At 67.9% G+C, this 53663-nt stretch carries 58 protein-coding genes and 5 pseudogenes (2 of these 63 running past the window's edge); 36 read left to right on the top strand and 27 right to left on the bottom strand.

Annotation, left to right across the window (positions count from 1 at the left end; genetic code table 11):
• Window positions 1-80, top strand: the end of a protein-coding gene (locus tag ACQKQD_RS16365) for a response regulator (RefSeq protein ID WP_091683100.1). Its footprint begins 340 nt before the window's first position; the window shows 80 of its 420 coding nt (coding positions 341-420); its start codon lies beyond the left edge, outside the window; its stop codon occupies window positions 78-80.
• Between the two features lie 38 nt (window positions 81-118).
• Here ACQKQD_RS16365 and ACQKQD_RS16360 read toward each other — a convergent pair whose 3' ends face one another.
• Complete coding sequence (locus tag ACQKQD_RS16360; protein WP_056521122.1) at window positions 119-490, bottom strand: response regulator; 372 nt, start codon at window positions 488-490, stop codon at window positions 119-121.
• Between the two features lie 32 nt (window positions 491-522).
• Complete coding sequence (locus ACQKQD_RS16355; protein ID WP_170855256.1) at window positions 523-2019, bottom strand: sensor histidine kinase; 1497 nt, start codon at window positions 2017-2019, stop codon at window positions 523-525.
• 377 nt (window positions 2020-2396) lie between these two features.
• Between ACQKQD_RS16355 and ACQKQD_RS16350 the strand changes: the two are divergent.
• A pseudogene (locus tag ACQKQD_RS16350) lies at window positions 2397-3053 on the top strand (IS630 family transposase); the annotation flags it as partial.
• A 10-nt stretch (window positions 3054-3063) separates the two neighbouring features.
• On the opposite strand, the pseudogene ACQKQD_RS16345 reads toward ACQKQD_RS16350, so the two are convergent.
• A pseudogene (locus ACQKQD_RS16345) lies at window positions 3064-3231 on the bottom strand (transposase); the annotation flags it as partial.
• Window positions 3161-3475 carry a hypothetical protein gene (locus ACQKQD_RS16340; protein WP_244527070.1) on the bottom strand — a complete coding sequence of 105 codons (315 nt, stop codon included), beginning with the start codon at window positions 3473-3475 and terminating at the stop codon, window positions 3161-3163. The gene ACQKQD_RS16340 and the pseudogene ACQKQD_RS16345, both read right to left, overlap by 71 nt.
• Before the next feature lie 475 nt (window positions 3476-3950).
• Between ACQKQD_RS16340 and ACQKQD_RS16335 the strand changes: the two genes are divergently transcribed.
• Both ACQKQD_RS16335 and ACQKQD_RS16330 read left to right on the top strand, forming a co-directional pair.
• Window positions 3951-4565 (top strand): MucR family transcriptional regulator, encoded by a 615-nt coding sequence (locus ACQKQD_RS16335; RefSeq protein WP_348272471.1) that lies wholly within the window; start codon window positions 3951-3953, stop codon window positions 4563-4565.
• Between the two features lie 750 nt (window positions 4566-5315).
• A complete protein-coding gene (locus ACQKQD_RS16330; protein WP_091683094.1) occupies window positions 5316-5546 on the top strand; it encodes a DUF6894 family protein in 231 nt (76 codons plus the stop codon).
• A gap of 83 nt (window positions 5547-5629) precedes the next feature.
• Here ACQKQD_RS16330 and ACQKQD_RS16325 read toward each other — a convergent pair whose 3' ends face one another.
• The 3 genes and pseudogenes from ACQKQD_RS16325 to ACQKQD_RS16315 all read right to left on the bottom strand — a co-directional run bounded on the left by ACQKQD_RS16325 (window position 5630) and on the right by ACQKQD_RS16315 (window position 8879).
• Complete coding sequence (locus tag ACQKQD_RS16325) at window positions 5630-6346, bottom strand: thermonuclease family protein (RefSeq protein WP_244527068.1); 717 nt, start codon at window positions 6344-6346, stop codon at window positions 5630-5632.
• Between the two features lie 101 nt (window positions 6347-6447).
• A complete protein-coding gene (locus ACQKQD_RS16320) occupies window positions 6448-6624 on the bottom strand; it encodes a hypothetical protein (protein WP_427508887.1) in 177 nt (58 codons plus the stop codon).
• 1178 nt (window positions 6625-7802) lie between these two features.
• A pseudogene (locus ACQKQD_RS16315) lies at window positions 7803-8879 on the bottom strand (IS5 family transposase).
• Window positions 8880-9021: 142 nt separating this feature from the next.
• On the opposite strand from ACQKQD_RS16315, the gene ACQKQD_RS16310 reads away from it, so the two are divergent.
• The 4 genes from ACQKQD_RS16310 (at window position 9022) to ACQKQD_RS16295 (ending at window position 13276) form a co-directional block, all read left to right on the top strand.
• Window positions 9022-9354, top strand: a complete 333-nt coding sequence (locus ACQKQD_RS16310) for a hypothetical protein (protein ID WP_139215730.1) — start codon at window positions 9022-9024, stop codon at window positions 9352-9354.
• 33 nt (window positions 9355-9387) lie between these two features.
• A complete protein-coding gene (locus ACQKQD_RS16305; protein WP_091683092.1) occupies window positions 9388-9642 on the top strand; it encodes a hypothetical protein in 255 nt (84 codons plus the stop codon).
• Between the two features lie 38 nt (window positions 9643-9680).
• The gene (locus ACQKQD_RS16300; protein WP_091683090.1) at window positions 9681-12257 is read left to right on the top strand and encodes a CheR family methyltransferase; all 2577 of its coding nucleotides are present in this window, start codon (window positions 9681-9683) and stop codon (window positions 12255-12257) included.
• Window positions 12258-12643: 386 nt separating this feature from the next.
• Window positions 12644-13276, top strand: a complete 633-nt coding sequence (locus ACQKQD_RS16295) for a tyrosine-type recombinase/integrase (RefSeq protein WP_091683115.1) — start codon at window positions 12644-12646, stop codon at window positions 13274-13276.
• Between the two features lie 230 nt (window positions 13277-13506).
• Here ACQKQD_RS16295 and ACQKQD_RS16290 read toward each other — a convergent pair whose 3' ends face one another.
• The 6 genes from ACQKQD_RS16290 to ACQKQD_RS16265 all read right to left on the bottom strand — a co-directional run bounded on the left by ACQKQD_RS16290 (window position 13507) and on the right by ACQKQD_RS16265 (window position 18983).
• Window positions 13507-15411: an ATP-binding protein gene (locus ACQKQD_RS16290; protein WP_427508886.1), complete on the bottom strand. Its 1905-nt coding sequence runs from the start codon at window positions 15409-15411 to the stop codon at window positions 13507-13509.
• Window positions 15408-16403 carry an ATP-binding protein gene (locus ACQKQD_RS16285; protein WP_091981794.1) on the bottom strand — a complete coding sequence of 332 codons (996 nt, stop codon included), beginning with the start codon at window positions 16401-16403 and terminating at the stop codon, window positions 15408-15410. Before ACQKQD_RS16285 ends, ACQKQD_RS16290 begins: the two co-directional genes overlap by 4 nt.
• A gap of 2 nt (window positions 16404-16405) precedes the next feature.
• On the bottom strand, window positions 16406-16753 hold the full coding sequence (locus ACQKQD_RS16280; RefSeq protein WP_427508890.1) for an anti-sigma regulatory factor: 348 nt from the start codon (window positions 16751-16753) through the stop codon (window positions 16406-16408).
• A gap of 37 nt (window positions 16754-16790) precedes the next feature.
• Window positions 16791-17192: an STAS domain-containing protein gene (locus ACQKQD_RS16275; RefSeq protein WP_091683084.1), complete on the bottom strand. Its 402-nt coding sequence runs from the start codon at window positions 17190-17192 to the stop codon at window positions 16791-16793.
• Between the two features lie 4 nt (window positions 17193-17196).
• Window positions 17197-18063, bottom strand: a complete 867-nt coding sequence (locus ACQKQD_RS16270; RefSeq protein WP_244527066.1) for an STAS domain-containing protein — start codon at window positions 18061-18063, stop codon at window positions 17197-17199.
• 509 nt (window positions 18064-18572) lie between these two features.
• Window positions 18573-18983 carry a response regulator gene (locus ACQKQD_RS16265; RefSeq protein WP_244540071.1) on the bottom strand — a complete coding sequence of 137 codons (411 nt, stop codon included), beginning with the start codon at window positions 18981-18983 and terminating at the stop codon, window positions 18573-18575.
• Window positions 18984-19146: 163 nt separating this feature from the next.
• Here ACQKQD_RS16265 and ACQKQD_RS16260 point away from each other — a divergent pair.
• Window positions 19147-20009, top strand: a pseudogene (locus ACQKQD_RS16260) (transglutaminase family protein).
• A 301-nt stretch (window positions 20010-20310) separates the two neighbouring features.
• Here the strand turns inward: ACQKQD_RS16260 and ACQKQD_RS16255 are convergent.
• Entirely contained in the window at window positions 20311-21810 is a 1500-nt protein-coding gene (locus ACQKQD_RS16255; protein ID WP_091683078.1) for a DUF2252 domain-containing protein, read from the bottom strand.
• A 264-nt stretch (window positions 21811-22074) separates the two neighbouring features.
• Here ACQKQD_RS16255 and ACQKQD_RS16250 point away from each other — a divergent pair, with 264 nt between their 5' ends.
• Window positions 22075-24036 (top strand): response regulator, encoded by a 1962-nt coding sequence (locus ACQKQD_RS16250; protein ID WP_091683076.1) that lies wholly within the window; start codon window positions 22075-22077, stop codon window positions 24034-24036.
• Window positions 24037-24308: 272 nt separating this feature from the next.
• Here the strand turns inward: ACQKQD_RS16250 and ACQKQD_RS16245 are convergent, their stop codons facing one another.
• A complete protein-coding gene (locus ACQKQD_RS16245) occupies window positions 24309-25040 on the bottom strand; it encodes an SDR family NAD(P)-dependent oxidoreductase (RefSeq protein ID WP_205833536.1) in 732 nt (243 codons plus the stop codon).
• A gap of 82 nt (window positions 25041-25122) precedes the next feature.
• Here ACQKQD_RS16245 and ACQKQD_RS16240 point away from each other — a divergent pair, with 82 nt between their 5' ends.
• Window positions 25123-25515: a winged helix-turn-helix transcriptional regulator gene (locus tag ACQKQD_RS16240; protein WP_427508885.1), complete on the top strand. Its 393-nt coding sequence runs from the start codon at window positions 25123-25125 to the stop codon at window positions 25513-25515.
• Window positions 25516-25781: 266 nt separating this feature from the next.
• On the opposite strand, the gene ACQKQD_RS16235 is transcribed toward ACQKQD_RS16240, so the two are convergent.
• Window positions 25782-26720: an NAD(P)H-binding protein gene (locus tag ACQKQD_RS16235; protein ID WP_427508884.1), complete on the bottom strand. Its 939-nt coding sequence runs from the start codon at window positions 26718-26720 to the stop codon at window positions 25782-25784.
• A 91-nt stretch (window positions 26721-26811) separates the two neighbouring features.
• Between ACQKQD_RS16235 and ACQKQD_RS16230 the strand changes: the two genes are divergently transcribed.
• Window positions 26812-27702 (top strand): LysR family transcriptional regulator, encoded by an 891-nt coding sequence (locus tag ACQKQD_RS16230; protein WP_100253900.1) that lies wholly within the window; start codon window positions 26812-26814, stop codon window positions 27700-27702.
• Window positions 27703-28057: 355 nt separating this feature from the next.
• Here the strand turns inward: ACQKQD_RS16230 and ACQKQD_RS16225 are convergent, their stop codons facing one another.
• Genes ACQKQD_RS16225 through ACQKQD_RS16215 form a run of 3 tightly spaced genes read right to left on the bottom strand, consistent with a single transcriptional unit; the run spans window position 28058 to window position 30022 of the window.
• Window positions 28058-28777, bottom strand: a complete 720-nt coding sequence (locus ACQKQD_RS16225; protein WP_427508883.1) for a cytochrome c biogenesis CcdA family protein — start codon at window positions 28775-28777, stop codon at window positions 28058-28060.
• 9 nt (window positions 28778-28786) lie between these two features.
• Entirely contained in the window at window positions 28787-29176 is a 390-nt protein-coding gene (locus ACQKQD_RS16220; protein WP_427508882.1) for a thioredoxin family protein, read from the bottom strand.
• Window positions 29177-29221: 45 nt separating this feature from the next.
• Complete coding sequence (locus ACQKQD_RS16215) at window positions 29222-30022, bottom strand: pentapeptide repeat-containing protein (RefSeq protein ID WP_427508881.1); 801 nt, start codon at window positions 30020-30022, stop codon at window positions 29222-29224.
• Window positions 30023-30208: 186 nt separating this feature from the next.
• Here ACQKQD_RS16215 and ACQKQD_RS16210 point away from each other — a divergent pair, with 186 nt between their 5' ends.
• Entirely contained in the window at window positions 30209-30883 is a 675-nt protein-coding gene (locus ACQKQD_RS16210) for a Crp/Fnr family transcriptional regulator (RefSeq protein ID WP_427508880.1), read from the top strand.
• 170 nt (window positions 30884-31053) lie between these two features.
• Here ACQKQD_RS16210 and ACQKQD_RS16205 read toward each other — a convergent pair whose 3' ends face one another.
• Entirely contained in the window at window positions 31054-32265 is a 1212-nt protein-coding gene (locus ACQKQD_RS16205) for a cystathionine beta-lyase (RefSeq protein WP_427508879.1), read from the bottom strand.
• A 78-nt stretch (window positions 32266-32343) separates the two neighbouring features.
• Here ACQKQD_RS16205 and ACQKQD_RS16200 point away from each other — a divergent pair.
• Window positions 32344-33181: pseudogene (locus ACQKQD_RS16200) on the top strand (IS5 family transposase).
• A gap of 1349 nt (window positions 33182-34530) precedes the next feature.
• On the opposite strand, the gene ACQKQD_RS16195 reads toward ACQKQD_RS16200, so the two are convergent.
• On the bottom strand, window positions 34531-34977 hold the full coding sequence (locus ACQKQD_RS16195) for a hypothetical protein (protein ID WP_427508878.1): 447 nt from the start codon (window positions 34975-34977) through the stop codon (window positions 34531-34533).
• A gap of 497 nt (window positions 34978-35474) precedes the next feature.
• On the opposite strand from ACQKQD_RS16195, the gene ACQKQD_RS16190 reads away from it, so the two are divergent.
• Window positions 35475-36440: a hypothetical protein gene (locus ACQKQD_RS16190; RefSeq protein ID WP_427508877.1), complete on the top strand. Its 966-nt coding sequence runs from the start codon at window positions 35475-35477 to the stop codon at window positions 36438-36440.
• On the opposite strand, the gene ACQKQD_RS16185 is transcribed toward ACQKQD_RS16190, so the two are convergent.
• On the bottom strand, window positions 36364-40413 hold the full coding sequence (locus ACQKQD_RS16185; protein WP_427508876.1) for a hypothetical protein: 4050 nt from the start codon (window positions 40411-40413) through the stop codon (window positions 36364-36366). The genes ACQKQD_RS16190 and ACQKQD_RS16185 overlap by 77 nt on opposite strands.
• Before the next feature lie 440 nt (window positions 40414-40853).
• Here ACQKQD_RS16185 and ACQKQD_RS16180 point away from each other — a divergent pair, with 440 nt between their 5' ends.
• The 19 genes from ACQKQD_RS16180 (at window position 40854) to ACQKQD_RS16090 (ending at window position 49111) form a co-directional block, all read left to right on the top strand.
• On the top strand, window positions 40854-41123 hold the full coding sequence (locus ACQKQD_RS16180; RefSeq protein WP_427508875.1) for a hypothetical protein: 270 nt from the start codon (window positions 40854-40856) through the stop codon (window positions 41121-41123).
• Entirely contained in the window at window positions 41123-41692 is a 570-nt protein-coding gene (locus ACQKQD_RS16175; RefSeq protein ID WP_427508874.1) for a hypothetical protein, read from the top strand. The genes ACQKQD_RS16180 and ACQKQD_RS16175 overlap by 1 nt, the downstream gene beginning before the upstream one ends.
• Window positions 41692-41952 carry a hypothetical protein gene (locus tag ACQKQD_RS16170; protein ID WP_427508873.1) on the top strand — a complete coding sequence of 87 codons (261 nt, stop codon included), beginning with the start codon at window positions 41692-41694 and terminating at the stop codon, window positions 41950-41952. The genes ACQKQD_RS16175 and ACQKQD_RS16170 overlap by 1 nt, the downstream gene beginning before the upstream one ends.
• Window positions 41952-42230, top strand: coding sequence for a hypothetical protein (locus ACQKQD_RS16165; protein ID WP_427508872.1), 279 nt, complete (start codon window positions 41952-41954; stop codon window positions 42228-42230). The genes ACQKQD_RS16170 and ACQKQD_RS16165 overlap by 1 nt, the downstream gene beginning before the upstream one ends.
• A 21-nt stretch (window positions 42231-42251) precedes the next feature.
• Complete coding sequence (locus ACQKQD_RS16160; protein WP_427508871.1) at window positions 42252-42482, top strand: hypothetical protein; 231 nt, start codon at window positions 42252-42254, stop codon at window positions 42480-42482.
• Window positions 42482-43084, top strand: a complete 603-nt coding sequence (locus tag ACQKQD_RS16155) for a lysozyme (protein ID WP_427508870.1) — start codon at window positions 42482-42484, stop codon at window positions 43082-43084. The genes ACQKQD_RS16160 and ACQKQD_RS16155 overlap by 1 nt, the downstream gene beginning before the upstream one ends.
• 3 nt (window positions 43085-43087) lie before the next feature.
• A complete protein-coding gene (locus ACQKQD_RS16150; protein ID WP_427508869.1) occupies window positions 43088-43300 on the top strand; it encodes a hypothetical protein in 213 nt (70 codons plus the stop codon).
• Window positions 43297-43764, top strand: coding sequence for a hypothetical protein (locus tag ACQKQD_RS16145; RefSeq protein ID WP_427508868.1), 468 nt, complete (start codon window positions 43297-43299; stop codon window positions 43762-43764). The genes ACQKQD_RS16150 and ACQKQD_RS16145 overlap by 4 nt, the downstream gene beginning before the upstream one ends.
• Window positions 43764-44054, top strand: coding sequence for a hypothetical protein (locus tag ACQKQD_RS16140; protein WP_427508867.1), 291 nt, complete (start codon window positions 43764-43766; stop codon window positions 44052-44054). Before ACQKQD_RS16145 ends, ACQKQD_RS16140 begins: the two co-directional genes overlap by 1 nt.
• Entirely contained in the window at window positions 44051-44428 is a 378-nt protein-coding gene (locus ACQKQD_RS16135; protein WP_427508866.1) for a hypothetical protein, read from the top strand. Before ACQKQD_RS16140 ends, ACQKQD_RS16135 begins: the two co-directional genes overlap by 4 nt.
• Window positions 44425-44733 (top strand): hypothetical protein, encoded by a 309-nt coding sequence (locus tag ACQKQD_RS16130; protein ID WP_427508865.1) that lies wholly within the window; start codon window positions 44425-44427, stop codon window positions 44731-44733. The genes ACQKQD_RS16135 and ACQKQD_RS16130 overlap by 4 nt, the downstream gene beginning before the upstream one ends.
• 1 nt (window position 44734) lies before the next feature.
• Window positions 44735-44920 carry a hypothetical protein gene (locus ACQKQD_RS16125; RefSeq protein ID WP_427508864.1) on the top strand — a complete coding sequence of 62 codons (186 nt, stop codon included), beginning with the start codon at window positions 44735-44737 and terminating at the stop codon, window positions 44918-44920.
• Window positions 44920-45759: a ParB N-terminal domain-containing protein gene (locus ACQKQD_RS16120; RefSeq protein ID WP_427508863.1), complete on the top strand. Its 840-nt coding sequence runs from the start codon at window positions 44920-44922 to the stop codon at window positions 45757-45759. The genes ACQKQD_RS16125 and ACQKQD_RS16120 overlap by 1 nt, the downstream gene beginning before the upstream one ends.
• The gene (locus tag ACQKQD_RS16115) at window positions 45759-46685 is read left to right on the top strand and encodes a metallophosphoesterase (protein WP_427508862.1); all 927 of its coding nucleotides are present in this window, start codon (window positions 45759-45761) and stop codon (window positions 46683-46685) included. Before ACQKQD_RS16120 ends, ACQKQD_RS16115 begins: the two co-directional genes overlap by 1 nt.
• The gene (locus tag ACQKQD_RS16110; protein ID WP_427508861.1) at window positions 46682-47041 is read left to right on the top strand and encodes a hypothetical protein; all 360 of its coding nucleotides are present in this window, start codon (window positions 46682-46684) and stop codon (window positions 47039-47041) included. Before ACQKQD_RS16115 ends, ACQKQD_RS16110 begins: the two co-directional genes overlap by 4 nt.
• Window positions 47038-47421: a hypothetical protein gene (locus tag ACQKQD_RS16105; RefSeq protein ID WP_427508860.1), complete on the top strand. Its 384-nt coding sequence runs from the start codon at window positions 47038-47040 to the stop codon at window positions 47419-47421. Before ACQKQD_RS16110 ends, ACQKQD_RS16105 begins: the two co-directional genes overlap by 4 nt.
• Complete coding sequence (locus tag ACQKQD_RS16100) at window positions 47418-47633, top strand: DUF7220 family protein (protein WP_427508859.1); 216 nt, start codon at window positions 47418-47420, stop codon at window positions 47631-47633. Before ACQKQD_RS16105 ends, ACQKQD_RS16100 begins: the two co-directional genes overlap by 4 nt.
• Window positions 47633-48076 carry a dATP/dGTP diphosphohydrolase domain-containing protein gene (locus tag ACQKQD_RS16095; protein WP_427508858.1) on the top strand — a complete coding sequence of 148 codons (444 nt, stop codon included), beginning with the start codon at window positions 47633-47635 and terminating at the stop codon, window positions 48074-48076. Before ACQKQD_RS16100 ends, ACQKQD_RS16095 begins: the two co-directional genes overlap by 1 nt.
• Window positions 48077-48167: 91 nt before the next feature.
• Window positions 48168-49111 (top strand): IS630 family transposase gene (locus ACQKQD_RS16090; protein WP_427508857.1). Its coding sequence is split into 2 segments (ribosomal slippage): window positions 48168-48504 and window positions 48504-49111, totalling 945 coding nucleotides; the frame shifts between segments, so codons are not numbered across the junction.
• Between the two features lie 250 nt (window positions 49112-49361).
• On the opposite strand, the gene ACQKQD_RS16085 is transcribed toward ACQKQD_RS16090, so the two are convergent.
• The 5 genes from ACQKQD_RS16085 to ACQKQD_RS16065 form a co-directional block, all read right to left on the bottom strand.
• Window positions 49362-49790 (bottom strand): hypothetical protein, encoded by a 429-nt coding sequence (locus ACQKQD_RS16085; protein WP_427508856.1) that lies wholly within the window; start codon window positions 49788-49790, stop codon window positions 49362-49364.
• Window positions 49791-49804: 14 nt separating this feature from the next.
• Window positions 49805-50146 (bottom strand): hypothetical protein, encoded by a 342-nt coding sequence (locus ACQKQD_RS16080; protein WP_427508855.1) that lies wholly within the window; start codon window positions 50144-50146, stop codon window positions 49805-49807.
• Window positions 50146-50382, bottom strand: coding sequence for a hypothetical protein (locus tag ACQKQD_RS16075; RefSeq protein ID WP_427508854.1), 237 nt, complete (start codon window positions 50380-50382; stop codon window positions 50146-50148). The genes ACQKQD_RS16080 and ACQKQD_RS16075 overlap by 1 nt, the downstream gene beginning before the upstream one ends.
• A gap of 11 nt (window positions 50383-50393) precedes the next feature.
• Window positions 50394-52055, bottom strand: coding sequence for an AAA family ATPase (locus ACQKQD_RS16070; RefSeq protein WP_427508853.1), 1662 nt, complete (start codon window positions 52053-52055; stop codon window positions 50394-50396).
• Between the two features lie 99 nt (window positions 52056-52154).
• Window positions 52155-52679 carry a hypothetical protein gene (locus tag ACQKQD_RS16065; protein ID WP_427508852.1) on the bottom strand — a complete coding sequence of 175 codons (525 nt, stop codon included), beginning with the start codon at window positions 52677-52679 and terminating at the stop codon, window positions 52155-52157.
• Window positions 52680-53107: 428 nt separating this feature from the next.
• On the opposite strand from ACQKQD_RS16065, the gene ACQKQD_RS16060 reads away from it, so the two are divergent.
• Window positions 53108-53305, top strand: coding sequence for a hypothetical protein (locus ACQKQD_RS16060; protein WP_427508851.1), 198 nt, complete (start codon window positions 53108-53110; stop codon window positions 53303-53305).
• A gap of 326 nt (window positions 53306-53631) precedes the next feature.
• A protein-coding gene (locus tag ACQKQD_RS16055; protein ID WP_427508850.1) for a hypothetical protein crosses the window boundary here: on the top strand, window positions 53632-53663 show its 5' portion. Its footprint extends 325 nt past the window's final position; 32 of the gene's 357 nt are visible here — the first part of the coding sequence; the start codon lies at window positions 53632-53634; the stop codon falls past the right edge of the window.

The raw sequence follows: 53663 nt of genomic DNA, 5'->3' as shown, positions 1-53663 counted from the left end.
TCGTATCCAAGCCGTGCGCGCTCCATGCGCTCACCGGCAACATCTTCGATCTCCTGTCCGAACAGGGCGGCGGCATCTAGGCCGGTGTGGCCGACACTGCTGCGCGGAGCGGCCGGTCTCAGGCCACCAACGCCAGGGCCGTCGCCGAGACCTCGTTCAGACTGAACGGCTTGGGAAAAAACCGCGCCTTGTCGGGCAGGGTTCTCGGCCGGAACGCGAGTGGGCCGGAGCAGACCATCACGGCGGTCTCCGGCCAACGCTCCGCGATCAGCTGCGCCAAGCGAATGCCGTCGACCCGACCGGGCATGCGCACGTCGGTGAACACCAGCTGGATCGTCGGGAGTCTACCAAGCAGGTGCAGGGCCATGTCGCCAGTCCAGGCCTCGATCACGTCGAAGCCTGCATCGGCGAAGACATCCATGGTCTCCATCCGCGTGATGTTTTCATCCTCGACGATCAGCGCGGTTGGCTTCGAAATGATTTTGTTCATGGCTTAGAGCAAGCACGCGGAACGGTTTTCGTTCAATCTGAAATCTCCGTCTTTTCTTGAAACCCTGCGACGGGCGCCACGAGATCACACGTGACGCCGCTCGGCTGGTACACCAGCCTCACGGTCCCACCGATGGTCCCGGCGAGACCGCGCTCGATCAGACGGGTTCCGAAGCCCGTGCGCGACGGTGTCGAGACCGGCGGCCCGCCCGATTCAGTCCAGCACAGCCGCAGCTGCGGATCGTCGCCCGCCGCCTCGATCTGCCAGCGGATGCCGATGTGCCCGGCCTCGGTCGAGAGCGCCCCGTACTTGGCAGCGTTCGTCGCCAATTCGTGGATCATGAGCGCGAGAGCCAGCGCGGCCTTGGGGCCGATCTCGAGCGGCGGTCCCTCGATCCGGAACCGCCCCGCCTGCTGGTTGTCGTGCAGAGCCAGCGCCCCCCGGATGACGGCCTCCATCCCGGCCTGCTCGGTGTTGCTCGCCAGGAGAATGTCGTGGGCCTTGCCGAGGGCGATCAGGCGCTGCAGCAGGGCGTCGCGCGCGCTGTCCAAGCTGGCGGCGTTGCGCAGGGTCTGCGCCGCGATGGCCTGGACGATGGCAAGGGTGTTCTTCAGCCGATGGCTGAGTTCATGGTTGAGCAGGCTCTGGTGCTGGTCCGCCGCCGCCCGCGCGCTGTTGTCCAGCATGACGCCTGTCATGCGCATGACGCGTCCGGCCTTGCTTCGGACCAGGAACGCCTGATTGAGCACGTCGGCATACGTGCCGTCCGCGCGCTGAAACCGGTACGCGTCGGCCCAACGCGGGCCCACCTCGGTAGCGCTGAGGACCTTCTGACGGACGCGCTCCCGATCCTCCGGATGAATGTGCTCAAACCACCATGCGGCCGTCGGTGTGACGGTCGAGGCCACGTAGCCGTAGACGCGGGTGAGGGCATCGTCCCAGTGAAAGGTATCGCCCTCGCGATCCCAATCCCACATCACATCCGTCGTGGCGCGCGAGGAAAGCCGGAAGCGCTCCTCGCTGATCTGCAGCGCGTCGCGCGCCTCGTCGGAGGTGGTGAGCGCGCGATCCCGTTCCCGGATGGCCCGCCGCAACTCGAGCTGGGTCATCACCTGACGGGCGAGCGCCTGCAGGCCGGACGCCTGTTGCGGGGTGAGGCCCTCCGGCCGGGGCTCGTTGTCGATCACGCACAGCGTGCCGATCGCGATCCCGTTGGTCGCCGTCAGCACGGCGCCCGCGTAGAAGCGGATGAACGGCTCTCCGGTCACCAGCGTGTTGTCACGGGTGCGGAGGTCCTGCGTCAGGTCCGGGATGATGAGGATATCCCGCTCGGCGAGGGCGTGGGCACAGACGGATTGGCTGAGCGGCGTCTCGCAGGGGGCAAACCCGATCCGGGCCTTGAACCACTGGCGGTCGCTGGCCACGAAGCTGATGAGGCCGACGGGCGTATCGCAGATCTGGGTGGCGAGGGCGACGAGATCGTCGAAGCCGGGCTCCGCGGGCGACTGGAGGATGTCGTAGCCGCTCAAAGCGGCTTTTCGCGCATGCCCGGCTGGGTCATTCATCGCATTGGTGTGTGCAGGGGTGATGAGTACCCGTAGCCAGAAGTTGCGATCTACGCCACCCGGCAATCGTCACCCGCTCATCGTGGCGCCAGCTACGGCCCGCTCGGAACGGAATTGGCGCCTCGGGCATCCGAATGCCGCAGGCGGTTGGGGCCGTGATCCTGCGATCTGCGCCGATCCGGCGCGGCGGCTTTCCGAGGCCGGGCAAGGCGGGCATGATAGGCCCGCGCCGAGCTGCTATCCATCGACACTGACCTGCACGGGCATGTCTAGTGGTCAAAACCTAACGGTTGAGTCCGTCCCGGGTTTCGGTTTGGGCTGTGTCCTGCGAGTCTGGCGGGATGCACAGCGGCATCTCCTTCTCGCTTTCTGCTTCGGATCGCCTTCGACTGGACGCCCTCGTGGCTGACCGGAATACGCCGCAGAAGCATGTCTGGCGCGCTCGCATCGTGCTGCTGAGCGCCGATGGGCTCGGGACGCACGCGATCATGCGTGAGGCGGCCGTGTCCAAGACCGCGGTCTGGCGCTGGCAGGAGCGCTTCGCGCGAGAGGGTCTCGCTGGGCTCCTTCGCGACAAGACACGGCCAGCCCGCATCCCGCCGCTCGGCCCGGAGGTTGCGGCGCGCGTGGTGGCCCTGACCCTGGCTGATCCGCCCGGCGAGACCACGCATTGGACGGCAGCTGCCATGGCCCAGGCCACATCCATCAGCGTCTCGTCGGTGCAGCGGATCTGGCGCGGGCATGGCCTGCAGCCGCATCAGGCGCGGCAGTTCAAGCTCTCCAACGACCCGGCCTTCGCCGCCAAATTGCGCGATGTGGTCGGGCTCTACGTCGATCCACCAGCTCATGCCGTGGTGCTCTCCGTCGACGAGAAGTCGCAGATCCAGGCGCTGGCCCGAACGCAGGACCCGTTGCCGATGAAGCCGGGGCAGCCCACGACGCGCACCCACGACTACAAGCGCCACGGCACCACGACCTTGTTTGCCGCCCAGGACGTCCCACGGCGTGTCATCGCTTGAGCCAGTCGAGGGCTGCGGCGAGGGAGAGGACGCCTATGAAGCTGGCGGCGGTTTTCTCGTAACGGGTTGCGACGGCTCGCCATTCCTTAAGCCTGGCCCAGAGGCGCTCGATCTGATTGCGGTTGTTGTAGATCCAGTCCGGACAGGCGACGGGGGTCGTCGAAGCGTTGCACGGCCCCGATCCAGTCGCGAATGCCACAATGCTGCACGGCCCGAGCTACCAGGCCGGTGCCGGTGCTCGCCAGCTCAGGTGTCACGGTCTGGCCGGAGAAGAAGGTCTGGTCGAAGAACTGCCGGGCCTCGTCCACCATCCGGGCAGCGACGGTGGAGCTACCGACCTCCAGAAGCTGGTCGAGCTGGATCGGGATGCGAGAGCGCCGACGCGGCGCTGAGTTTTGCAACACCGGCGCACCAAGCGCTCATTATCTCGACATGGCGCCCTGGCTTCGGCCGGGGCGCCTTTCATCGTTTCAAGCGCTCCGAACTGCGCGGTCTCTCGCGCGGAGACCGATCCCCAAGCGTAGACCCTCTCAAACCACCCGGCTCGGGCCGCGGCGGTTTTTTCGTGCGCTGGGCCGCCGCTTGCGACGCCCGAGCTCCTCCCGACTTCAGCCTCGCCGGTACCCCCGCGCGAGGCTCTCTCGTTTCATGGTTTGCGGCTGCCCGCGCCCTGCCGGCGCTGGCCTACCTCTTAGATCAGCGAAGCCGCACCGCGGGCAGTCACGGCCTAAAATGCTGTGACAGAACTTCAGCCTCTTGAATGAGGCGGACATGTCGTGCCGCATCCACCTTGATGCGTCGATTTAACCAAGCAGCTGATCTTAGAACCGGTCAATATCCAAAGCTATCTGATATTATCTCGTAGATACGCCATCGGTGTTTCTGCGTGGGTCTCCGCCCAGTTCGCAGGAGGCATCATTGGACGACGCTACATCAACCTTGGCTCCCGATCAGAGCAACCTAATCGAGCTCACGGCCGATATCGTGTCCGCTTCCGTCTCGAAAAACTCTGTGCCTACATCCGAAATGCCGGCGCTTCTGTCCGCGATCCACGGCGCGCTCAGTGGATTGAGTAACCCCGCTACCCCGGCTGAGTCTAAGGTCGACCGTGCCACTCCGAGCCAGATCCGGAAGTCGATCATGCACGACGCGCTGATCAGCTTCGAAGACGGCCGACTGTACAAGACCCTGAAACGGCATCTGAGGGGAGTGGGCCTCACCCCGGACGAGTACCGGGCGAAGTGGGGCCTGCCGGTCGACTACCCGATGACCGCCCCGAGCTACTTCGAGATGCGCTTGGCCCTGGCAAAGAACACTGACCTCGGCAACCTGCGCCGGAACGCAGCCCCCAAGGTGGCGGAGGTCGCAGAGACGATCACCGAGGCGCCCAAGGCCCGAGGCCGGAAGAAGGTGGTCGAGTCGGCGTCTGCACCGGCCGAGAAGCCCACGCGCCCCCGCAAGCCGAAGAAGGCTGCTGTTGCGGCCGAGTGAGGCAGCTCGGCGTGGGGGTTGTTCATTCACCCTTTGGCCGCCACCATCTCCTCGGGCGTCCGTCTCAACAGCCGACGCCAAGCCGGGGGTGCCGCGTTGACACTACGGCCTCTGGTGAGAAGCCCGCCCGGTTCGCCGCGGCGGGCTTTTTCGTGGGCCGAGCGCTGATGCAGGCTTCTCGGCTCATCTCGGCACGCGCCGCGGCGATCGAGCCTACAGTCAAAATTGCGCGCAATTGATATAGGTTGTACACAACCGACTAAGCGGCATGCTTCGAGCTGGCGAAATTTCGGAGGCTTGGACGTGGAACCGCATGACTTTTCCAGGGCGAACGACGACAGCGAGAGACGTCTGGCTCCCGCATCTGACGCTGTGACCGACCTAATCGTCGCTTTGTCGATCTGCGCGACTTCGCTTAACCAGCTGGCCGACGAAGTAGTCCGGTGTGCGGCGTGTACGAACGATCCTGATCAGCGAGAAGACCTGTGGGCGGCCGCACGAGGCCAACGGATCCAGGTCCTCGAGGTACAGGGCATGCTCGCGGCTCTGACCAAAGCCTTCACCGAAAGCTACGTCGGCCACGAAGGTTCATAGGCGATGGTGGCCTGCGGACGGAGCTTTCCGTGGCATTGGCTGCGGCCTACCGTCGGTCATCGTGAACCCAGGCGGCTGTGCGTATCGTCTCCGCACGTCGAACCGTTCTCGATACTCCAGGTTTGCCGCGTGGGGGATCAGACCACGGAGGCGTGAGTGTCACGCTACTTCATCAGCACCACTAACGGCCACGAAGTCGAGGACGACGAGGGCGTCGAGCTATCCGGCCGCGGGGCATTACGCGCCCTGCTGGGGAGGACACTGACGGCGATCCTCCACGACGAATGCGCGATCGACGGGTCGAAAGAGTGCAGCGCCCGAGCCTACGACGAAGACGGCAAGCTCGTGATGCGGGCGCGGGCTACCATCGACATCACAGATCAGTAGGCCACCCCGGTTCAAGGCTGGTGAGATCGGACGCTCCCCGCCCAGTGAGCAGATCGGGGCGGGGCCGAGCGGACAATACGCGGTTAGCCGCGCGCACCTCGCCATCCGGCCGCCTTCGCCTCGTCCTCGCTGCAGAACATGCGCTCGCCGGAGCCCGTGGTGATCACGGTCCGGTCGTAATCCCTCGTCCCGGGCAGGTGGTAGATCTTGTCGCCCTTGCGCGAGATGTTGCCCTTGATCGCACAGGCGGTCTGTACGGGCGCCGGAGCAGCGGCCGGGAGTTTCTCCATCTCCGGCCGGGTCTCCACGCCGCCGGCGCGCTTGGCGCGCCTCCAGTCCGACGGTGGATCGAAGGTGCCGGCCCAAAGGCCGCGCTTCAGCGCCCTCGCGGTGGTCTCGACCCCGACGTAGTCGCGGGAGTAACGCTGGTAGGCCGTGGCGTAGCCCTGGCTCGCCATCCAGGCGTTCAGGTCTTCGTCGCCTTTCCGGCATATCGCAACGGTTCGGCCATACCGATCAGTATCGCGCGGCTCACAGGAGATAATCGCCTCGCCGATCTGGCGAGCCAGGGCGAGCGCCGCCACTTGCCCGCACCGGTAGGACTTGCCGGCAGCGTCCTGACAAAGCTGAGCACTCTCCGGCGCGTCGATGCCGTGCAGGCGGACCCGAGTGCTGCGGATCACCACCGTGTCACCGTCCGTGACGGAAGCACGGCCTACGATCGGCTCCGCCGCCAGAACCGGACCGGAGAGTAAAACGAGGACGGCGAGAGCGTGGCGCATCGCTTTGGGATAGCTCATTCGCAGCTTCCGGCAACCTCTTCCGCGAGGTCGTGCAGAGCCATAGGCGGCAGATGGCGGAGGTGGAGCAGCTTGCGCATCCGGCCGCACCCCCGCAATGGTTATGTAGCTTTGGAGCCGGCCTTCCTGCTGATAGACTCCTCGTCCGCAATGGCCCGATCTATAGCTTCGATTTCGGCCTGCAAATTTTTGATGCTTTCCTGCTGATCCACGATTTTTCGGCGGTTCATCACCATCTGGTCGCGCAGCTCTTTTAAGGCGTCAACCGGACTCAGCATGACGTTCCTCCTTTTGACGCGCGGAGAGTTGCGGGTGAGCTTACCTTCCCAACAAAATTGCTTTCCTTGAGGTTCATATCTCGCGTCAACTTCGATTATCTGAAACTCATGGTTCGCTCTCCAAAATTCGCTCGTCTTAACTCTATTTCGTCACAGATATTATTGTCATTTACTTGCGATGATCCCTTCTTAGAACTCGGCGCCACCAATTGTCCGCGAGCATTGAGCGACATGCGGGGCATTGCAAAACACCTTTTATTGCCTGACATTATAAATATGGTATCTAGGCGATCATATTGCGACTACCGAGACTCATGAGATTTTTTGTAAAGCCATAGCCAGCCTCAGATTGACGATGGGCCGCTGACTGCTCTATTGGGTCTGAAAGCATCAACGTGCCCGCACCTCAGCAGAGCGCGGCCCGGCAGGATAGCTGCCAGCGAACGCATCGCACCAATACTAGCGGCGTTCTATTTCGCGACATCGTGCAGAAATACGGGCCTAAATGGCGAAGTCGGATTGTGGCCTTCGGAACCGATCGCCCGCTCGCGTGTCTTCCTATTACCTAAGTACCGACCCATCACAGCCCACCCGGCCTAACGCCGCGGTGGGCTTCTTGTCTTATCTTCATCAGGAGAATGGCTTTGATACGTTTCACGGTCTCATATACAAACAGAACAGGCGCAGTAATCACAAAACATAACACGACCCAGTCAGCGTACGAAGAAGCTCGCGAGTATATCCGCAAGGGCTACCATGATGTGATGCTAACTGATCTCGCAACTGGTTCGAGAAGCAGTTCGGCGCTCATCAAAAAAGACCTTGAACGCGTCGACGAGTTTTATCGCGAGGCGCTGTAGATCGAATGCTCTGTCGCTGTCCCGCTGACGGCCAACTGCCGGCGCGAGCAAGGGATTTTTGAAGGGTCAGAACGGATTAAATATTTCACACAGGCTCCGGCTGACGGAGGGAGTCATGGATCTGCGCCAATCGCCGCCACTGAAGGCAATTTCTAAGAGGGCTCACGCGCGCTATCGGGCGCCCTAAAGATGGGCACCTCCAATTACCTCGATGAGGGCGGTCTCTTGGTGGGATCAGCGAAATGCCGAGCGCTTTGGCGATCCGATGCTATCCTCACGCTGGTCCCGGTCGGGGCAAAAAGCCCTCGATCCCGGCCCTCAGGCGGTCTTCGTCCGGGATCCGTTGAGCCAGACCGCCCGATTCATGTTGTAGATCAGATTGGCCAGTCCGATCTTCATCCGGGCTCTCGCCAAGCCAACCGTGCGCACCACGAGCCCATCGGCCCCTTCTGCCGAGCGAAGACGTGCTCGATGGCGACGCGGACCTTCGACTTTTCGCCGTTGGCCCGGGCGATGTTCCTCGCCATCGGCTTGCCCGGCGGCTTCTTGCGATGGATGCGGGAGCGAAAGCCGTTGCCCGCCAAGTGTGCCTCGTTGGCCTTCGAGCGGTAGGCCGTATCGGCCCAGACGTCGCTGGCGGTATTGGCCTTCGAGAGGAGACTGGGCAGCTGCGCCCCGTCGTGGCGGGCCGCGTCGGTAGCGGTCCAGGTTCGGATCAGCCCATGGCGGCGATCGATGCCGACGTGGTTCTTGTAGCCGAAGGTCGGCACCGCGAGGTCGATCCGCTTCGACCCATATTCAGCCGGCTTGGCCTTCGACCATTTGATCGTCCAGCGCGTCGCGGTCCTTCTGGGCGAGCCTGGCCGGCTTGGCCTTCCAGGCGTCGGGCACACGGCCGGCCTTCAGATCCGCCCTCTCGGCTTCCGTGTTGCGCTGCTTGGGTGCGGCCACCACGGTCGCGTCGACGATCAGCCCACCCATCGCTAGGAAACCGGCGTGCCGCAGGGCCGTGTCGTAGGCTGAAAACAGCACTGCGATGGCCGGCTTCCCCGCAATCTCGGCCCGGGTGAGCGCCTCGCGGAACGTCCAGATCGTGTTGGCGTCGGGCACCGAGTCGGACAACCCGAGCCCGAGGAAGCGCATGAACGACAGCCGGTCCTTGATCAGGAACTCCGTGCGCTCGTCCGACAGCGAGTGGCTGGCCTGGAGGATCAGCACCTTGAACATGAAGACGAGATCGAACGGTGGGCGACCGCCCTTCGACCCGTCTGAGCGGGGCACGGCACAGGCGAGGTCGTCCCGGAATAGCTCGAAATCGACGATGCGGGTCAACCGCTCCAGCGCGTCGCCCTTGGCCGAGAGTGATCCTCCCTCGGCATCGCGGACACCTCTGATACGCTCATGCTGAGCGGGGAAGGTGTCGGATGACCGAGCCGCGGTTTACACAAGTTTGCCGCATCTAGAAATTGAGAGCATGATCGCCCGTCAAGCCCAAAGTTGATCGACGCTTCGGCGTGCTGCGAAGTTTGGAACGCCTATGAATGACCGCCTCCATCTAGCAGATCGGAGCCTTGAGGTTGCCCGCGAATTGCGTGCGGCGGCCGAGGAAACAAGGCGGACGCTGGATGCATCGCGTGAGCTCGTCCGGCGCTCACGGGTTCAGTCGAACTCCATGGCTGGCTCAGCGACGCTCAGCGACGACGTTGCGCCCTCGCAGTATCTCGTGGAGTGCCTCATCGACGCCTACGAGGCCGCGAAAGATGAGCCCGACGTACTGACCCGCAACCTCCTCGGTCAGGTGCTCCATCATGTCGGTTGTCGCATCGCGAGAGCGTTTGGACCAAAGGCGGTCGGGCTCGCAACGCATTGATCGACGGCCCGCAAGCGCCAGTGGAGGTGCCAGATGAACGGCGACGATCCGCAGGCCGGCTGTGACACTGACGCACTGGACCGCATTGCGCAGGCCCTGGGCGTTCCCGTCGCGGCTTTCCTCGCAGACAAACCGGATGAGGCCCCCAACGTCGCAAATGCGGTGATGGCAATGGGTGATCCGGCTCACGTTGTGACGTTGCTGCGCCTGTTCGCGCGGCTGAAGAGTCCCGAAGCGCGGGCCCGCTGCCTAGCCTACGTCGTGCAGGAGGCCACGCGGGACGACTGATCCGCGCGGTTGGCCTCGACAACGGGTGAGAACGCAGGATGCTGAAACCCGACGAACGGGGTGGCATCGATCCGGGGGCTCAGAACGGGGTGATGGACCAGGACCACTTTCCAGTTGTCGGCATCGGCGCGTCCGCAGGCGGCATCGAGGCGATGCGGAGCTTCTTCCGAGGGGTGCCCGAGACGCTCAGGGCCGCCTTCGTGGTCGTGACGCATCTCAGCCGGGGACATAAAAGCCAGCTCCCGAACGTGCTGGCCCAGTTCACGTCGCTCGAGGTCGAAGCCGCCACCGACGGTGTGCCGGTCCGGCCGGGCCACGTCTACGTCATGCCTGCCGGTTTCGTCATGGGCATCGCGGGCGGCCGGCTGACTTTGACGCCGCTGGAGCCAGCGGGCCGCGAGACCAAGCCGATCGACCTTTTCCTGACCGCCCTGGCCCTAGACCAGGGCGAGCGTGCGGTCGGCGTGATCCTGTCCGGCGGCGACGGCGACGGTGCCATCGGCGTCAAGGCGATCAAGGAGCACGGTGGCCTGACCCTGGCTCAGACCGCGGATGGTTACGGCCCCGAGACCGCGGACATGCCGCTCAGTTCACTCCGGACCGGCTTCGTCGATTTCGGCGAGATGGCCGACCGGATGGGCGAGCGGATCGCCGCGCACGCCGCCGCGCACCTCGCCGCCGCGCCGGACGCGCTGGCCACCCAGGGCGACGCGGACGCGCGGGGGCTCGACGCCGAGCTGCTCACCGAGATCTTCGCCATCCTCCGCCGCCAGGTCGGCCACGACTTCTCGGGCTACAAGCCCAGCACCTTCGTGCGCCGCCTTCAGCGCCGCATCGGCATCGTCGGCGCGGCCGGGCCGAACGGCTACCTCAAGCTGCTGCGTGCCGACCCGGCCGAGGTCGGGGTGCTGTTCCGGGACCTCCTGATCGGCGTGACGAACTTCTTCCGCGACACCGCCGCCTTCGAGTCCCTGGCCACCCAGGTCATCCCGAAGCTGCTCGACGCACGCGCGGCGACCGATGTCGTGCGGATCTGGGTACCGGCCTGCTCGACCGGCGAAGAGGTCTACTCCCTGGCCATCCTCCTGCGCGAGAACATGCTCACCATGGCGGATCCACCGCGGGTGCAGATCTTCGCCACGGACATCGACGAGCGTTCGCTCGCGGTAGCCCGGACCGGCCGCTACCCGAGGGCTTACCTTGATGCTGTCTCTCCCGAGCGGATCGCGCAGTACTTCGTTGTCGAGGGCGACAGCGCGGTGGTCGCGAAGTCCGTGCGTGACCTGTGCACGTTCGCCCCGCACAGCGTGCTGCGCGACCCGCCGTTCTCGCGCCTCGATCTCATCTCCTGCCGCAACCTGATGATCTACCTCGGCGTCGAGGCCCAGCAGCAGCTGATGCCGGTGCTGCACTATGCCCTGCGGCCGCGCGGCTACCTGTTCATCGGGATGGCCGAGAATGTCACGCGGTTCGAGGATCTGTTTGAAACGATCGACAAGCGGAACCGCATCTTCCAGGCTCGCGACGCGATCCCGCCGGCGCGGCTGCCGCCGATGTCAGGGCCGGATACGCCGACCTTCACGAATACCGGCCAGCCGCACCGGCGCCACGTGACTACGCATGCTGCTCTGCGGCACGCAGTCGAGACGCAGATGCTGTCCGAGTTCACACCGCCGCACGCGGTTGTGACGCGGACGGGCGAGGCCGTGCACTACTCGTCGCGGATCGGCGATCACCTGGAAGTCGTGCCTGGCCAGCCAACCCGGGAACTAGCCGCGATGGCGCGCAAAGGCTTGCGCCTGGATCTCCGGACAGCCCTGCGCGAGGCGATCGAGGGCAACACCCTGGTCTCGCGTGGCGGCATCGGCGTCGAACTGCCGGACGGCCGTCTCCAGTCGATCTCCCTGGTGGTCAAGCCGCTGAACACGCCCGGCGCGATCGAGCCGCTTTTCTTGGTCGTTTTCAACGAGGCCGCTGCCCCCATCGAGAAGGAGCGCCAGCAGGCGCTGGAGGCGAACGAGCGGGACACAGCGCTGCAGGGCCTTGAGCGTGAATTGAGTGTGACGCGGGAACGGCTCCAGGCTGTGATCGAGGAATACGAGACCTCCCTCGAGGAACTTAAATCGTCGAACGAGGAGCTGTACTCGGTCAACGAGGAGATGCAGGCCGCCAACGAGGAGCTGGAGGCGTCGAAGGAGGAGACACAGTCTCTGAACGAGGAACTTCAGACGGTTAATTCCGAACTGACATGCAAGATTGAGGCCATAGATCAGTTAATCGAAGATCAGGCCACGTTGTTTGAGGGCATGAACGTCGCGAGCGTGCTTCTGACTCCGGATCTCCACATCCGCATGTTCACCAACGCGGCGGCGCAGATTTTCGGCCTACAACCGAGTGATGTAGGGCGCTCCCTGCGCAACTTCTCTGCGCCGATTCCTCTAGCTTGGATGTTGGACGAGATCCCGACGGTGTTGGCGGCGAACCGGCCCTCCGAGCGGACGATCGAGGGGGCTGACGGCGCCCGCTACCGGGTCCGGCTGATGGCCGCGACCCGCAAGGGCAGCCGCATGCCCGGGATCGTCGCCAACTTCACGGACCTGATCGAGCAGGAATGACCGACCGGTTTGCACGCCGCGCCTGCGACCTCGGTGGCCCACACGCACTGGCGTGACGCAGACACAGTAGACTGCGCCAGCGCGTCGTAGGTTGCTACGGCATTGCAGGGCTTACCCGCCTTTGGGGTACAGGAGAGAGCGAATCCTGTCGCCGATCAAGGTCGAAGGTAGAACGTCAGCTATCTGGCGGCAGACTAAGCTCCGATTGCTACCCCGAGCCGAAGCTGTCAGTCGGCCGAGGTTATGACCGCTTATGGGAAGGGCTCCCCGCGCTCTAAGTGGCTGGGTTGGGTCGCCAACGGAACGTCCGCATATGCCCCCATCTTCAGAGCCTCGGTTCGGGTGTCTCCTTCCCGCGTCGGCATGGGCCGGCGAGGAGACAGATGATGGGACATTCAGCACACGATCCGGCTACGAAAGGGCGGCCGGCTTGGAACGCTGGCCGCAAGCTCGGCGCCAAGCGAGCCCTCAAACCTCAACAAGTCTGGGCCATCCGGTTCTGGCTCGACCGCGAACGGCGGACACGCGACCGGGCGCTGTTCGACCTCGCCATCGACAGCAAACTTCGTGGCTGCGACATCGTAAAGCTCAAGATCGGCGACCTCGTCAGCGGTGGTCGCGTCCGGAGCCGCGCCATCGTCATCCAGCGCAAGACCGGCCGACCAGTGCAGTTCGAACTGCTCGAACCCGCCCGTACCAGCATCCTCGCATGGCTGGAGGCCAGGGGTGGAACGCTCGACGACTATGCCTTCCCGAGCCGGCTCGACGGCGTCACGCATATCAGCACCCGGCAGTATGCGCGCCTGGTCGATGAGTGGGTCACAGGCATCGGGCTGCGCAGCGAGGACTATGGCACCCATTCCCTCCGACGCACGAAGGCGTCGTTAATCTACAAGCGGACCGGCAACCTGCGTGCCGTCCAGATCCTGCTCGGCCATACCAAGATCGAGAGCACGGTCAGGTACCTCGGCGTCGACGTCGAAGATGCTTTGACCCTAGCCGAGGGAACTGAGATTTGAGCGTTCGGCCCCTCGGCTTCTGCGTCGAGGGGCTTCGAGACCAGCCCAGCAGCAATGCGCCCATTCCCGCCGTACAGCCTCACCCCAGCGCATCGCGGAAGCAGACGCTTCTTCAGCAGTCGAGACGTCGCGGGTTCGGAAGCCACGTGAACGTGCGCAATCTGGTCGAGACCATGAGTGGGAAGTTGGCCATGGCCGACTGCGGATAGCGCGTCACCGGTGGATGAGCATCAGCAGTTGTGAGGCGAGGCGCCGATGATCCGACGCAAAACCCGGCCAACCTGCGCGGCCGAATAGGGCTTGTGGATTAACTCGAAGCCGTGGCTGTCCTCCTGGGCCAGGACATGGCTGTAGCCCGAGGCCAGGATCACCGGCAGGGTCGGAATGCGCATGCGCAACGCTCTGGCGAGCTCAATCCCGCCCATACCTGGCATGACGACGTCGGAGAAGACGGCCTGAAAGCCTGCACCGTCCGTCCCGAGACGCTCGAGCGCCTCTTCCGCGTTGACGACCCACTCGGGTGCGTATCCGAGATCCTCCAAGATCTGGGTGCAGAAGCCTCCGACCTCCAGGTTATCTTCCACGAGCAGGATGCGCTGACCGAGACCGACCGGCGACAGAGCGGCGTCGGGGTCGGAGACAGGGGCTTCGGCTGTCTCGGACGAGACTTCGGGCAAGTAGAGGGTGAAGACCGTCCCCTGGCCGCTCTCGCTTGTCACATCCACGTCGCCGCCGGACTGCTTGGTAAACCCGAACACTTGGGAGAGTCCGAGACCCGTGCCGCGCCCGACGTCCTTGGTCGTAAAGAACGGTTCGAATATGCGCCCGAGTACCTCCGGGGGGATGCCCGAGCCGGTGTCGGCGAGCGAGACCGCCACGAACGGCCCCCGTGAGCCGGCATGCCCCCGGATCATCGGCATGGCCCGCCCGGCCGCCACCCGCATCGTCAGCGTGCCGCTGCCGTCCATGGCGTCGCGGGCGTTGACGGCGATGTTCACCAGGGCCGTCTCGAACTGGTTGAGGTCGGCGCGTACCAGGGCGGGTCTGTCCGACATCTCGACCCTGACTTGGATGCGCGTGCCGGTGATGGTGTCGAGCATCTCGGCCACGCCGCGCAGGCGTTCACCGACCTCGAACACCTCAGGCTTCAGGGACTGGCGACGTGCGAAGGCCAGGAGCTGTCCGGTCAGCTTGGCGGCGCGGTCGACGGTGTCGGAGACGGCGTCCATGTACCGCTTGCGCCGGTCTTCCGGCAAATCCGGGCGGCGGAGGAAGTCGACGGACGAGCGGATGATGGTCAGCAGGTTGTTGAAGTCGTGCGCGACGCCGCCAGTCAATTGCCCGACCGCTTCGAGCTTCTGGGATTGCCGCAGGTCCTGCTCCATCCGCTCGCGCTCGACCGCCTCGGCCAGGAGCCGAGCGTCTGCCTCAGCAAGTTCGGCTGTGCGGGCAGCCACTTGGCTTTCCAGGAGAACGCCCGCCTCGCGCAGGAGCACGGCTTGTGACTCCAACTCCGCGTGGAGCGCGACCACGCCCCGGTTCGTCTCGGAGAGTTCCTGGTTCAGGCGTTTGGTTTCCTCCTCACGTTCGGCCAGCGCGGCGAGGCTGCGCAGAAGCTCCCGGTTCTGCTCGCGCAAGGCGACCAGCGGTTCCTCAGTCCTGGCCCGGGCGACATACTCGGCTAGGGTCGCGAGCCTCGGTCCCGTAAAACGTCCGGTCCCGGATGGAAGCCGCTTCCCGAACGTCACGACAGTGCCGTTGCCGGCCACTGTGTCGACCTCGAAGCGGTCCATCAGCCGCCGTGAACCGGTGATGCCGATGCCGAGGCCCGTCGTCGAGCGGAAGCGCCCTTCGAGGATGGCGTCGAGATCGGCGATGCCCGGTCCCTTGTCGCTCACCCTGATGACCAGGAACTGCTCGCCTCTGTCCCGATCGAGCTGATCGAGGCCGTACTCGATGCGACCGCCACCGGCGTAGCCGTAGGCGTTGCGCGCGATCTCGGACACTGCCGTGGCGATGCGGGTCTGGTCCTGGATCTCGAAGCCCAGGCGCTCGGCCAGCCGGCGCACGCGCTGGCGCACCGTCGCGATATCGTCCTCGTGCTGGATAGCACTGGTGAGGAGCGGCCACCTCATCGCGTCCCATCCCGCACGACGAGCACGGTGGCATCGTCCCGGGCCCTGGCGAAGTCGCGATAGATCACCCCGGCCACGAGCGTCGGATGGGCGGCGGCGATGCCGGGATGGGCGTCCAGCGACCAAGCCGTGGCGATCCCGTCTGAGCACAGCACGAACAGGTCGTCCGGCCGCATGGGGTACTCGAACTCCTGGATGCGCCGAGCCGCGTGCCCTGCCGTCCCGGCGAGGCTGACCGTCCGCTTGGTCACGGTGCCGGAGACGACCGCACCCAGCACGTTGCCGATGCCGGCAAACGCGAGAGTGCCCCGGTTCCGCTCATACCGCGCGACGGAGATCGCACCCCCTCGCGTGTGCGACAGGCCTGCATGGATGGCGGACAGAATCGCGGCGGGCGGCTTGTCCTGATGTCTCCGGAACAGCTTCAGCGCTTCTTCGGAAGCCTTGGCGGCCTCCGGCCCGTGGCCGAGGCCGTCCGACACCACGGCGGTCCAGCCGTCGGCGCGCTCGCGCACGGCGTAGGCGTCGCCGTTGGCGGTCTCACCCTTCAGGGGGACCGCCACCGCCCCATAGCCCGGCACGGCGTCCGAAACGGCCTTCCTGTCGATTGAAAGGCGCGCCAACACCGCCGTGCCCAGCTCGGGGCGGGACACGATGTCGAAAGCGTCGGAGATGCGGCGCACCGCGCCAAGGCCCTCGCCCGCGCTGCCGCCAGTGGAGTGTCCGTCCGTCAGGGCCAGACCGAGATTCGAGAACCCTTCGCCCTTGTCGAGCACGAGGATCTCGACGCCCGAGCCTGTCCCGTCCTCGTAGGTGCCGACCAAGACCTCGCCCGGCACGCCGTACTTGACCACGTTGGTGGCGAGTTCGGTCACCACGAGCGCGATGCGGCCAGCCGCGGTCTCGTCGAAGCCGATGGACTGAGCGACGGCCACTGCGCGTCGTCGGGCCTCGGCCACTTGGCTCGCTTCCGTGACGGTGACCCGGTCCATGTTCATTTCCACCGGGTGATCATGACGCGAGTTCCGACGCCGGGGCTCGATTCGATCTGAAATTCGTTCGAGAGGCGCTTGGCCCCGCCCAGGCCGAGGCCGAGGCCCTTGCCGGAGGTGTAGTGGTCAGTCATCGCCTGCTCGATGTCGGCGATGCCGGGGCCCTGGTCCTCGAAGGTCAGGCGCAGGCCCTTGCGCGTCCCGGCCTGGACGCTCTCCGCGCGGACCTCACCGCCACCCCCGTAATCGAGGGTGTTGCGCGCGAGCTCGCTCGCGGCGGTGATGATCTTCGTCTGATCGACGAGCCCGAGGCCGATGTCGATGGCGAGGGCACGCACGCGTTGCCTCACGCGGACGACGTCGTCACCGGACCGGACGGGGATGGTCTCAGTCTTCGAGACCGTCACGGTCGCTCCAATGCCCCGCGCCGTCCTCGGGCAAGCGCGCCTTCAACAAGGCCATGCCGCGCTCGACGTTGAGGGCTGTCCTGATGCCGGTAAGCTCCAAGCCAAGCTCGACCAAAGTGATGGCGACCGCCGGCCGCATACCGGCCAGGACCGTTTCCGCGTCGAGGACGCGCGAGACAGCCGCGATGCTCACCAACATGCGCCCGATGAAGGAATCGACGATCTCCAGCGCCGAGATCTCGATGAGCACGCCGCGCGCGCCGGTGCGCGCGATCATCGCCGTCAGATCCTCCTCCAGGGCCAGCGCGAGGCGGTCGTGCATGTCGACCTGGATGGTGACGATCAGCGTGCCGCCGAGCTTGAGGATCGGGATGCGGTCCATGGCCTCAGCGGCGCTCCTCAGCCGACTGCTGGCGCACAACCTTGCGGCCAGTCCGCCTGAGGGCGAGCGCGAAGGCGTCGGCCAACGTCGCCTTCGAGATAACGTTCAGCTCCACGCCGAGATGGACCATGGTCTGCGCGATCTGCGGCCGGATGCCGGAGACGATGCAGTCGGCGCCCATCAGGCGGGCGGCCGCCACGGTCTTGAGCAGGTGCTGCGCCACCAGGGTGTCGACGGTCGGCACGCCGGTGATGTCGATGATGGCGATCTCGGCCTCTTCGTCGACGATGGCCTGGAGCAGGTTCTCCATCACGACACCGGTGCGGGCACTGTCGAGGGTGCCGATGAGCGGCAGCGCCAGGATACCGTCCCAGAGGCGAACCACGGGCGTGGAGAGCTCGGCGATCTCCTGCCCCTGGCGCCCGATGACCTCTTCGCGGCTGGCTAGGAACACCTCCATCGTGAGCAGCCCGAGCCGGTCGAGTACCTTCCCCGCCGCCCATACGCCGGCGGCCAAGGCCGAGGCGTCCGCGGCCGACTTGCGCCGCAGCGCCTCGAAAATCGGCTCTTTGAGCGAGAAGACGAAGTTGGCGGTGTCGGTCGGCGTGAACCCCTGGATCGCCCGCGAGCGGGAGATATCGGCGAGGTTTTCGCGCAGCGGGGTATAGCTTTCCGCGTCCGCGTCGACCCCACCGGACGAAAGTCCGTCCCGAAGCAGGCCGAACACGGCCTTGGCCTGGGTCTGGAGCTCGGCCTCTCGGATCCGACCGCTCTGCAGGGAGGTCCCTTTCCGGAGAGATATGTTCCAGGCTTCGAGGATGGCGGCCTCGTCTTCCGTGAGCGTCCTTATCAGGACCTCGACGCCGTCCATTCGCATCAGGTTTTTCCCATCGTTATGATGCAGTCTCTATCCCGGTATTGAGCCTCTCGATAGGCGGCATCGCTACAAAGGAGCTGACCGCGGCAAATTATTTCCCGCCTTCGGCTCTACTTCTTGTCTCGTTAATTTCGGTAACAGGGATCGCTGCATTGCCGCCGCGGACGCCTCACGTCCCCTGGGCGCGGCCCCCAGACCAAGATAATTTACACAAAAGTGTGTCCTGACTGATTATCAAAGTTTTTATCAATGCGGCGGCAGCGGCGACGACAAGACAGCGCCAGCATATGAGAAGGCGTCTTCCTGGATCGACAGGGACTATCCAAATCGAAGCGGTTGCTTGTGGTGCAGCGCCTCTGCTTTCCCGTCCGACTTCCTCCGGAATTTACCAGCGGCTGACGCCAACTTCAGGCGATCAGATAACCCGAGGACGGGCGTCTCCAAGAGCTACTTCCGGTCGCGAAAGACTCTCGCATCAGGTACGAAACGCCAGGTTCGAAAGACTACGTCCTCAACTGTTTCGGGTGCCTCTCGTCCGGCAGTGTTTTGCGGACATGATGCCGGACGACCTCGGCGCTGAACGGTTTGCCGATGAACGTCGCGCCCTCCGGCAGGTCGCCGGGCTCAGGCGCGGCCCGGCCCGAGGCGACCACGACCGCGATGTGCGGCCAGCGCTCATTTGTCTGCCTTGCCAAGTCGAAGCCGTCGGCATTCCCCGGCATGTGCACGTCAGTGAAGAGTAGTTGAACCGCGTCATGATGCTGATCCAATATTCGCAGAGCCTGGACGACGTTCATCGCTTCCAGCACCTGGAACCCCGCATCCTCAAGGATACTGGTCGCCTCCATCAGGATCAGGGCGTCGTCGTCGACGACGAGGGCGTGGGGCGCATCGCCCTTGGAATCATGTGTCACACAGCTAAAGCTCGCTCGGGAGCGGAAGGTTGCCTCCCGATGGAACCGTGATCTGGGCAGATCGTCCAATTTTCAGGGCCGGTACGTGGCTGGATCCATGCTAGGCTGCGTCGCGGCAGCCTGCATGCCGTGCACAGCCGGGCCGGACCGAAGGGACAGATTTTTGATCGACCTGCGTATCCGCCACCAGACGATGTACCGCTATCGCCAGCCCGTCAATCTCGGACCGCACCGGCTGATGATGCGCCCGCGGGAGAGCCGCGACCTGCGCCTGCTGTCGAGCAACATCACCCTGTCGCCTGACGCCACCGTGACCTGGGCCTACGACGTCGCCGGCAACGCCGTGGCGACGGCCACGTTCGGGCCCTCGACTGATCGCCTCGTCGTGGAGAGCGTATCTCGGGTCGAACTCTCGGCCGAACTTATCCCGTCTTCGCCATCGCCGCCTCCGCCATCGCGTTCCCGTTCCAGTACACCGATGACGAGTGGACGGACCTCGGCGCCCTGACGATCCCGCAATATCCGGAGGGGGAGCCGAGCCTGCGGGCCTGGGCGCAGGGGTTCGTGGCGTCCTGCCCAACCGACACCCTGTCGCTCCTCAAGGATCTGAACGCCGGGGTCGGTGGCACCATCGCCTACCAAGGTCGGGAAGACGAGGGCACGCAGTCGCCGAGCCAGACCCTGTCTCTGGGGATGGGGTCGTGCCGGGACCTGGCGACGCTCTTCGTCGAGGCGGTGCGCAGCCTCGGCTTCGGAGCCCGGGTCGTGTCCGGCTACCTCCACGACCCGTCGCGAACGCTGCTCGGCTCCGCCGATGCGGGAGCCACGCATGCCTGGGCGGAGGCCTTCCTGCCGGGTGCCGGGTGGATCACCTTCGATCCGACGAACCGCAGCGTCGGCGGCGCGAGCCTGATCCCGGTCGCGGTCGCACGCGACATTCGACAGGCCATGCCGCTGGTCGGAAGCTTCGCCGGGCCGGCGGACGCCTTTCTGGACATGTCTGTGGAGGTCAGCGTCGGCGGGTAGGCTTGATGCAGCCAGAATCTGCCGCCTCAGGCAGCGGTCCGGCTGTGCCGGGTCCGGCATGGGGATCGACGTCGCAACGCTCCGGCGATCCAGAGGCCGGCACGCCGGACGAGGCGGCCATGCGTAGGGGAGACGGTTCGACCCGTCACAGCGCCCCGGTCCGGCGACGGCTCGGCTCGTGCGGCGCCAAGTTCGGGGCTACACGCGCGGGCGAACGACGCCGTCGGTGCAGGCTCGACCAGGGTCCCACACACCGAGAGAAGCCCGCTGTGTCCGGGCGATCGCGACCGCACCCGTAAGGTCAGAGATGCGGATCGTCGGCCGCGCGAAGCCTGCCCGCCGCGATGGCGTCCCGAAAGGTCCGATAATCCTCAGCGTTCCGTTCTCCGTAGGCCATAGCCCAGTCGGCCAGGGCTTCGCGCAGATCGGCACGGCCGTCATGACCGCAGTAACCTGCGATCGCTGCCGCATCCCCGGTTCGTGCGTGGGCCTTGGCGAGCAGCGCTCCGTACCCGTGCGAGAAGTACAGGAGTGATCGGCCTGTCATGCGCGCGACCGGGATCTCGCCCTTCATGTTCTTCATCTGCCGCACGTAGAACGGACGCCCTTCGATCTTCGTCCATCCCAGCAGCGGATCGCCCACGGCCTGCAGGAGGCGCTGACCGTAGATCACGCGCTCGCCTTCGTGATCGGCATAGGGCCTGGGCATGCCGCGCAGATAGGGCGCGTGCGCCGGCCGCACGGCTTCCTTCACTTGGAGGAAGAGGACGTCTCGATCGGAGTTGCCGCACAGCAGCGCGACGTAGGCCCGGGTCCCGACGCTCCCGACACCGACGACGCGGTGGGCCACGTCGACCACATGGTAGCGGCTGAGCATGAACCGCCGCTCGCGCGGCAGCGTCTCGGCGTAGCGCTCCAGACCGGAGGTCACAAGCTCGCGCGTGGCCTCATCGACGCGGACGAGGATCGGCGGCTCCTCGCGAAAGCGCCAGCCACCGTCCGTGCGACGCTCGCCAACCTGGTCGAGCAAGCTCGTGTTGTTCTTCCGCCGCGCCTTCTCGACAGCCCTGTGAACCACAGCCTGTGAGCGCGCGTCGATCTCGATGCCGGCGAAGGCGAGGTCCTCGGCGCGTGCCGCGCGCCGCCACACGTCGAGCGAGCCGCGCGGGGCGAGATCGTCCATCGTGTGCTGGTAACCCGCCACCGCGCTCAGTACCGCCTGCCGCCGTTCCGATGCGGCGACGTCTGCATCCCGCGCGGCGACCTCAATGCTCGCGCAAAGCCGCTTCAGGTCCCACTCCCACGGCCCGACCGTCACCTCGTCGAAGTCGTTGAGGTCGAGCACCACATCGCCCTGGGGCGATCCAAAAAGCCCGAAGTTCGAGATATGCGCGTCGCCGTTCATAACTACATCGATGGCGCCGCGCGGTCCCTGTGCCAGATCCCAGGCCATGACTTGCGCGGCGCCGCGCAGAAAGGCGAACGGCGAGGAGGCCATGCGGGCGACCCGCAGCGGGATCAGGTGTGATTGCCGTCCCGCGTGCGCCGCTTCGATGAGGGTCACCGGGTCGGGACGATCGCGGGCGATATTGAGGTTGGCATGGGCAGCGTGGGGCAGTTCCAGGCGCAGAACCTTGCCGGCCGCCCGGCGCTTCTCCCACGGCTCCACACCCGCGCGCAGGTTGATATGCGGGAAGTCTGCAAGGGGATCGAGGACTACCTCCTCGGCAGCCTCGATGACCGCATCGTGCTCATCGGTCACCGCCGATGGGGTATCCGTAGGCTGCGCTGACCGTTCCATCGACCTCGTCCGACCGCTCCACACCCAGGCAACGGTCCGGCCGCGGAATAAACCCCGCCGCTCAACGTGGACTTAATCGCGCACCCCCGCGGACGGCGAGTTGCCGCGCCGAACCAGACATCTATCGCACGCCCGGCTCGTTCATTCTGGCTGCCCGAGCATGATGACCGCGGCCCGCGTTCTGCGACGACCTTCGGCGTGCCCCGAGGCGGGTGCAGGACGCGCTCGCTTTGCAAAGCATCCGGCACGTGACACTCACGTCTCATGAGCAGCTTGCACAACCTGATCGGGACGGTCGCCCGCCGGCGTCACGCGCCGGTCACCGACTACAGCGTCACGCTGCTGTTTGTCGGCGCCATGACGTTCGTTCGGTTCCTCGCTCCGGCCTACGTCGCGCCGTTCCTGTTGTACATCCCGGTTCTCTTGCTCGCGAGCCTCGCTTTTGGCTGGGGTCCAGGAACGCTGGCCTTGTCGTTGTCCACCCTGATCGCCGCGTGGTTCTACACGCAGGACGGGATGCTCAACGGCGTCGACGATGCCTTGCTGTGTCAGTACGCATTGGTCGGCGCGACCATCGTGTGCATCTGCCACACCCTGCGCCGGTCCGTCGCGCAGAACGAAGCTACGCTGGGGCGGCTCCACGCTGCAAACCACATCCTCGTCGAAAGGGAGGCGGCGTTGACCCGCGCCAATGCGACGGCGGAGGCCGCTAAGGAAGCGGCCGAGCAGGCCAACACAGCGAAGAGCGATTTTCTGGCCAACATGAGCCATGAACTCCGCACCCCGCTCTCCGCAATCATCGGCTATAGCGAGATGATGGGTGAGGAGATCTCCGACGGCTGCGCAGCGTCGGACCTCGTGGTCGACATCGGCAAGGTCGAGCGCAACGCCCGTCACCTGCTCGGCCTGATCAACGACGTGCTGGACCTCTCCAAAGTCGAGAGCGGCAAGATGGAGGTCTACACCGAGGATTTTGCGGTGGAGGACATGCTGCGCGACGTCGCGAGTTCGGTCGCGATGCTGGTCGGCAAGAGGGGCAACACGCTCGAACTGCAACTCGCGGTCGGCCTGGGCCAGATGCATTCCGACCTGACGAAGACACGCCAGGTGCTCTTCAACTTCTTGAGCAATGCCGCCAAGTTCACGGAAAATGGGATCATCACGCTCGCCGCCTCGCGCATGACGGATCTCTCGGGCATCGACCGGCTCTCGCTCTCTGTCACCGATGCTGGGATCGGTATGACGGCCGAGCAGGTCTCGCGCCTGTTCCAGCGTTTCGAGCAGGCCGACGCCTCCACGACGCGCAACTTCGGGGGGACCGGGCTCGGCCTGTCGCTCACGCGTTCCTTCGCCGACATGCTGGAAGGGACGGTTACGGTCTCCAGCACGCCTAACCAGGGAAGTACATTCACGTTCACCGTGCCGGCAACCTTTGTTCCACCCGTCGATGAGCGAGCCTCGAACGATCCGGACATCATTGTTGACGACGAGCTGGATGGTGATGTCATCCTGGTCATCGAAGACGATCCGGACCAGCTCGCGCTCACGACGCGGTTCCTTCATCGCGAGGGCTTCCGGGTCCAGACAGCCACGAACGGCAGGAGCGGCCTTGACCTAGCCCGGAAGCTGCGACCGCGCGCCATCGTGCTGGACGTGATGATGCCGGGTGTGGACGGGTGGTCGGTGCTGAGCCAGATCAAAGCGGACGCGATACTTGCGTCGACGCCCGTAGTGATGGTGACGTCCGTCGACCAACGCAATCTCGCGGAATCGCTCGGCGCCTCGGACTACATGCTGAAGCCGGTCGACTGGTCCCGGTTTGGCAAGATTGTGAATCAGTTCAGGCTGTCGGGGACGGACCGGCGCGGCACCGTGCTCTTGGTCGAAGACGAGGCCGTGACCCGCATGGCGATGCGCTCCACCCTCGAGGAGGACGGATGGTCGGTCGTGGAAGCCTCGAACGGGGAAGAAGGCCTGCAGCACGTGGCAGCCACCAAGCCGGACGTGGTCATCGTGGACTTAAACATGCCCATCATGGACGGCTTCGGCTTCCTAGAGGGCGTGCGAGCCGTGCCCGGCTGCTCGGACATCTCGGTGATCGTATTGACGGGTCGGGAATTCTCGGCGGACGACCGGAGCAAGCTTCGCGGCGCGAGCCAGATCCTCAATCGTGGCGACCTCGCGTCGGCGAGTCTGGCAGAAAGGCTGAGAGGTCTGACCGCCTGAAAAGGGTGAAGGTGGCGCAGCAGCATCGGCATCGAGCCTAACCCGTAGTCTAATCTGAGGTCATCAGTTCAGAAGCCCGAATGACTGGGCCGGGTCGTAGGCCCTGTGTCCGCTCTTCTGACTCGTTTGCTCCAAAGCGGAATGACGGCTCTCGGCCAAGTCCAGTCGAGTGAGTGGGCGCCGCCGAATGGCTGGGTTGGGTGGCTTTAAGATGGTCCGCTTCGGGGATGCAAACCGGCGGAAGCGGACACCCTGAAACTGCTATCGGGACGCTAGACCTGCCGCATCCCGCCGTCGACGCACAGTTCGGCCCCCGCGACGAAGCTCGCCTCGTCGCTCAGTAGGAACAGCGTGGCCGCTGCCACCTCCTCGGGACGCGCCATGCGGCCGAGCGGGATCGGCGCGATGAGTGCGGCCCGCCCGTCCTCAGATACGCTCGCCATCATGGCGGTATCGGTCGGACCGGGGGCCACCACGTTCACGCGGATGCCGTGTGGGGCCAGTTCCGCCGTCCATGTGCGCGCGTAGGAGCGCAGCGCTGCCTTCGTCGCGGCGTAGGTCCCGTAGGGCGTCACGCCCATGACGTCGGCAATCGACCCCATCAGCACGACGGCCCCACCCCGCCCCATTGCGCCCAGAGCCGCTTGCAACCCGAAGACAGCCCCACGGACGTTGACCGCAAAGTGCCGGTCGAAATGCTCAGGCGTCCCGTCGCGCAGGGTCGCGGGTTCCGAGATGCCCGCGTTGAGGACCAGCGCGTCGATCCGGCCATGCATCTCCCGCACCGTCGCCACGACGCGGTGCAGATCCTCCTGTTGGGCTGCGTCCGCGACGAGGCCCTGCGCACCGCGCCCGATCCTCGCAGCGGCTGCGTCGACCTCGTCGGCGCGCCGCCCGGTGAAGACGACCGACGCGCCTTCGACCGCCAGCCGCTCGGCGACCGCAAGGCCGATGCCTTTCGCCCCGCCGATCACCAGCGCAACCTTGTCTTGCATGCGAGCCATCGAGGCATCCCTTCATCTGCAAGGGCGCAGCAGATACACAGCGTGTATCTGCTATCAAGAACGCACTTAAGGTAGCCTAGATATGGCCGACGATACCGACCTCGATGCCGCGTCCGCTTGCGCGCTCGCCAACATGGCGCAGGTCCGCCCGGTGCTGGACAAGATCGCCGACAAGTGGACGATCCTGATCCTCACGGTGCTTTGCCCGCGGCCTTCACGGTTCAACGCGATCAAGCGGCGGCTCGACGGCATCACGCACAAGGCGCTGGCGGACGCGCTGAAGCGGCTGGAGCGCAATGGTTTGGTGACCCGGACGGTGCTGCCGACCGCACCCATCGGCGTCGAGTATGCGATCACCCCGCTCGGCCATTCACTACGCGAGCCCTTTGAGGCGCTCTGCGCGTGGGCACTCAACAACGGTGCGGCGATTGATGCTGCCAACCGCGAACATGACAGCATCAAAATAAAGCGGTGAAAACGCGTCCGCTTTCGGATCGCCGGATGCCGGGACCGAACATCTAGTAGTCCAAATCTCACGCTTGGTACCCATACGCACATGTCGGCTCAGGGTGGTTTGCCGTCCTTCCGCTTTATGGCGCAGAACGGAGGAAGCAGACGTCCGGCGTTCGCGCTGAAGCTGACCGAAAGCAAGGATCTGCACCGAAGATGGTTTTCTGCCAAAGCGTGGGGACTTGAAACGAACTGATTGAGGGGAAAATTGAGGCGGGCATTTCGATCCGCTCAAGATCTTAATGCAGCGGTGACCGCAGCGTCTAACGAAGTGCACGGTACATCGCCGAGGAGTTCCGTCAGACGATTTCCGTTGAGGCGCATCGCGTGTGTCCAAAACGGGCGAACCTCCATGACCTCCCGGGGGAACCCGCCGAACGGCGCAAGCCCCCGCATCAGCTTCCAGGGAAAGCGGCGCTCGGGCAAGTCAGGGCGACCCGAGGCGCGGCGGACCGCAGCGACCATCCCACCGCCGTCGGCGTCATAGTAGCCAGGGAACTGGAGCCGCTCGCATGGCAGCAGGCGGTCCGGCGGCAGATCGAGCAAGCGGAGGATGGCCTCGGCGAGGTCGGGCAGGTACGCCCATGCATGGCCGACGCCCGAAGTTCCGGGATTGACGATGCGATCCAGCGGCGGCTTCGCCAAGGCTTGCGCGAACCAGCTTTGGCCGGCGCCGGGGCCGAAAAAGTCGCCAGCCCGCACGACGACGCTCCTCACCTCCGGGGCAGCCTCGGCGAGGCGCCGCTCCATCTCCACACGGATCGCGCCCTTCCGCCCGCGCGGATGCTGCGGGGTCGTCTCGTCGATGACCGGGGCGAGGGCCGGGTCGTAGTTGTAGACCGTGCCCGGCAGGACGATCCGGGCACCTGCGCCTCGTGCCGCCGCGAGTGTGTTGTCGAGCATCGGCAGGACCAGCCGGTCCCACCCGCGATACCCGGGCGGGTTCACGGCGTGGACGATGACGTCCGTCCCTTCCGCCGCGCGAACCACGCCCTCCTGGTCCATGGCGTCACCGGCCCGCCAATCCGGCACGACCGGCGCGTCCCATGTGGTCGCCGCCCGTTTCGGATCACGCACCAAGGCTGTGACCTGCCAACCACGCGCCAACATCAACCGGACCACCGCCCCGCCGATACCGCCTGTCGCCCCCAGTACCAGAGCCTGCTTCATCGTCCTGTCCCTCAGTTCGTCGCCGTAGTGATGCGCCGAACACGCGCCCTAGGAAATTGACGAGCTTCGATGGGCCGCCTATCGAAATTCAATGAGCGATGCGGACTTCGCCTGGGACGACCAGCGGGCCTTCCTGACGGTGCTCGACACCGGCAGCCTGTCGGCGGCGGCGCGGGCCCTCGGCCTCACCCAGCCAACCGTCCGCCACCGGGTCGAGGCACTGGAGCGCGCCATCGGGCAGCCGCTCTTCGTCCGCGGCGTGAACGGGCTGGCGCCGACGCCCGAGGCGCTCGGCCTAGCCGGGCACGTACGGCGCATGGCCCACGCGTCCGAGGCCTTCCGGCGCGAGGCCGAGGGCTCTGCATCTGAGGTCGCCGGCCCTGTCCGCCTCAGCGTCTCGGACTTCGTCGGCATCGAAGTGGTGCCGCCGATGCTGTCGGCCCTTCGGGAACTCCACCCGCGACTCGCGGTCGAACTGCTGCTCACCAACGCCAACACCGACCTCCCCGGGCAGGAGGCGGACGTGGCGGTACGCATGGCGCGGCCGAACCAGGGCTCGCTCGTGGCGCGCCACGTCGGCAGCATCCCGCTCGGGTTCTTCGCGTCGCCGGCCTACCTCGACCGGAACGGCTTTCCCGAGACCGTCGCGGACCTCACCCGGCACTCCATGGTCGGGCCCGACCGCATGCCGGCCTACGTCGCGATCCTGGACGCCCTGAGCCGGGAGGCGGGCGGTCCGCTGCCCATCGCCCTGCGCAGCGACAGCCATCCCGCGCAACTCGCCGCCGTGAGGGCCGGCCTCGGCATTGGCGTGGTGCAGGTGCCGGTCGGCGAGCGGGATCTCGTGCGCGTGCTTCCCGACCGCATCGTGTTCGGCCTGGACACGTGGATCGTGGCGCACGAGGACGTGCGGCGCAGCGCCCGCATCGACGCCCTGTTCAACCACCTCGTCGAGTCCTTCCAGGCCTACTGCTCCCGGTAGGCTAACCTCGATCCCCCAAAGTAGAAGACAGCCACCAATCGGACGACCGTCCACGTGGACGGCCCGGACCGATACACGAACCTGACCGGCGGCAGCTTTCGGTCTCTGCCCCGGTCCCAAGCCGTGAGGCCGCCTCCCTGAAAGCGGGTGACAAGTGCGACGGTCTGAGACCATTGATCGAGCCCGATACGCCCTCGCAGGCCGCGAAAGCGGCCCGGATGGCTGGGCTCGTTCGGGTGCGGAATGACCGGAAAGGGTGGTTTCCTGCACGTCCGCTTCCGGACCGCGGATGCGTGGAGCGGACATAGCCGTGGGGGCTACTCACGACCCATAGCAGGCCTTGGGAAGGGCCGCTTCACAGGCGGGTGGTCAGGTCGGTGAGCCAATCCGGTGAGGCGTTGACCAAAGCGGTTTCCGCAGTCTTGTCGTAGCCGGTGGCGATCATCAGCCCCGTGGCCACGAGGATCAGGCCAAGAGCAGCCTTCAGCCCCTTGCCCAGGCCCATCATCCGGTCGCGCCAGCGCATCAGCACCTCGCGTGAAAGTGTGCCGAGCAGGAGCAGCGGCAAGGCTGCGCCGAGGCCGAACAGCAGCATGGTCAGCGCCACGATGCCGAGGTCGCGACCCTGAGAGGCGAGCAGCGAGGCCGCCCCAAGGGTCGGTCCGACGCAGGGGCTCCACACCGCCCCAAGCAGCACGCCCACCCCGAATTGGCCGAGCAGGCCGGTTGTCGAGAAACCGCCGAACCGGCTCTCCGTCCAGTTGCTCATGGGTCCCGCCGCCACGGCCAGGCGGGTCTGGGCGGCCGGGACCATCAGGACCAGACCGATGAGGATGAGCATGATGGCCGCGCCCGTCCGGAAGGTGCCTGCGTCGAGGCCGATGGCGAAGCCCACCGTGGCCACGAACAGCCCGATGACCACGAAGGACAGGGCCAGGCCGGCGGCGAGCGCCGCAGGACCGAACCTGTGCTCCGAGGCCGCCGCGCCCAGCACCAGCGGCAGCAATGGCAGCACGCAGGGGGACAGCACCGAGAGGATGCCGGCGAGGAAGGCGAGGCCCAGGCTCGTGACCATGGCGTGAGCTCAGATCGCCTTGTCGAGAAGCGACGAGATCGCCTCGGGCTTGGTCTCGCCGGCCGAGCGCCCGGTCTCCTTGGTGCCCTTGTAGGTGATGAGCGTGCTCTGCATCGTCGCGCCGAACTGTTTCACCACGTCCTTGCGGCTGTCGAAGTCGACGTCGAACACCTGCAGGTCCTTGAACTTCGGATCAGCCTCCAGCTTGGCGAGGATTGGCTTCTGAGCCGCACAGGTGGTGCACCACGGGGCGGTGATGTGCACCAGGATCGGCTTGCCCGCCTTCTGGGCGGCTTCGAACGCGGCGGGCGTGTAGGTCATCTCGGCGGCGATGGCGGCGGTGCCGAACAGCATGGGGGCGACGGTGAAGGCGGCAAGCAGGATGCGGCGAGTGGTCATGAGCGCGGATCCCCTTGATCGGGTGTGGGACGAGGGGAACGGGGGTTAGTTCGACACCTGAGTGATGGCGCGGTCGACGTTCACGCGGGCCGACCAATCCTTGGCGCTGTCCTGACCCTTGAGGTCGATCAGCCTGGCGCCGCTGACGTCGACGTTCTTGAAGTCCGCGCCCGCCACCGTGGCGCCGGTCAGGTTCGCCCCGGACAGGTCTGAGCCCATCAGCACTACGTCGGTGAGGTCGGCATCCTTGAGGTCGGCGTATTCCAGGCGCGACCGCCCGAGGTTGGCCCCCTTCAGGTTCGCGCCCGCAAGGTTCACCGAGGTGAACACCGCCCGCATCAGGCCCATGGACTGGTTCTTGATGTCGGCGCCGCCCTTGAGGTCCACGAGCGTCGCGCCGCTCATGTTGGCGCCCTTGAAGTCGCCGATCGGCATCGAGCGACTGAGGTCGGCACCGCTGAGGTTGGCGTCCCTTGCGGTGATGCCGAACATCTTCGTGTCCGCGAGCTTGGCGCCGGATAGGTCGGCCTTCAGGAACCACGCCTGTTCGAGGTTGGCACCGCTAAGGTCGGCGCCGCGCAGGTTGGTCTTGTTCAGGCGCGCCGTCCGCAGGTTAGCGCCCCGGAGGTTCAACCCGGACAGGTCGAGGCCGGACAGCGCCTTGTCGTGCAGGTCGATCGGCTTGCCGTCCGCCGCCTTGATCATCGCTTCGACGTCGGCGCGGCTCATCTCGGCCTGGGTCATCGCAGGCGAGGACATGTTGGCGCCCAGCAGCAGATCCTGTTCGGCGGTGGCCGGGCCGGCAGCGAGTGTAGCCAGCATGAAGCTCAGGGCGAGGCGGCGCATCGGTTCACTCCCATCGGGTGCCGTGCAGGGCCGGCACCTGTATCGTTTTCATTAAGTCGCGATGCTATGCCGAGCCGCTGCACCCGGTCGGTGACCTAGGTCACACAAGTCCGGCGCGGCGGGAGAAAAACGCAACGCGAGCCGGATGATCAGCCTGTCATCACGGCCGAGAGGGCGACGCCGATCATGATGGACGCGCAGAAGGTCGAGCACTGGATCGACCGGTTTCCGCTCCTACAGTCGCTCAGCCCGGCGCACCTGCAGCTCGCCCGGGGCACCGTGCAGTTCCCGGTGCTGGAGGCCGGAGCCACTGCCTACGAACTCGATGGCGAGTGCGCCAACTACCTGATGTGTCTGGAGGGGCGCACGCGCATCTTCCGTATGTCCGAGGCCGGGCGCGAGGTGTTGATCTATAAGGTCGGCCCCGGCGGCACCTGCGCCCTGACCACGCAGTGCCTCCTGTCCGGCGGTACCTTCCCGGCGCAGAGCGTGGCCGAGGAGCGAACCGAACTAGCGGCGCTACCGGTGAGCACATTCCAACACCTGATGGGCGAGAGCGCCGCCTTCCGCAGCTTCGTCATGGACGACTACACGCGGCTGATGTCCGGCCTATTCACGCTGATCGATGAGGTCGCGTTCGCGCCTCTGAAGCAGCGTCTCGCACAACGGCTCCTGGCCGAGGCCGATCCGCGGGGTGTCGTCACGGTGACCCATCAGAAGCTCGCTGACGACGTCGGCAGCGTGCGCGAGGTGGTGAGCCGCATACTAGCGCAATGGGCTGAGGCGGGTTTTATCGAACTTCGCCGCGGCGCAGTCGAGATAGTCGACCGCACGAGCTTGGAGGCCGCAGGTCGACGCTGATCCACGGCTTGCTGATGTCTGCTTTCGAGGCCGAAGCAAATCGAGCTTTTTGACCGGGTTGGGTCGCATACGGAATGGCTGCTCAGTTTGGAATTGCGACGGTCCACTTGAGGGCAATACGCTCATGCGGACGTGTCCACCCCGCTTCTTCTAAGACGCGAGGCGAACCATCAGAAAGCTTGTGATAGGGATTGACGAAGGTCGGCGATGAGATCGGCGGTCTCCTCCAGCCCAACGTTCAGACGCACAACGCGACCTTCGTAGCTCCGCCGCGTGCGGGGCAGTGGTGGGTAAGCCATGACGAGGCTATGCGTCCCACCCCAACTGAACCCCAGCCGGAACAGCCGCAGACCTTCCACGAAGCGCGTGATCCGATCAGCATCCCACTCCAACTGAAACACCACTGAGAACACGCTGGCCGAACCCGTGAAATCGCGCTGCCAGACCTCGTGGCCGGGGCAGTCTGGAAGCGCCGGGTGTAGAACCAACTCGATCTCGGGCCGCGCCCTCAGCCAATGCGCCACCTCCAGCGCCGTCGCTTGCAAGCGGTCCAGGCGCACAGCCAGGGTCTCCAACCCGCGTAGCGCCAGTGCGCAATCGTCCGGCGAGACTGCCAGCCCAAGGAGGCGGTGCGTTGCACCCACCCGCTCGTGCGCCTCGTCCGTGCCCACCGATACTGTGCCGAGCAGGAGGTCGGAGTGGCCGCCCACGTACTTGGTGAGCGCCTGCATGCTCACATCTACGCCGTGGGCGAAGGCGTCGAATAGGACGCCCGCCGCATAGGTGTTGTCGAGTGCCACCGGCACGCCTCTCCCATGCGCGGTCGCGACGATGGCGGGTACGTCCTGCACCTCCATCGTGATCGTACCGGGGCTCTCGCACCAGATCAGGCGTGTGTTCGGGCGAATCAGTGTCTCGATCTCCGCGCCGAGCAGCGGGTCATAGGCTTGCACCTCGATGCCAAGCCCGGCGAGCAGCTTATCGGCCAGTTCGCGGTTGGGGCGGTAGGCGCTCTCGGGCACGAGGGCGTGGTCGCCCGCGCGGCAATGGGCGAGGTAGACGAGTGCGATGGCGGCCTGTCCGCCCGGCACGACGAAGCTGGCTTTCGCGCCCTCCAGATCGGCGACGCGCACGGCGAGTTCGCGCGTGGTAGGCGTGCCATAGAGGCCGTAGGTGTAGCCCTCGCCGCGCCAGTCGTCGCGAGCGTCAGCAACACGGTCGAACAGCACCGTGGAGCCGCGGTGGACTGCGGGGACGAGGGCCCGGAAGTCCTGAGGGGCAGTCACCCCGGGATGCACCAGCTTGGTGCGCCAGTGAGGGGCAGAGCGCTCGTCAGTCATCGTGCCTCGGTCGATGTCGCCCGGTGCGATGTAGGGCAGCAACGAGGTACGGCCCTAAGGCGACTAGGGCGTCTCTGCAAAGGGGTTCACAGGCTGGGTGGTCAGGCCCATGTGGGCTTGATGCGACGCTTTGAACTGACCGACGCGCAGTGGGAGCAGATCGCCCCGCTGCTGCCTCCGCAGAAGCCGCGCACGGGCCGGCCTGCGGAGGATCACCGGCAAGTCCTCAACGGCATGCTCTGGATCCTGCGCACGGGCGCACCCTAGGAGGATCTACCGGCGCGCTACGGTGCTGTGGGAACGGTGTCGAGCCGGTTCTACCGGTGGCGCAAGGCCGGCGTGTTCGACCGGGTGCTGCGGCGGCTGCAGGCGCAGGCGGACGCGCGCGGCGACCTCGACTGGGACCTACACTTCGTGGACGCCACGGTGGTGCGCGCCCACCAGCACGCCGCCGGGGCGCGCCGGTCCGGCGCCATCGGGGGGTGAGGCGACCGTCGAAGGCGTGGGCGAAGCGCTCGGGCGCAGCCAGGGCGGCTTCTCGACCAAGCTGCATCTGCGTGCCGAGGGCGGGGGTAAGCCGATCACGGCGGTGCTGACGGCGGGCGAGCGGCACGAGCAGTTTGCGTTGGATGCTCTCATGGACAAGGGCGCGGTGCCACGTCCAGGGCGGGGCCGCCCGCGCCTACGTCCCCGGCGGATGGCAGGCGACCGGGGCTACTCCAGTCCGCCGGCCCGTCGTCGCCTCCGACAACGCTGGGTCGAGCCGGTGATCCCCACCCGCAAGGATCAGCCCCGCCAGCTCGATTTCGACAAAGCCGCCTACCGCGAGCGCAACAAGGTCGAGCGGTTGATCGGCCGGCTCAAGCAGTATCGCCGCATCGCCACCCGCTACGAGAAGCGAGCCGCGAACTACCTCGCCATGGTCACGCTCGGCATGACCATGCTCTGGCTCAGATGACTTTGCAGAGACGCCCTAGTCCACAGCCTGTACCGACCTCGAATGACCGCCTACCAATGGCTGCTATCGGGAAGCCCTGCCGACCATTGGCACGGCTGATGTGGGCGCGAAGCAGCCAGAGGAGCCGTCCAGTACACGTCCGCTATTGGGATCCGAAGGAGCACGCATGAACGACTGCGTTGGGTCGGATGCGGACCGTCCGGTTCTTGGTCGAAGATCAAGGGCATTCCCAGGCAAGGCGCGTCTCGCCTTGGCTTGCGGGTGCGATGACGCTCTCGTTTGACAGGGGGCGCGCGCCCTACCTGAAGTCCGTGACCTCAGGCCCTACGCCGTCAGTTGGCCCAAGACGCGGTGGCTCCCGATCAGGTCGTCAAACAGCGTGACCTCCGAACGGCTCCGCGCGTCCAGCTGGGCACCCCGGACACTGACACAAGGATGGCCTGGGTACGCGCCACCGGCGAGGCCTGACGCGTTCTAGCTGGAGTGGTCCCCGCCCTGGGTGTCTCCTAAGGGGCGGGGCGGCGGCACCCAGGGAGACCGTTGTAAGCCCAGGCATGACCCGTCCCCGCGACAATTGCCGAAGCCTGCGGACGCGTCGACGACCGATCGGGCGTTGCGGCGCATCCTCGAAGCCGCGTGAAGGCAGGTCCGAAATCCCGCGCGGCCACAGAAGGGGGCAGCCGAGGACGACCCTGGGCTTGTTGGCGAGTTCTTCCCTTTGTTTGGGCTTGCTCAGTAGCGGCATGTCGGCAAGCACCGCATGCTCGTCGAGGGCAGTGCCCGTGTAGCCGGACGTCAGGAGCACCCGCAGGCGCGGACTCAGGCGCTGGGCCTCGCGACCTAGAGCTGCTCGCTATTCATGCCGCCGGGCATCGCCCCGTCCGAGAACAGGATGTCGATGCGCTCGCGGCCGCCCTGCGTTCCAGGGCCTTCGAGGCTTGGGTCGCAGTCAGCGTCCGGTAGTCGAGCTCGCCTAGGCTTTCGACCGCCATCTCCAGCACCGCAGGCTCATCCTCGACCACGAGCACCACCTCGCCGGAGGCCGCCCGCCGCAGTGAGAGATGGTTTTCGGGCTGGGCCTCGGCAGCACTCTCGGCCGAGCGCGGCAGGTAGAGCTCGATGGTCTTCCTGCTCGGCTGAGGCCACGAGCTTGCGGTCCAGTGCGCCCTCGGCGTTTTCGACTTCGCCAGCCTGTTCGGCGGAACTTTGACACGAAAAAGTGGCCCCGGCGGCATGCTAGTCGACCTGGGGCCGAGTCTTGATCCAGTCGCTGACAACACCGCGTGCGGTGCCCCCAACAGACGCATTCAGAGTAACGTAGCAGGTGATTCGCGGCAACCGAAGCCATGTCAAGCGGTCCGCGGTGCCGGGGCGAACTGCCGGACGGCGGCCTGCAGGCGACCCCCGGCGGCGTGAGCGCACTCTGCGTAGTCGCCACCCGCGCTTCGGCCCGCCTTCCCGCACTGATCGATAATGGCAGGCACCGGGACGCTGCCCGCGACGGGGGCCTCGTCGCGATGCCCCGGGGCCCGGGCTACCGCGCGGGCGAGACCGGCAACGACCAGTGCGTCGACCGCGGCATGCGCCACGAGGGGTTCGAGCTCGGAGACGCGAGCTTCAAGCTCGGCGACCCGGGCGACCAGCGGTTCGAGTTCCGCGACGCGGGCCCGGAGCGCCTCCATCTCCGAGCGCTGGCGCTCGCGATGATCACGTGCCCGGTCGGCAGCGTCCCGCTTCTGGCGGGCCGTGCGGGCCGCGGCGGTCTCGTGCATGTCGGTGCTGGGCGTCGGGGTCATGCCGACATTGAAGCACTGAGCCCTGCAAGCGACCAGAGCCGATCCGCCGGAATGATCCGAGGCGTAGGGAGCCCCGAAATCACCCCTCGACTGGTCCGGATGAGGAAAGACCCACGGCTGCGGCGGAAGGCCCGATGCCGGCCGCCCCTGCGTCACGGCGGCGGCAACACGGCGGCGGCGGCGGTAGCGCGGCGGTACTCACCCCCCCCTGAGAAAAGGGCGAAGCCCCTCCCCTGAGGTCAGCATTCCACAGCGGAAAGCCCAACCCTTACGCGCGGCGAGTGCCAGCTTGCTGGCGCGAAGTCGCGCGCGTGTGGAACCCTTAGAACAGAGGGTTACCTTAAAGCTCGCTGTCGCTCGCTTAACTCCGTGGGGGCGGGAACCCCCTACCCCCTAAGCGGCTAAGGGCGCGACACCCAAGATGCTGCAAACACTTGCGGTTTGATCTTTTCCTAAGTGGCGCGCACAATGCGGTTAGTTTTAGTTGGACCGCACCCATGCTGCCGCTCTCCCGTCACCTCGCCACGCACCTCGTCCTGTCGGCCCGGATGTCGGTGTACGCCGACGGGTCCCCCGTGTCGGCCGCCCACCGCGTCGACGTCGCGGGGGTCTGCCTCGCCCTGGCGCTGCTGTCCCGTTCCGCCACCCGCGAGGTCGACCGTGGCGAGTGGATGTACGCCCGGTATCCGCAACCAGACTACGCCGACCGGGCGCTCGACACCCTGACCGTGCCGCTGGGCCGCCTTCAGGTCGATCTCGGCAGGGTGAGCCTCGCCGGGGTCATGGCCGCCCAGTCCCGGGCCATCTACATCCGCGCGAGCATCGCGGGCGAGCCCTCGCTGGGCGAGGCAGCCATCGTGGCGCCGGGCGCCCGGGAGGACATGACGAAGCCGCGCAACCGGGTCTCGGACAAGGCGACGACGCTCACGTTCAAGGTCGACCAGGCCCTGGCGGCCGTCGCCCACCCGCATGCGGACGCCGCCGACGACGAGCTCGCCCCCGCGCCGTTCGGCTACGACCCCAAGGTCATGTCGGCGTTCTCGTCCCGCTACAGCCCGCTTGTCTACCTCCGCCTGCTGGCGTGGACCGAGGCCGGCGCGAAGCTGACCCGGGGCTGGCGCGCCAAGCGTGTCCGGGGCGGCCTCCTGAGCCTGGAGATCCGCGCGGTCGAGATGCATGAGGCACTCGGCGCGAGCGGCATCCCTACGCCGTCGGCGCTGGAGCAGCAGCTTCTCCGCCCGGTTGCGGAGGACCTCCGCCGGGTCGGGGTGACGTTCGAGTGGGCGTACGAGCGCTCGCCCATCAAGAACGCGGTCAAGTGCCTGCGGCTCAAGGCGTCCGATCCGAGGGAGGCGTGCGCGCCGGCGAGGACGCGCACGCCCACCGCTATGCGGCGGCCGCGGCCTCGTCCGGTGCCGTCGGGGCTGCGGGCGCTGCGGCCGTCGCTTCCGGCAGGTCGATGACCTCGCCCCCCTCGGTGGGCACCGGGGGGTTGGCGTGGAGGATGACCTGCACGCCCATGTCGATGCCGCCCGGCGTGAACAGTTGCCGGGCGGTCGAACGGAAGTTCGAGGCGACCTTGTCGAAGATCTCCTCGACGGCGTCCCGGGCGGCGAGCTCGGCATCGGCGCGCTGGGCCCGGGTCCCGACGACGGCCACGACCTTGTCGCCCTCCTCGGAGCGCGCGATCCCGCCGGCCGGCTGGGCGCCGCGGCCGAGGTACTCCACGGTCTCGACCTCGCGGCCGGCGGCGCGGTAGGCGGCCACGACGTGGTCGCGCAGGTCGGCGTCGGGCACCCATGCCGGGACCTGCCGCTCGACCGCCTCGCCGCCGTCGACCTCGATCCGGACCGCCTTCATGGCCTTGGCCCACCGGCTGGTCATGTCGGCCCCGTCCAGCCCGAGCTCGTGCAGGACCGCCTCCGGGACGCGCTTCAGCCACGAATCGTAGGCGACCTCCTGGAAGACCTCGGCGTCCGCGACGCCTGTCCGCCGCAGCGCGTCGGCGAGGGCGCCGACCCGCGCGGGATCGGCGAGGTCGGTCATGCTGACGACGTCGTCGACGACGAAGCCCTCGGGCAGGCACCGGCTCCCGGCGATCCACAGGGGCGCCTCGCCGAGCCGGTAGACCGGCCGGAGACGCCCGGCGAACTGCTTGAGCTCCTCCTCCCGGAACTGCTGGCAGATGACCTTGGCCCAATTGCCCGTGTATTCCGAGACCGTGACGGTCACCGAGCCGCCGTTCCGCAGCGGATGCGTGCGCATGACCTGCGGCGGGCGGACCTCGATGGCGTGGCCGTAGTCGTCGACAAGGAACGTGCCGTCCTCGGCGTGCAGGTAGCCGTCTCCCCAGGCGTCGATGGGGAGCTCGGGCTCCTCGTCGTCGTAGGTCGCCGCGGCCACGACCCCGTCGATGAACCTCACCGGGAACTCGTGCCTGCCGACCGAGAAGGCGACGAGGTGCTCGCGGGCATAGTCGAGGCCGCGCACCGCGCCGTAGTGCATCCAGTCCGTGTTCGGCGGCTCCGCCCACGTGTGCATCAGTGCGGTCCGGACGCTCTTCGGTGCGCCGACCACGATGCGTCCGTGACCGTACAGGACCGCCGCCGTCGTGATGGCCGAGCGGACCTGCCCGATGGTCATGGCGACGCCACGGCGGGCCTTCTTGTCCTCCCCCGCCAGGTCCATCCGGAACGCGCTCGTGCGCCATGTCCGGTCGGCGAGCAGGATCGTGCGGAGGTTCAGCTTGGCGTCGACGTCCGCGACCTCGACATCCCGGCCGCCCCAGCACTTGCTCGTCAGCCCGACGTCGGCCGAGGCGTCGAGGAGCAGCACCGGGTGCTCGGCGAAGTTGGCGTCGGCGCGCCAGGAGATGCGGATGGTCTTGCCGCCGTCGAGGCTCTGGATGCGGTAGTCCCGGTCGCCCCGGGCGAGGCCGGGCATCGGGCGCCCGTCGCTTCCGAGCCGGTCGACGCCGCCGTTCAGGTCCCGCGTGGTGGCGTCCATCTTCAGCGCCAGCAGCCGCTCGCCGACGATCTTCCAGAACCTCCACTCTTCCCTCAAGTGCTTTCCTGTCGGGCGCTCCGCCAGGGCGCGCACGGCCTCGACCGACATGTCCGGCCGGAGCTTCCGGCCCGCTTCCTGCGCGCGGCCGGTCACCTTGATGGCGCCCTCGACCATGGCCTCGGCCTTCTCCATGCCGTGCCGGAGGACGAGCATCGCGGCGACGTCGTAGTGGCCGCGGATAGCCTCGGCGGCGGTGGCGGCCGCGTAGTGCCGGGCGGCCATCAGCTCGTCCCCGGTCTCGCCGCCGTCCCTCTTGTACGTCCGAGGCGGGGCGCGGGGGGTGTCGAGCGTCAGCGTCGGGAACACGGCCCAGCGCAGGACCTCCGTCCACGTCCGCTCGTCCCCGATGACCCCGGCGACCGCCTTCTCCAGCCCGGCCGGGAGCGACGGGCTCGTGAGGAACGCCGTCGGCGCGAAGATCACCTGCGCCTCGGCGATCTTCGCGCGGGCGGCGATGACCGGGCAGACGTCGTAGTGCGGGCAGCGCTTCTCCTCGCTGCCTCCGACGCCGTCCTCGACCGAGGCCTTGCACAGCCCGGCTGACGAGATCCCGGCGGCGCGCAGGATGCCCTGCTCCTCGGTCCTGAGGCAGCCGCCCCTCTCCTTGCCCTCCAGGATGAGGTACTTGGTCCCCTGCGGCAGGTCCCGCGCCGCCTGCTCGGCGTTCTTACGGAACACGGCCCAGGCGCCGCGGGACGTGGCCTGGAACCGGCTCACGTTCTCGTAGATGTTCTCGTAGGACGGCTGCAGGAACAGCAGCGCGCCGCCGATGGGCCCGTGCTGCGCGAGGTCCTCGGTGACCACCTTGACGGCGGTTGAGCTCTTGCCGGCGCCGGTCGGGGCGCGGAGCAGCCGCACCGGGCGCACCGGGGCGTCGGCGCCGAGGATGCGGTCGTGGCGCACCTCGGCGAGGAAGCTCTCCATCACGCCGACGATCTGCGTGGCGACGCGGCCCGCCTGCTCGCCCCGCTCGGCGTCCGAGATCAGCGCGCGGTCGCGGGCGAGGTCCGGGTCGGCCGGGGTGAAAACCACGTCCTCGGGAAGCTGCGCGCGCGTCGTCGGCAGCCACGCGAGGTCATCCGATTCGGTGCGCTCGACGGCGTGCGGCACGACCGGGGCGACCGAGACCTTGCCGGTCGCCTCGTCCCGGACGATGCCGCGGGCCTTGACCTCGCCGCGGGCCAGCTTCGCCGCGGCGCTGTCGATGCGCTCCCGGCAGCCGCGCGCGAGCTCGGTCGAGGAACGGAACCGGTCGCCGCCGGGGGCGAAGATCGCCTCGCACTCGGCGATCAGGTGCCCGGCCAGGGCGTAGCGGCCCTCGTCCGTCAAGGCCAAGCCAGGGTTCCTGACGACGTACGAGAATGCCCGGCTGTGCAGGAAGGCTTCGCGGCCGGCGACGATGCGGCCCTGGGCGTCCCACTTCACGCCGGCCATGGCCGTGTTGACCGCGGGCTGGACGAAGCCGGACGCGGTGACGAGGGCGGGGTCGAGCGCGACGCCGTCGCCCCACTGCACCGCGTTGCGCAGGCCCGGGACGATGATGCCGGCCGCGTCGACCGCGGAGATGAAGGCCTCGACCTGGGCCTGCGTGATCAGCGGGGCGTGCTCGGGACCGTGCGTGTCCGGGCGGCAGGCGCCGATCCAGTCGAAGTGCTGGCCGGTCTTGTGGTGGGCGCCGAACCCGGTGATGGGCTTCCGGTCGGCGAGGACCTCGATGGCCTGGTCGTGACCGTCGGCGTCCCTGGCGTCGAGGGCGTAGGTCTTGTTCCGGACCGGGTCGCTCACGTCCGAGCGGTAGATCAGCACGAGACGCGGGGCGCGCCCGACGCGACGGAACTCGGACCTTCCGAGGTGCTGGTCGACGAGGCGCAGGATGGCCTCGGCGAGCGCCGGGTCGCTGACGTCGATGTCGAGGCACAGGGCCCGGCCCGAGACCTCGCCCATGATCAGCGCGGTGTTCGCCCGGTTCCGCGGGCCGTCGCTCTTGGCCCACCAGGAGAGCTCGTCGGCGGTGGGTAGGCGCTCCTGGAGCGGCTTCCACTGGAGGGACTTCGATGACCGCCCGGGTTGCTTGACGAGGATCGGGCCGCGTCGGCCGGAGCGGGCCTGCGGGAACAGGGACCAGCTGTTGGCGACGCATGCCGGGGCGACGGCGCTGAAGCGCTGGCGGCGCTCCTCGGCCTCCCACTCGGCCTTCCGGGCGTGCTCCTCGGCGGCGGCGGCCCGGGCGGCGGCCTCGGCGGCCTCGGCCTCGCGGTCGATCTCCGCGGCCACGCGCACACGGACGACCTTCGCGCCGTAGCGGGCGAGGACGTCGGCGATGGCGGGCGGGGTCTCGGCGGTTAGGAATTCTGGTGTCGTCGGGGACATCTGCCTGCCTGTGGGGCCGCTCTTAGCGGCATCGATGAACGACTGGAATGGCGGGCGGCACTCGTTTTTGAACAGCGTTCAATTTGCCTAATCCGGCAAATCGAATCCGTTTGGTCCCGTCCCGACAGTTGAGGGTACGCAAGCCGGTGCATTGGTCAACGGCGAAAGCGACTGATGCGGCACCTTGGCCCCCGAAAGTCCAAAGTTGACACTGGGGCGCGCGGCGGCGGCCTCCAGAACTACGCAGGATGCCATGCCCGATCCTTCAGGGCTGCGTATGTTTTTGAAGCAATCGACGTCAGAGGGGCGGTTTGCGTATGTCTTCCGCTTGCCGAATCCGCTGCGAAGGCTTGTCATACATTCCTATGGAACAAGTCGCCGCCTCGTGCGTTACGTGCGCGCCGCGCCGGAAGGATACCGAGAGCCACAAGCGGCGCTCGGTGCACTCCCTGCCGCTCAAGGTGCGCCTCGCCGCCCACATCCAGGCCGCGGTTCAGGGCATGCCGACCGGCGACATCGCCCGGCTGGTCGAGGGCCCTGAGGACGACGGCAAGAACGTCCGTCGCGAGATCGGCGCCATCCGCTCCGGCCGGCCCGACCGCATCGGCGGGATCGGGTTCGAGCGCTACCTCGTCTTCTTCGAAAGCCTGAAGCTCGACCTTGGCCTCGCGATGTCGGGGGCGCCTCCGGTTCGGCGGCGGGTCCACTGATGGTCGCCACCCGCATCCTCGCCATCGACCTGGCGACCGTCGGCGCCGCGGCGTGGACCGCCGGCGAGCTCGGCGGCCTCGACACGCTCCATTTCGACCTGCGCGCCCGCGCCGGGCTGACGCTCAAGAAGCGGGCCGCCGGGCACGGCGCGATCTTCGCCCAACTCCACACCCTGGTCCTCGACCTGATCGACCTCACCAAGCCCGAGGTGGTCGCCATCGAGAAGGACACCGGCCGCGGCTACGGCACGCTCGTCATGCTCGGCGGCCTCCGCGGCGTGGCCGAGCTCGCCTGCGCCCAGCGCGGGGTCCGCTGCATCACCGACATCGACGCCTCGACCGCCCGGTCGCTCGCCGGCGTCGGGGGCGGGTCGACCTCGAAGGCGGTCGCCGGAGGCCGCGCCCGGATGCTGTTCGGGCTCACCACCCAGACCGACGACGAGGTCGACGCGGTGGTCCTGCACCACGCCGTCCGGGCCCGGCTGCTCGACGAGCACCGCCAGGCCCTGGTGAAGGCGTCCCTCGCGAAGGTGAAGCGCACGCCGTCGACCCGACGGAGGGCTGCCTGATGCCCCTCGACTACTCCCTCGTGAAGCTGAGCGACGAGACCTGCCGGGCGATCCCCGGCGGACATGCGCTCACCGCGACGGCCTACGTCGCCCGCGTCTCCGGCGACCGCCTGGAGCACTACGTCGCCGTCGCCGGGGCGACCGAGAGCTACGTCGGCTGGGGCACCGAGGACTACCAGGCCGCCCACCTCCGGCTTCGTCGCCGGCTCCGCGACCGGCTGAGCGAGCTCGCCACCGTCGCCGCGCGGGAGGCCGATTGATGTCCGGCCGCCGCAACCCCCTCGCCATGCTGATCGGCAAGCTCGCCGTCGCGGCCGAGGTGGCCCGCGTCGTCCGGGAAGCCCGCTCCGCCGCGGCGCCGAAGCCGGTGACCGTCCGCCGGGCCCTGTCGCCCGACGAGGAGAAGGCGCTCGCGGTCACCCGTGCGGCCGCCGCCCGCTCGATCCCCTCTTACTGGACCGGCCTCGCAGCCGAGGACGCCGCCCGCCTCGCCATGGCGTGGCCGGCCCAGTGGACCGTCAGCCCAAGGAACCAGTGATGCTCCGCCGCCCTGTCCCAAATGGAGCCGGTCCACAACCTCGAAGCCGTCCTGAAGCGGGCCTGGAGCATCCGCTTCCTCGCCGCGGCGATGATGTTCGACCTCGCCCAGGCCAGCGTGAGCTTCTGGTCCGGCTCCGACCTCGTGTCCCCGATGACCCTGACACTCGCGAACCTCGGGCTCGGCATGGCCGGGTTCGTCGCGCGCTGCATCGCGCAGCCGGGCGTCACCACCCCCAAGGATGACGCCTGATGCTCGGCCGCCTCCTCAGCGCATTCCGGCGCCCAGCCGGCGCGGCCGCCCTCGGCGCGGCGCTTGCCGTCGCCCCGGCCGCTCCCGCCGCCGCCGCACCCCTCATGGTTGCGACGGCCCCCGTCGCCGGCCGTCGCCGCAAGGTCTCGACGCGCTTCATCGTCGGCACCGGGCTCGCCACCCTGTGCGTGGGGACCATCACCCAGTTCGAGGGTCTCCGGACCACCGCCTACCGGGACAGCGTGGGAATCCCGACGGTCTGCATCGGCGAGACCAAGGGCGTCCGCATGGGCATGAAGTTCACCGTGGCCGAGTGCCAGGCGATGCTCGTGAAGCGCCTCGGTGAGGACTACGCCCCGGCCATCGAGGCCTGCGTCACCCGCCCGATGGGCGACAACGTCTACGAGGCGATGCTCTCGCTCTCTTACAACATCGGCACCGGCGGCCTCTGCCGGTCCAGCGTCGTGCGCCACTATAACGCCGGCGACCGCCGGGCGACGTGCAACGCCTTCTTCCTCTACGACAAGGCCGACGGCCGCGTCCTCGCCGGGTTAGTCAAGCGCCGGCAGGCCGAGCGCGCCCTCTGCCTGAAGGGGGTCTGAGCCATGTGCGGCCTCGCCCCCCTCGCAGTCGCGGTCGCCCTGTCGGGCCCGATGTGCCCCCGGCTCGACCAGGGCGCCTCGCCGGTGATGGTCGCCCTCGTCGGCTCGGGCGAGGTCGCATCCGATTCCCGCGTGGTCGACGCGCAGTTCGAGGCCTCCATCCGCGCGATCCGCGCGCCGGCGCCGAAGCCCGCCAAGCGGAGGAGGCGCCGGTGAGCGAGCTCGCGACAATCGTCTCCCATGGCTGGACGGCGTTCTCCCTCGCCGCCACGCTGGCCGGCATCGGCGGCATCGGGCTGATCGCCCTGGCCGTCCTCGCGACAGCCTACCTGCCGGCCTGGTTGAGGCGCCCGCTGATCGGCGCCGGCATCGTCCTGCTGGTGGGCGCGGCCCTGTACCAGGCAGGGCAGGCCAAGGGCGCGCACGACGCCTTCGCGGTCGAGGCCGCCCGCACGCTCCGACAGGAGAAGGCCCGGGCCGAGGCCGCGCTGCGCGAGGAGCGCCGCCAGGTCGCCGAGGCGAACAAGATCTCGGCCGACGACCGCGCCCGCGCCGATGCCGCGACTGCCGCCGCGAAAGCCTCCGCCAAGCGGCTCGCCGACCTGCAGCGCCACCTCGCCCGCACCCCGGACGGGGCCTGCGTGGGCGGCGACGACGCCCGCATGCTGAGGGGCCTGTGATGCGCGCCGCCGTCGCCATGGCGCTCGCCGCCTGCCTCGCCCTCGGGTCCTGCGCCCGCGGGGTGCCGGACGTCACGGTCCGCCCGGTCCTGCCGCCCGTCCCGGCGGACCTGGAGGCCTGCCTTCACCGCGAGTTCCCGGAGATCCCCGAGCGCGCCTTCGGCCGCCGGGACGCCGTCCGGATCATCGCCGACGCCAAGCTGCTCGACCGCGCCAAGCCGGCCTGCGGGGACCGGGCGCTCCACTGGATGAAGGCCGTCGTGGCGGCCTTCGGGAGAACCACGCCGTGAACCCCGCCTCCCTCGGCTCCGGGGAGACCCTCGTCGGTCTCCTCCTCATCGCGCTGCCGGTCATCGCCATCGGCACCATCATCTGGCGCCTCGCCGACCGCACCCGCGGGCTGCAGGCGTCGGTCGAGTCTTCGGTGGAGAAGTCCACCGCGGCCGCCGCCGGCGTCGCCAAGGTCGAGAGCAGCCTCACCGCCCTCCGGGACGACATCCACCGGGACTACGTCCGGACGGACAGCCTGGAGAAGGTCGAGGATCGCCTGACGAAGCGCATCGGCGAACTCGACCACCATGTGCGGGGCGTCCCCATGGCGGTCGTCGGGCTGCTGCGCGAGGCACCCCAGCCCACCACCACCCGCCGGAGGCCGCAGCCGTGACGACCGGGATCTACCTCGCGCTCCAGCCGGGATCGCTCCCGGTCCTGATCGTCATGGCGGCCCTGGTCGCCGTCGCGCTGCCCCTGGCGCAGCCCCGCGGGGGCATCCTCCGCCGGGCCGTCGTCGGGATCGCGCTCGGGCTCGCCCGGGCCGCCATCGCGGTCCTCGTGGCCCTCGGGCTCCTCGTGATCTGCCAGGTCTCCGGCGCCCTCATCCAGGGGACGGTGAACGCCGCGGCCGCCGGCGCCGCCATCCCGGGCCCGACGGAGCGGGAGGCCCAGCGCGGCCCCGAGAGGGACGCCTGAGATGACCGCCGCGGACATCGCCCTGCTCAAGGCCGAGATCGCCTTCCTCCGGGCGGTGTCCACGACCAAGGGCCCGGCCCCCGGCTACTCCGCCGACGAGCTCGCCCGCTACGACGCGGCCGCCAACGCCGTCCTCGCCCGTGTCTCCGCCCGGCTCTACTGGGCCCAGTTCAAGAGGGCTGCCTGATGCGCGCCATCACCGCCGAGGGGTTCAAGCGCCCCAACGACCGCCCCGTCCCGGGCGCCGCGCCGATGCTCCAGTGGCTGGCAATCAGCAGCCTAGTCGTCGACGACACCTACCAGCGTCCCATCCGCGGCGAGGGCGAGCGCAACGTCGCGAAGATCGCGGCGAACTTCCGCTGGGCCCGGTTCGCCCCGGTGGTCGTCGCCCCCGTCGAGGGCGGCATGTTCGCGATCATCGACGGCCAGCACCGCACCACCGCGGCCGCGCTCGTCGGCATCGAGACCGTCCCCTGCCAGGTGGTGATCCCGCCCGCGTCCGAGCAGGCCGACGCGTTCAAGGCCATCAACGGGTCGACCACCCGGATGAACCGGCAGACCATCCACCGCGCCGCGGTCGCCGCCGGGGACCCCGAGGCCCTCGCCATCGGGGACGCCTGCCGCTGCGCCGGGGTCGAGGTCCTCGCCTACCCGGTGCCGACCGCCAAGCAGGCCCCGGGGCAGACCATGTCCGTGGCGACGCTCGCCGAGTGCCTCAACCTCTACGGCCGGGACACCCTGGTGACCGCCCTGCAGTGCGTCACCGAGACTTCGAACGGCGAGGAGCCGGGCCTCCTCGTCGCACCGGTGATCAAGGCGCTCTACGACGTCCTGCACTACCGGAAGGACTGGCGCGACGCCGGCGAGGCCCTCCTCGGCGCCTTCGACGAGATCGACATCGCCGGGCAGGCCGAGGCGGCCCGCCTGGAGCCGAAGGCCAAGGGCATCTCGACCGCGATGGTCCTGACCGCCCGGCTGAACGACCGCCTCAACCGGGTTCCCGCCCTCACCAGGAAGGCCGCCTGATGACCGCCGTCACCACCGAACAGGTCGTCTCGGCCTTCCTCACCGCGAAGAGCTTCGCGGGCGCCGCCAAGGCCCTCGGGATGCCCGAGGCGACCGTGCGGTTCCGGGTCTCCAAGGTCTCCGGACCGGTGCGGGAAAAGAGTAGTGAAGCCCGCTTCGCTACGGTTCAGGCATGGGCGGCCGAGCGCGGGCTGCTGGGATTCGAGCCCGTGCTCCCGGGGTTCAAGGTCAACCGGACCTCGGCACGCTACGACAAGGCGGGGCGCCTCGCCGGGCAGACCGTCGTCCAGACCCGCGCCCACGGCGAGCATTTCGTCGTGCCCGAGGGGCAGGTCGTGAAGGGCGTCAGCGCCTTCGTCGACGCCCTCGGCCGCGAGATCGCCCGGTGGGTGAAGACCAAGGAAGCCGGGGCTGACCCGGTCGCGTTCGCCGCCTCGCTCCGGGAGGTCATGCTAGACGTCCGCGGTGCCGCGGTGCTGGCCGATCACCCGGCCGCGCAGGACGAGGACCTCCTCACCGTCTACGTGATCCCGGACCTGCACCTCGGCATGCTGGCATGGGCGTTCGAGTGCGGGGAGAGCTACGACCTGCGCATCGCGGCCGACATGGCCCGGCGGGAGCTCGCCCGGCTGCTCGCCATGGCGCCCCCGTCCCGTCATGCCGTGATCCTGTTCCTCGGCGACTACTTCCACATGAACGACCGGCGGAACGTCACCGCGCGGTCGGGCCATACCCTCGACGGCGACGGGCGCTGGCGGAAGGTCTACGACATCGGCGCCCGCCTGGCGGTCGGCCTGTCGAAGGCCGTCGCCGAGCGGCACGAACGGGTCGAGGTCGCCTTCCTCCCGGGCAACCACGACGAGGACGCCGCGAAGACCCTGGCGGTCGCGCTCGACCTCTACTTCGAGGACCACGAGAGGGGGTGACCGTCGCCGGCGCGCCCGGGGACCACTGGTTCCGCCGCTTCGGCAAGTGCCTGCTCGGGGCGACCCACGGGCACACCATGAAGCCCCAGCAGATGGCCATGATGCTGGCCACGGACCGGGCCCGTGACTGGGGTGAGACCGACCATCGGCACATGTTCTTCGGCCACATCCACCACGAGACGGCCAAGGAGTGCGGCCCGGTCCGCGTCGAATCATTCTCGTCCCCGGCCGGGAAGGACGTCCACGCCGCGGCCGGCGGGTACCGGTCGAGCCGGGCCCTGAACGCCGTCACCTTCCACGCCGAGGACGGCGAGGTCTGCCGCCACCGGGTCAACATCAAGGGTGCCATCCAGTGACCATCACCCGCGAGACCGTCCTCCTGGCCGGCGACGAGACCGACGACGCCGTGGTCGAGGCCCTCGGGCTGCATTCGCATCCCTTTGGCGGAATGACGCTGGGCGACCTCGTGGACGAGGCGAACCAGACCCGGGGCGACCTGGAGGCGCTCATCTACGCTGTCACCGGAGGCGCCATGTCGAAGGCCCGGTGGGCCGAGGACACGGATGCCGTCGTCGAGGCGGGTGCCCCGGTCGCCATGCGCGCCTTCGTCTACGAGTACCCGTCGCTCCTCGACTGCGAACCGTTCCGGAAGGCCGTCGACGAGTGGTTCGGGCCCGAGCTCCTGGCGGACATCAAGGCGGGCCGCCGCCCGATCATCGTGGGGACCGGGCCGTGAGCCAGTCCCGCCGCATGAGCCTCGTCGAGACGCTCGCCAACACCGGCAGCGGCATGCTGCTGTCGTGGATGATCGGGCTCGTCGTCTACCCGCTGTTCGGGTTCGCCGTCGGGGGCGGGCAGGCCCTCGCCCTCACGGCGATCTTCACCGTCGTCTCGGTCGCCCGGTCCTACGCCTGGCGCCGGGCGTTCGAGCGCTTCCGGAGGTCGTGATGATGGACATTCCCGCACCTCAGCCGACGATGCCGAAGCCAACGGCGCCCCGGGATGCCACCCCCGCCGAGAACCCGAAGACCGGCGCCGGCCGGCTCAAGCCCGAGCCGCACCTGGTGTCGCCCATCGCCATGCTGTGGATCACCGCGGCGCTGGAGAACGGCGCGATCAAGTACGGGCCCTACAACTGGCGGGACACCCCCATCCCGACGAACACCTACGTCTCGGCGATGAAGCGGCACCTCGACGAGTACGCCACCGGCGTCGACCGTGCCTCCGACAGCCGGGTGCCACACCTCGCCCACATCGCGGCGGGCTGCATCATCCTGATGGACGCCGAGGCGAAGGGCACCCTGATCGACGACCGGTTCCGCATCGACGGGTTCGAGGAGGTCCTGCGCGAGGTGCAGGCGCTCAAGGCCGGGTGGGTGCAGGCTCGCTAGAGCGTTTTCGGTTTGGGCTGAGTCGGCTTGGTGGGGTTCACGCGGCGCTGGGAGGCTGATTCACTCGGCCGGTCGACAGCCGGAGTGATGCATGGGCCGCTCCTACAGCTTGGACCTGCGCGAGCGGGTGGTGACCGCGGCTGCGGCGACCTCGCGCCGTCAGGCGGCCGCCCGCTTCGGGGTCGGCCAAGCAACCGCGATCCGCTGGATGGCGGCGCTCGCCGCGACTGGGACGGTGGCCGCCCGGCCGCAGGGGCGTGCCCGCCGCTCCAAGCTCGACCCGTACGAGACGTTCCTGCGTACGCTGATCGACGAGAAGGTTGACATCACCCTGGAGGAGATGCGCGCCCGGTTGCAGGACGAGCATGGCCTCACCGTCGGGCTCGGCACGCTGTGGGCCTTCCTCGACGCGCGCGACCTAACGTACAAAAAAAGACGGCCCACGCCGCAGAGCAGGATCGGCCGGACGTGAAGGCCGCCCGGGAAGCGTGGTTCGAGAGCCAGCCCGATCTCGACCCGGACCGGCTGGTGTTCCTCGACGAGACGTGGACCGCCACCAACATGGCCCGCACCCGCGGGCGCTGTCCCCGCGGCCAGCGGCTGCGCTCCCCCGTCCCGCACGGTCATTGGAAGACCACGACCCTGGTGGCGGGCCTGCGCCTGTCCGGGATCGCCGCGCCGTTCGTGCTCGACGGGCCGATCAACCGCGACGCCTTCCAAGTCTACGTCGATCAGGTCCTGGTGCCCGAACTCGCACCCGGCGACATCGTGATCATGGACAATCTCGGCAGCCACAAAGGCCCGGCCGTGCGCGCGGCGATCGAGGCGGCGGGCGCGCGGCTCCTGTTCCTCCCGCCCTACTCGCCGGACTTCGATCCGATCGAGATGGCGTTCTCGAAGTTGAAGGCGGGGCTGCGCAAGGCCGCGGCGCGCATGCGCGAAGGGCTCTGGACCACAATCGGGCGGCTCGTCGATGCCGTTACGCCCGACGAGGTCGCAAACTTCTTCGTCGCGGCAGGATACGACCCCAATTAAACCGAAACCGCTCTAGTAGGCCTGAGGGCGACCCTGAAAAAGATCGGGAATTCTTGCGTCGGGGTGTTGTGCCTTGCCCCGTCAGCACTTGTGCGCACCACGTCAGCACGTGAGATGCCGACATCGTGCCGAGGGTATGCCGCCCAAACAGTGACGGCCGCCCCCACGACGTACAGGGCGACCGCGAAGGCGAAGTCCGAATCGCGCATGGTGCCCTCCCGGGCCGACCCCGCGACGAGACGGTAGGCGATCAGTCCCCGGACGATAGTGCACCCACGCCACGCCTCGGACACTCCGGCACCCCCTCGTCGAACTCGCCGTAGAGGTCGAGCGCTTCGGGGCGCTTGTCGTCCTGGGTGACGATGAACGAACTGCACCGTCCGTCCGGCAGGTCGAAGCGGCCGCCGAACCCCGGCAGGCGCGCCCTGGTCGACTGACCGGTCCCCACGACCCGGCGGATGACGCGGCCGGTGCGGGGATCCTCGATCCCGCACTCTACGCGGACGCGCCACGTGGCGGGGCCGGCTGGCTCGGCGTCGACGTAGCCGAACCGACGGAGCCCGCCCGGGGCCGGCTCCGTCACGGCCCAACGCCAGCCGGTGTCGAACGTCGGGAACAGGTCGCCGGCGAGGGCGGCCGAAGGACTGGCGAGAGCGAGGGCAAGGATAGCGGCGCGCATTCTAGGAGGTCCTCTCAGGACGGGTTGAGGGCCCACGCCGAACCGTCGGCCTCCAAGGCGACGACGTCGGCGCGGGTGATGATTTCGTTCGTGTCCCGGCGGCGGAAGCCGGCCTCGCTCGGCCGGTAGCCGATCCGCACCAGGTCCTCCGGACGCGGCCCGTCGGCGAGTTCCCCCGCGATCCAGGCATGCACGTCCCTGTCGCCGGATCGGACGCACCTCTGACGGGCGCTCTCGCCGGCGTGGAGGCGGCATCCCACGAGGGCCAGGGTCGGCTCGTAGGCGACGACGAGACCGCTGGCGCGGACGCTCCAAACCTTGCGGGATCTGTTCCAGTACGCCTGGACCGTCGGCATCAGAGCGAGACCAGCCGGGGCGTGCCTGCGTTGGGTAGAGGAGACAGGCACAGCGCCATCGCCTCCGCTTCCAGAGCATGCCGGAGGGCATCCTCGGGCGAGAGGCGTCCCTCGGACTGGAGGGCGATGACGCGCTCGACGCGGATGCCCATCGCGGCGGCGACGAGACCGCATGACCGGCGCGAGGACCACGCCAGCCGGATGCGGGACAGGACGATGTGGGGAGTGTCGCGCATGGTCGCCCCCCTCAATGCCGGGTGGCCCAGGGCGCCTGCAGGCGCACCTGCATGGCGACCTCGACAAGGCGACGGAGGCCGCGCAGGCTGCCCCCGGGCCAGTTCTCGGCCAGCGCTTGAAGCTCGGCCCGGTCGAGCTCCCCGTGGTCATCTGGCAGGCCCTGGCGACGGGCGATCTCGGCGGCCATGCGGCGGGCGAGGACCGTCAGGTGCTCCCGCGTCGGCAGGGGGAACTCCAGCACGACGAGCCGGTCCAAAACTTGGGGGGCGATGCCGTACAGGTTGTTCGCGGTCGCCACATGCAGCACGTGGCTGATGTCCACCTCGGCCTCGACGTAGGGGTCGCGGTAGCGCGCCGAGTTGGCCGGCTCCAGGAACGATGTCAGCGCGTCGCGCAGCGTCCCGCCCGAGCCCTGGCGTTGGCCGCCGGCGCGGTTCACTTCGTCCCAGAGGATGACCGGATTCGCGTAGCCGGCAGTCATCGAGGCCCGCAGGGGCAGGCTCACCTCGCCGCTCGCCCACCGCCGAGGAGTCCCCGCAGCCGCGTTGTCCGCCGAGCCGTCACAGGCGTACCGCTCGACGTGCAGGCCGTGGCGCCGGAAGAAGGCGTCCACCGCTGTCGTCTTGCCCCCGCCCGGGTCGCCCAGGGCGAGGATCGGCGGCAGGGCCCAATGCTCCCGGGTGTCCTGGAGCGCGACGAGGCGCTCGAAGAACCGGCGGGCGTGCGGGGCCTCGGCGGCGGCCTCCTCGACGAGGGCGTGCCGGTCGGACGGGAACTCATAACGCGGGAGCCTCCGCCCGAGGATGCCCCCGAGATCCTTCGCGGCGTCCGTATTGGACTGGCCCTTCGCGCCGCCCCCGATGCGGGGCACGACGACGACGCCCGGCCCAGCCTCGGGCTCAGGGGCGGACTGCTCGGCTTCCGCCTCGGCGGCCTCCCTGCGGATGCGGGCGATGGTCGCGACGGGCTCCGGCCGGGCGGGCGCCGTGCGTTCCGCGACGGCCTCGGCCACGGCGTCCCGGATCTGGCCACGCGCCAGGAGGGCGGCATCGGCGATGGCCTGCATGCCGGTCTCGCGCCAGTGGCCCAGGACGTCGAGCAGCCGCGTCCCAGGAATATGCCGCGGGGCGAAGCTGCACTCGTCGTGAGTGATGCCGAATGCAGTCGCGTACAGTTGGAGCAGCCCGGCGTCCGGCTTGGCGCGCCTGGCGTAGCGCCACACGACGTCCGGCATCATCTGGTGCGCAGCCCGGTTGCCCAGCATCGAGAGCAGGGTCGTCTGCCGGTCGTGCAGTTCGTCGAGCGGGCTCGGCAAATTGTACAGACGTTCGAGTTCGACGTCGTCGGCCGGACGTCCGTCGAGCAGGCGCCCGAGCTCTCCCCATGAATGGGAGAGCTGCTCCTGGAACACCTCGGGATCGGGCCCGGCGTTGGAACCCTTGCGGTCGAGCACTCGCGCGGCCGCGGTCCACAGGCCGTCGAGGATCTCGACCATCGGCCATGAATTGCCGAGGTCCTCCCACAGCGCCTTCCGGTCGCCGAGCATCAGGTTCGGCCACGTATGTGCGAGATGCGCGTAGAGGTCGCGATAGGCGGAGCCGCCATATGGCGTCGTCCCGCAGAGGATTTCACGCAGCGTCGGGGGTGTCCCGAGAACGGGCTGTCTGGTCATGTCGGTACGTCCGGGTCGGCGCGAGCGGCATGGGCCTCTCAGCGCTAGGGAGCCCCGCTTCTAGCAGGGCGAACCCACGAAAGAGTACATGGGCGACCCTCACTTGTCTGTATCCCCGTCGGGCTTCGTCACGCGGCCGCCACGGACCCGGCGGAGCCCTGCCAAGGCGTTGAGTGCACCCTGCTCGGCGTCGTCCAGCCGGTCTGCGGGATGGTCGCGGTCCGAGCAGCGGTCGGCGTACCAGGCCAGGGCGTGTGCGAGCCGTCCGATCCCCTCGGCGTCGTCATGGCACGAAAGGGCGCCGAGCTCCTGCAGGATGGCCGGATGCAGCCCGTTCCGCGCAAGGCGGTCGCGCTGCAGGCTTCGCCGGTTGATGCCGAATGCCTCCGCCATGGCGTAGCTCCACCCCTCAGGCCACAGCCTGGACGCGGCCTCCTCGACCGCTTGCGCCAGCCCGGTATTGACGTCGGCGGGATCGAGCGGCGTGGCGAGGCCGTCCTCGACGCGATGGGGGCGCCGGTCGGCATCGTAGGCCAGCACGGCGCCGGCATCGAGGAAGCCGACCGCGACCATCCCGTCGGGGATCTCGAAGGCGTCAGGGTCGACATGGGCGAGGCGGATCATGCCGCCGGCATAGCATCGCCCACGGTGCCCCCGGAATGGAAAAGGGCCCGCCGGTTCGGCGAGCCCTTTTTCGGTGTTCGGTTGCCCTCCCGAAGCCGGGAGGAGGAAGCGTCGGTGTTGTCCATGCCGTCGGCGAGTAGTTTGCCCTCCCAGGGGGGAGGAAACGCACTGTATCCGACTGCCACTTCGAATGCTGGTTCGCCCTCCCACCGGGAGGGACGGTCTCGTTCTCAGTCCCGTTGATACCGCCTGTTTTGCCCTCCCGACGGGAGGAAACATCGAGGCTGCTATCCACGTCGCCCATGCAGGCATGCCCCCGCCAAGGCGAGGACCGACTCAATCCAAGACCGGAAACCCTCGTCGAGTCAAGCGCCCCATGGCCGGATCGGCAATGCGGGGGCACGATCCCTGTGGGAAGGGATCACGACATGCTCAGGGACCACGAGTTGGATAGCCTCGCGCGCGCCGTCGCGGCGCTGGATGGCGAGGATGCCGGGCGGCTGGACGAGGCTGTCCGGACCCTCTGGGAAAAGAAGGCCGCCACGGAGCGGGACCGCATCGCCAAGCTGCAGGCGATGGACGACGATGCCGTCATCGACGAGGTCATCAGGGAGAGCGTCGATTAGCCGGAGCGATGGGAAAGCGACGTCGCCCTGAAGGTCCTGCGCGACGCCGGGTTTGTCCGAGCCGACCTCGCACGCCTGCGGTCTGCGCATGCCACCACCGAGGAGATCCTCCGGCGGGTCGTCGCGCTGATCCCGAAGTTCGAATGCCCCGAGGGTCATGACTACGCGACGCTGAACCGGCTGATCATGGACGCGGCCACCAACCTGTCCGCCGTCGAGATCAGAAAGGCCTGACCATGCGCCTCCACTGGAACCGCGTCCGCCGCGCCCGCGGGCTGACCATGCCGCTGCCCCCGACACCCCGGAGGCGTCCCCTCGGCCCGCCGGTGCTGTTCGTCATCGACGGCCACCGCATCCG

The organism is Methylobacterium sp. NPDC080182 (assembly GCF_050281105.1).
GTDB lineage: Bacteria > Pseudomonadota > Alphaproteobacteria > Rhizobiales > Beijerinckiaceae > Methylobacterium.
The sequence above is the reverse complement of the archived record's forward strand: the minus strand, read 5'-3'. Positions and strand labels throughout refer to the sequence as shown.

Coding starts and splice junctions, on each gene's coding strand:
- ACQKQD_RS16320 (WP_427508887.1), bottom strand. CDS start 6,624: ATGCTGAGTCCGGTTGACGCCTTAAAAGAGCTGCGCGACCAGATGGTG.
- ACQKQD_RS16190 (WP_427508877.1), top strand. CDS start 35,475: ATGCTGCCGCTCTCCCGTCACCTCGCCACGCACCTCGTCCTGTCGGCC.
- ACQKQD_RS16240 (WP_427508885.1), top strand. CDS start 25,123: ATGGCCGACGATACCGACCTCGATGCCGCGTCCGCTTGCGCGCTCGCC.
- ACQKQD_RS16235 (WP_427508884.1), bottom strand. CDS start 26,720: ATGAAGCAGGCTCTGGTACTGGGGGCGACAGGCGGTATCGGCGGGGCG.
- ACQKQD_RS16215 (WP_427508881.1), bottom strand. CDS start 30,022: ATGCGCCGCCTCGCCCTGAGCTTCATGCTGGCTACACTCGCTGCCGGC.
- ACQKQD_RS16225 (WP_427508883.1), bottom strand. CDS start 28,777: ATGGTCACGAGCCTGGGCCTCGCCTTCCTCGCCGGCATCCTCTCGGTG.
- ACQKQD_RS16360 (WP_056521122.1), bottom strand. CDS start 490: ATGAACAAAATCATTTCGAAGCCAACCGCGCTGATCGTCGAGGATGAA.
- ACQKQD_RS16060 (WP_427508851.1), top strand. CDS start 53,108: ATGCTCAGGGACCACGAGTTGGATAGCCTCGCGCGCGCCGTCGCGGCG.
- ACQKQD_RS16255 (WP_091683078.1), bottom strand. CDS start 21,810: ATGGAACGGTCAGCGCAGCCTACGGATACCCCATCGGCGGTGACCGAT.
- ACQKQD_RS16275 (WP_091683084.1), bottom strand. CDS start 17,192: ATGGACCGCATCCCGATCCTCAAGCTCGGCGGCACGCTGATCGTCACC.
- ACQKQD_RS16085 (WP_427508856.1), bottom strand. CDS start 49,790: ATGCGCGCCGCTATCCTTGCCCTCGCTCTCGCCAGTCCTTCGGCCGCC.
- ACQKQD_RS16095 (WP_427508858.1), top strand. CDS start 47,633: ATGATGGACATTCCCGCACCTCAGCCGACGATGCCGAAGCCAACGGCG.
- ACQKQD_RS16195 (WP_427508878.1), bottom strand. CDS start 34,977: ATGACCCCGACGCCCAGCACCGACATGCACGAGACCGCCGCGGCCCGC.
- ACQKQD_RS16120 (WP_427508863.1), top strand. CDS start 44,920: ATGCGCGCCATCACCGCCGAGGGGTTCAAGCGCCCCAACGACCGCCCC.
- ACQKQD_RS16165 (WP_427508872.1), top strand. CDS start 41,952: ATGTCCGGCCGCCGCAACCCCCTCGCCATGCTGATCGGCAAGCTCGCC.
- ACQKQD_RS16310 (WP_139215730.1), top strand. CDS start 9,022: ATGAATGACCGCCTCCATCTAGCAGATCGGAGCCTTGAGGTTGCCCGC.
- ACQKQD_RS16185 (WP_427508876.1), bottom strand. CDS start 40,413: ATGTCCCCGACGACACCAGAATTCCTAACCGCCGAGACCCCGCCCGCC.
- ACQKQD_RS16305 (WP_091683092.1), top strand. CDS start 9,388: ATGAACGGCGACGATCCGCAGGCCGGCTGTGACACTGACGCACTGGAC.
- ACQKQD_RS16295 (WP_091683115.1), top strand. CDS start 12,644: ATGGGACATTCAGCACACGATCCGGCTACGAAAGGGCGGCCGGCTTGG.
- ACQKQD_RS16160 (WP_427508871.1), top strand. CDS start 42,252: ATGGAGCCGGTCCACAACCTCGAAGCCGTCCTGAAGCGGGCCTGGAGC.
- ACQKQD_RS16285 (WP_091981794.1), bottom strand. CDS start 16,403: ATGGACCGGGTCACCGTCACGGAAGCGAGCCAAGTGGCCGAGGCCCGA.
- ACQKQD_RS16250 (WP_091683076.1), top strand. CDS start 22,075: ATGAGCAGCTTGCACAACCTGATCGGGACGGTCGCCCGCCGGCGTCAC.
- ACQKQD_RS16070 (WP_427508853.1), bottom strand. CDS start 52,055: ATGACCAGACAGCCCGTTCTCGGGACACCCCCGACGCTGCGTGAAATC.
- ACQKQD_RS16270 (WP_244527066.1), bottom strand. CDS start 18,063: ATGGACGGCGTCGAGGTCCTGATAAGGACGCTCACGGAAGACGAGGCC.
- ACQKQD_RS16075 (WP_427508854.1), bottom strand. CDS start 50,382: ATGCGCGACACTCCCCACATCGTCCTGTCCCGCATCCGGCTGGCGTGG.
- ACQKQD_RS16300 (WP_091683090.1), top strand. CDS start 9,681: ATGCTGAAACCCGACGAACGGGGTGGCATCGATCCGGGGGCTCAGAAC.
- ACQKQD_RS16080 (WP_427508855.1), bottom strand. CDS start 50,146: ATGCCGACGGTCCAGGCGTACTGGAACAGATCCCGCAAGGTTTGGAGC.
- ACQKQD_RS16245 (WP_205833536.1), bottom strand. CDS start 25,040: ATGGCTCGCATGCAAGACAAGGTTGCGCTGGTGATCGGCGGGGCGAAA.
- ACQKQD_RS16125 (WP_427508864.1), top strand. CDS start 44,735: ATGACCGCCGCGGACATCGCCCTGCTCAAGGCCGAGATCGCCTTCCTC.
- ACQKQD_RS16115 (WP_427508862.1), top strand. CDS start 45,759: ATGACCGCCGTCACCACCGAACAGGTCGTCTCGGCCTTCCTCACCGCG.
- ACQKQD_RS16230 (WP_100253900.1), top strand. CDS start 26,812: ATGAGCGATGCGGACTTCGCCTGGGACGACCAGCGGGCCTTCCTGACG.
- ACQKQD_RS16175 (WP_427508874.1), top strand. CDS start 41,123: ATGGTCGCCACCCGCATCCTCGCCATCGACCTGGCGACCGTCGGCGCC.
- ACQKQD_RS16210 (WP_427508880.1), top strand. CDS start 30,209: ATGATGGACGCGCAGAAGGTCGAGCACTGGATCGACCGGTTTCCGCTC.
- ACQKQD_RS16290 (WP_427508886.1), bottom strand. CDS start 15,411: ATGAGGTGGCCGCTCCTCACCAGTGCTATCCAGCACGAGGACGATATC.
- ACQKQD_RS16220 (WP_427508882.1), bottom strand. CDS start 29,176: ATGACCACTCGCCGCATCCTGCTTGCCGCCTTCACCGTCGCCCCCATG.
- ACQKQD_RS16170 (WP_427508873.1), top strand. CDS start 41,692: ATGCCCCTCGACTACTCCCTCGTGAAGCTGAGCGACGAGACCTGCCGG.
- ACQKQD_RS16325 (WP_244527068.1), bottom strand. CDS start 6,346: ATGAGCTATCCCAAAGCGATGCGCCACGCTCTCGCCGTCCTCGTTTTA.
- ACQKQD_RS16150 (WP_427508869.1), top strand. CDS start 43,088: ATGTGCGGCCTCGCCCCCCTCGCAGTCGCGGTCGCCCTGTCGGGCCCG.
- ACQKQD_RS16140 (WP_427508867.1), top strand. CDS start 43,764: ATGCGCGCCGCCGTCGCCATGGCGCTCGCCGCCTGCCTCGCCCTCGGG.
- ACQKQD_RS16065 (WP_427508852.1), bottom strand. CDS start 52,679: ATGATCCGCCTCGCCCATGTCGACCCTGACGCCTTCGAGATCCCCGAC.
- ACQKQD_RS16155 (WP_427508870.1), top strand. CDS start 42,482: ATGCTCGGCCGCCTCCTCAGCGCATTCCGGCGCCCAGCCGGCGCGGCC.